The organism is Metaclostridioides mangenotii, assembly GCF_017873185.1.
GTDB classification, from domain to species: domain Bacteria; phylum Bacillota; class Clostridia; order Peptostreptococcales; family Peptostreptococcaceae; genus Metaclostridioides; species Metaclostridioides mangenotii.
Window position 1 is genome coordinate 1 of sequence record NZ_JAGGJX010000007.1, and the last position, 57,671, is coordinate 57,671.

The 57,671-nt window shown below is 30.4% G+C and carries 59 protein-coding genes, 1 tRNA gene, 1 pseudogene and 1 other annotated feature (1 of these 62 running past the window's edge); of the genes and pseudogenes, 22 read left to right on the top strand and 39 right to left on the bottom strand.

Annotation, left to right across the window (positions count from 1 at the left end):
* Positions 1-490 precede the first annotated feature (490 nt).
* From J2Z43_RS12660 to J2Z43_RS12670, 3 genes are all read left to right on the top strand, one after another.
* Positions 491-976, top strand: coding sequence for a ferritin-like domain-containing protein (locus tag J2Z43_RS12660; protein ID WP_209457497.1), 486 nt, complete (start codon positions 491-493; stop codon positions 974-976).
* Positions 977-1,431: 455 nt separating this feature from the next.
* Entirely contained in the window at positions 1,432-1,581 is a 150-nt protein-coding gene (locus J2Z43_RS12665; RefSeq protein WP_209457498.1) for a hypothetical protein, read from the top strand.
* 868 nt (positions 1,582-2,449) lie between these two features.
* Entirely contained in the window at positions 2,450-3,076 is a 627-nt protein-coding gene (locus J2Z43_RS12670; protein WP_209457499.1) for a GNAT family N-acetyltransferase, read from the top strand.
* Positions 3,077-3,187: 111 nt separating this feature from the next.
* Here J2Z43_RS12670 and J2Z43_RS15345 read toward each other — a convergent pair whose 3' ends face one another.
* From J2Z43_RS15345 to J2Z43_RS12695, 7 genes and pseudogenes are all read right to left on the bottom strand, one after another.
* Positions 3,188-3,367 carry a YitT family protein gene (locus tag J2Z43_RS15345; protein ID WP_327786972.1) on the bottom strand — a complete coding sequence of 60 codons (180 nt, stop codon included), beginning with the start codon at positions 3,365-3,367 and terminating at the stop codon, positions 3,188-3,190.
* 18 nt (positions 3,368-3,385) lie between these two features.
* Positions 3,386-3,640: a YitT family protein gene (locus J2Z43_RS14905; protein ID WP_234926397.1), complete on the bottom strand. Its 255-nt coding sequence runs from the start codon at positions 3,638-3,640 to the stop codon at positions 3,386-3,388.
* Positions 3,641-3,751: 111 nt separating this feature from the next.
* A pseudogene (locus J2Z43_RS15210) lies at positions 3,752-4,210 on the bottom strand (N-acetylmuramoyl-L-alanine amidase); the annotation flags it as partial.
* Between the two features lie 15 nt (positions 4,211-4,225).
* Positions 4,226-4,489: a hypothetical protein gene (locus J2Z43_RS15215; protein WP_327786966.1), complete on the bottom strand. Its 264-nt coding sequence runs from the start codon at positions 4,487-4,489 to the stop codon at positions 4,226-4,228.
* An 11-nt stretch (positions 4,490-4,500) separates the two neighbouring features.
* Complete coding sequence (locus J2Z43_RS15450; protein WP_209457607.1) at positions 4,501-4,668, bottom strand: hemolysin XhlA family protein; 168 nt, start codon at positions 4,666-4,668, stop codon at positions 4,501-4,503.
* A gap of 1,636 nt (positions 4,669-6,304) precedes the next feature.
* Complete coding sequence (locus tag J2Z43_RS12690) at positions 6,305-6,571, bottom strand: hypothetical protein (RefSeq protein WP_209457500.1); 267 nt, start codon at positions 6,569-6,571, stop codon at positions 6,305-6,307.
* A 10-nt stretch (positions 6,572-6,581) separates the two neighbouring features.
* Positions 6,582-6,941 (bottom strand): RusA family crossover junction endodeoxyribonuclease, encoded by a 360-nt coding sequence (locus J2Z43_RS12695; RefSeq protein ID WP_209457501.1) that lies wholly within the window; start codon positions 6,939-6,941, stop codon positions 6,582-6,584.
* A 326-nt stretch (positions 6,942-7,267) separates the two neighbouring features.
* Between J2Z43_RS12695 and J2Z43_RS14910 the strand changes: the two genes are divergently transcribed.
* From J2Z43_RS14910 to J2Z43_RS14930, 5 genes are all read left to right on the top strand, one after another.
* The gene (locus J2Z43_RS14910) at positions 7,268-7,483 is read left to right on the top strand and encodes an Arm DNA-binding domain-containing protein (RefSeq protein ID WP_234926398.1); all 216 of its coding nucleotides are present in this window, start codon (positions 7,268-7,270) and stop codon (positions 7,481-7,483) included.
* Positions 7,468-7,611 (top strand): N-terminal phage integrase SAM-like domain-containing protein, encoded by a 144-nt coding sequence (locus J2Z43_RS15350; RefSeq protein WP_234926399.1) that lies wholly within the window; start codon positions 7,468-7,470, stop codon positions 7,609-7,611. Before J2Z43_RS14910 ends, J2Z43_RS15350 begins: the two co-directional genes overlap by 16 nt.
* Entirely contained in the window at positions 7,608-7,835 is a 228-nt protein-coding gene (locus tag J2Z43_RS14920) for a hypothetical protein (protein ID WP_234926400.1), read from the top strand. The genes J2Z43_RS15350 and J2Z43_RS14920 overlap by 4 nt, the downstream gene beginning before the upstream one ends.
* A 73-nt stretch (positions 7,836-7,908) precedes the next feature.
* On the top strand, positions 7,909-8,055 hold the full coding sequence (locus J2Z43_RS14925; protein WP_234926401.1) for a hypothetical protein: 147 nt from the start codon (positions 7,909-7,911) through the stop codon (positions 8,053-8,055).
* A gap of 78 nt (positions 8,056-8,133) precedes the next feature.
* Entirely contained in the window at positions 8,134-8,280 is a 147-nt protein-coding gene (locus J2Z43_RS14930) for a hypothetical protein (RefSeq protein ID WP_234926402.1), read from the top strand.
* Positions 8,281-9,008: 728 nt separating this feature from the next.
* Here the strand turns inward: J2Z43_RS14930 and J2Z43_RS12705 are convergent.
* The gene (locus J2Z43_RS12705; RefSeq protein WP_209457502.1) at positions 9,009-9,632 is read right to left on the bottom strand and encodes a hypothetical protein; all 624 of its coding nucleotides are present in this window, start codon (positions 9,630-9,632) and stop codon (positions 9,009-9,011) included.
* Positions 9,633-9,840: 208 nt separating this feature from the next.
* The gene (locus J2Z43_RS12710; RefSeq protein WP_209457503.1) at positions 9,841-9,993 is read right to left on the bottom strand and encodes a hypothetical protein; all 153 of its coding nucleotides are present in this window, start codon (positions 9,991-9,993) and stop codon (positions 9,841-9,843) included.
* A 107-nt stretch (positions 9,994-10,100) separates the two neighbouring features.
* Here J2Z43_RS12710 and J2Z43_RS12715 point away from each other — a divergent pair, with 107 nt between their 5' ends.
* The gene (locus tag J2Z43_RS12715; RefSeq protein WP_209457504.1) at positions 10,101-13,136 is read left to right on the top strand and encodes a cell wall-binding repeat-containing protein; all 3,036 of its coding nucleotides are present in this window, start codon (positions 10,101-10,103) and stop codon (positions 13,134-13,136) included.
* A gap of 571 nt (positions 13,137-13,707) precedes the next feature.
* On the opposite strand, the gene J2Z43_RS12720 is transcribed toward J2Z43_RS12715, so the two are convergent.
* Both J2Z43_RS12720 and J2Z43_RS15075 read right to left on the bottom strand, forming a co-directional pair.
* Complete coding sequence (locus J2Z43_RS12720) at positions 13,708-14,562, bottom strand: collagen-like triple helix repeat-containing protein (RefSeq protein WP_209457505.1); 855 nt, start codon at positions 14,560-14,562, stop codon at positions 13,708-13,710.
* 595 nt (positions 14,563-15,157) lie between these two features.
* Entirely contained in the window at positions 15,158-15,286 is a 129-nt protein-coding gene (locus J2Z43_RS15075; protein ID WP_268828407.1) for a hypothetical protein, read from the bottom strand.
* Between the two features lie 171 nt (positions 15,287-15,457).
* Here J2Z43_RS15075 and J2Z43_RS12725 point away from each other — a divergent pair, with 171 nt between their 5' ends.
* Positions 15,458-16,003: a DUF1697 domain-containing protein gene (locus J2Z43_RS12725; protein WP_209457506.1), complete on the top strand. Its 546-nt coding sequence runs from the start codon at positions 15,458-15,460 to the stop codon at positions 16,001-16,003.
* 397 nt (positions 16,004-16,400) lie between these two features.
* Here J2Z43_RS12725 and J2Z43_RS12730 read toward each other — a convergent pair whose 3' ends face one another.
* Positions 16,401-17,159 carry a hypothetical protein gene (locus J2Z43_RS12730; RefSeq protein ID WP_408631525.1) on the bottom strand — a complete coding sequence of 253 codons (759 nt, stop codon included), beginning with the start codon at positions 17,157-17,159 and terminating at the stop codon, positions 16,401-16,403.
* Positions 17,117-17,599 carry a hypothetical protein gene (locus J2Z43_RS12735; RefSeq protein ID WP_209457508.1) on the bottom strand — a complete coding sequence of 161 codons (483 nt, stop codon included), beginning with the start codon at positions 17,597-17,599 and terminating at the stop codon, positions 17,117-17,119. Before J2Z43_RS12735 ends, J2Z43_RS12730 begins: the two co-directional genes overlap by 43 nt.
* 648 nt (positions 17,600-18,247) lie before the next feature.
* Here J2Z43_RS12735 and J2Z43_RS12740 point away from each other — a divergent pair.
* Positions 18,248-19,786 carry a thiol-activated cytolysin family protein gene (locus J2Z43_RS12740; protein WP_209457509.1) on the top strand — a complete coding sequence of 513 codons (1,539 nt, stop codon included), beginning with the start codon at positions 18,248-18,250 and terminating at the stop codon, positions 19,784-19,786.
* Between the two features lie 476 nt (positions 19,787-20,262).
* On the opposite strand, the gene J2Z43_RS12745 is transcribed toward J2Z43_RS12740, so the two are convergent.
* The 7 genes from J2Z43_RS12745 to J2Z43_RS12775 all read right to left on the bottom strand — a co-directional run bounded on the left by J2Z43_RS12745 (position 20,263) and on the right by J2Z43_RS12775 (position 23,356).
* On the bottom strand, positions 20,263-20,733 hold the full coding sequence (locus tag J2Z43_RS12745; RefSeq protein ID WP_209457510.1) for an N-acetylmuramoyl-L-alanine amidase: 471 nt from the start codon (positions 20,731-20,733) through the stop codon (positions 20,263-20,265).
* Positions 20,734-20,736: 3 nt separating this feature from the next.
* A complete protein-coding gene (locus J2Z43_RS12750) occupies positions 20,737-21,138 on the bottom strand; it encodes a phage holin family protein (RefSeq protein WP_209457511.1) in 402 nt (133 codons plus the stop codon).
* Between the two features lie 159 nt (positions 21,139-21,297).
* Entirely contained in the window at positions 21,298-21,456 is a 159-nt protein-coding gene (locus J2Z43_RS12755) for a DUF6440 family protein (RefSeq protein ID WP_327786973.1), read from the bottom strand.
* A 127-nt stretch (positions 21,457-21,583) separates the two neighbouring features.
* Positions 21,584-21,727: an XkdX family protein gene (locus J2Z43_RS12760; RefSeq protein ID WP_209457512.1), complete on the bottom strand. Its 144-nt coding sequence runs from the start codon at positions 21,725-21,727 to the stop codon at positions 21,584-21,586.
* Positions 21,727-22,074 (bottom strand): hypothetical protein, encoded by a 348-nt coding sequence (locus J2Z43_RS12765; protein WP_209457513.1) that lies wholly within the window; start codon positions 22,072-22,074, stop codon positions 21,727-21,729. Before J2Z43_RS12765 ends, J2Z43_RS12760 begins: the two co-directional genes overlap by 1 nt.
* Positions 22,074-23,177 (bottom strand): phage tail protein, encoded by a 1,104-nt coding sequence (locus tag J2Z43_RS12770; RefSeq protein WP_209457514.1) that lies wholly within the window; start codon positions 23,175-23,177, stop codon positions 22,074-22,076. The genes J2Z43_RS12765 and J2Z43_RS12770 overlap by 1 nt, the downstream gene beginning before the upstream one ends.
* Positions 23,177-23,356: a hypothetical protein gene (locus tag J2Z43_RS12775; protein ID WP_209457515.1), complete on the bottom strand. Its 180-nt coding sequence runs from the start codon at positions 23,354-23,356 to the stop codon at positions 23,177-23,179. The genes J2Z43_RS12770 and J2Z43_RS12775 overlap by 1 nt, the downstream gene beginning before the upstream one ends.
* 18 nt (positions 23,357-23,374) lie before the next feature.
* Between J2Z43_RS12775 and J2Z43_RS15220 the strand changes: the two genes are divergently transcribed.
* Positions 23,375-23,671 (top strand): Arm DNA-binding domain-containing protein, encoded by a 297-nt coding sequence (locus J2Z43_RS15220; RefSeq protein WP_327786967.1) that lies wholly within the window; start codon positions 23,375-23,377, stop codon positions 23,669-23,671.
* Positions 23,672-23,850: 179 nt separating this feature from the next.
* A complete protein-coding gene (locus tag J2Z43_RS15225; protein WP_327786968.1) occupies positions 23,851-24,420 on the top strand; it encodes a site-specific integrase in 570 nt (189 codons plus the stop codon).
* A 62-nt stretch (positions 24,421-24,482) separates the two neighbouring features.
* Here J2Z43_RS15225 and J2Z43_RS12785 read toward each other — a convergent pair.
* From J2Z43_RS12785 to J2Z43_RS12795, 3 genes are all read right to left on the bottom strand, one after another.
* Positions 24,483-24,579, bottom strand: a tRNA-Sec gene (locus J2Z43_RS12785).
* 214 nt (positions 24,580-24,793) lie between these two features.
* Positions 24,794-25,636, bottom strand: coding sequence for a 3D domain-containing protein (locus tag J2Z43_RS12790; protein ID WP_209457516.1), 843 nt, complete (start codon positions 25,634-25,636; stop codon positions 24,794-24,796).
* 210 nt (positions 25,637-25,846) lie between these two features.
* Entirely contained in the window at positions 25,847-26,521 is a 675-nt protein-coding gene (locus tag J2Z43_RS12795) for a uracil-DNA glycosylase (RefSeq protein WP_209457517.1), read from the bottom strand.
* A 306-nt stretch (positions 26,522-26,827) separates the two neighbouring features.
* Between J2Z43_RS12795 and J2Z43_RS12800 the strand changes: the two genes are divergently transcribed.
* The gene (locus J2Z43_RS12800; RefSeq protein WP_209457518.1) at positions 26,828-27,874 is read left to right on the top strand and encodes an FAD:protein FMN transferase; all 1,047 of its coding nucleotides are present in this window, start codon (positions 26,828-26,830) and stop codon (positions 27,872-27,874) included.
* 98 nt (positions 27,875-27,972) lie between these two features.
* Here J2Z43_RS12800 and J2Z43_RS12805 read toward each other — a convergent pair whose 3' ends face one another.
* From J2Z43_RS12805 to J2Z43_RS12825, 5 genes are all read right to left on the bottom strand, one after another.
* The gene (locus J2Z43_RS12805; RefSeq protein ID WP_234926404.1) at positions 27,973-30,711 is read right to left on the bottom strand and encodes an ATP-binding protein; all 2,739 of its coding nucleotides are present in this window, start codon (positions 30,709-30,711) and stop codon (positions 27,973-27,975) included.
* Positions 30,712-30,990: 279 nt separating this feature from the next.
* Positions 30,991-32,874 carry a selenocysteine-specific translation elongation factor gene (selB, locus tag J2Z43_RS12810; RefSeq protein ID WP_209457520.1) on the bottom strand — a complete coding sequence of 628 codons (1,884 nt, stop codon included), beginning with the start codon at positions 32,872-32,874 and terminating at the stop codon, positions 30,991-30,993.
* 9 nt (positions 32,875-32,883) lie between these two features.
* On the bottom strand, positions 32,884-34,263 hold the full coding sequence (gene selA, locus J2Z43_RS12815) for an L-seryl-tRNA(Sec) selenium transferase (protein ID WP_234926408.1): 1,380 nt from the start codon (positions 34,261-34,263) through the stop codon (positions 32,884-32,886).
* 48 nt (positions 34,264-34,311) lie between these two features.
* A complete protein-coding gene (selD, locus tag J2Z43_RS12820; protein WP_209457522.1) occupies positions 34,312-35,364 on the bottom strand; it encodes a selenide, water dikinase SelD in 1,053 nt (350 codons plus the stop codon).
* A gap of 98 nt (positions 35,365-35,462) precedes the next feature.
* Positions 35,463-36,170: a helix-hairpin-helix domain-containing protein gene (locus J2Z43_RS12825; RefSeq protein WP_209457523.1), complete on the bottom strand. Its 708-nt coding sequence runs from the start codon at positions 36,168-36,170 to the stop codon at positions 35,463-35,465.
* 77 nt (positions 36,171-36,247) lie between these two features.
* Between J2Z43_RS12825 and J2Z43_RS12830 the strand changes: the two genes are divergently transcribed.
* Complete coding sequence (locus J2Z43_RS12830; protein ID WP_234926405.1) at positions 36,248-37,609, top strand: D-alanyl-D-alanine carboxypeptidase family protein; 1,362 nt, start codon at positions 36,248-36,250, stop codon at positions 37,607-37,609.
* Between the two features lie 93 nt (positions 37,610-37,702).
* Here J2Z43_RS12830 and J2Z43_RS12835 read toward each other — a convergent pair whose 3' ends face one another.
* From J2Z43_RS12835 to J2Z43_RS12845, 3 genes are all read right to left on the bottom strand, one after another.
* The gene (locus J2Z43_RS12835; RefSeq protein ID WP_027702445.1) at positions 37,703-38,029 is read right to left on the bottom strand and encodes a DUF2325 domain-containing protein; all 327 of its coding nucleotides are present in this window, start codon (positions 38,027-38,029) and stop codon (positions 37,703-37,705) included.
* Between the two features lie 258 nt (positions 38,030-38,287).
* On the bottom strand, positions 38,288-39,604 hold the full coding sequence (gene argH, locus J2Z43_RS12840; protein WP_209457524.1) for an argininosuccinate lyase: 1,317 nt from the start codon (positions 39,602-39,604) through the stop codon (positions 38,288-38,290).
* Positions 39,605-39,626: 22 nt separating this feature from the next.
* Positions 39,627-40,472: an HAD family hydrolase gene (locus J2Z43_RS12845; RefSeq protein ID WP_209457525.1), complete on the bottom strand. Its 846-nt coding sequence runs from the start codon at positions 40,470-40,472 to the stop codon at positions 39,627-39,629.
* Between the two features lie 230 nt (positions 40,473-40,702).
* Between J2Z43_RS12845 and J2Z43_RS12850 the strand changes: the two genes are divergently transcribed.
* The 3 genes from J2Z43_RS12850 to J2Z43_RS12860 all read left to right on the top strand — a co-directional run bounded on the left by J2Z43_RS12850 (position 40,703) and on the right by J2Z43_RS12860 (position 42,049).
* The gene (locus J2Z43_RS12850) at positions 40,703-41,296 is read left to right on the top strand and encodes a TetR/AcrR family transcriptional regulator (protein ID WP_209457526.1); all 594 of its coding nucleotides are present in this window, start codon (positions 40,703-40,705) and stop codon (positions 41,294-41,296) included.
* 117 nt (positions 41,297-41,413) lie between these two features.
* Entirely contained in the window at positions 41,414-41,647 is a 234-nt protein-coding gene (locus J2Z43_RS12855) for a hypothetical protein (RefSeq protein ID WP_209457527.1), read from the top strand.
* A gap of 228 nt (positions 41,648-41,875) precedes the next feature.
* Complete coding sequence (locus J2Z43_RS12860) at positions 41,876-42,049, top strand: hypothetical protein (protein ID WP_209457528.1); 174 nt, start codon at positions 41,876-41,878, stop codon at positions 42,047-42,049.
* Here the strand turns inward: J2Z43_RS12860 and J2Z43_RS12865 are convergent.
* The 3 genes from J2Z43_RS12865 to ilvA form a co-directional block, all read right to left on the bottom strand.
* Positions 42,038-44,704, bottom strand: a complete 2,667-nt coding sequence (locus J2Z43_RS12865; protein WP_209457529.1) for a cation-translocating P-type ATPase — start codon at positions 44,702-44,704, stop codon at positions 42,038-42,040. The two genes, J2Z43_RS12860 and J2Z43_RS12865, sit on opposite strands and share 12 nt — an antisense overlap.
* A 308-nt stretch (positions 44,705-45,012) precedes the next feature.
* Positions 45,013-45,393 (bottom strand): RidA family protein, encoded by a 381-nt coding sequence (locus J2Z43_RS12870; protein WP_209457530.1) that lies wholly within the window; start codon positions 45,391-45,393, stop codon positions 45,013-45,015.
* Positions 45,394-45,551: 158 nt separating this feature from the next.
* On the bottom strand, positions 45,552-46,763 hold the full coding sequence (gene ilvA, locus J2Z43_RS12875; protein WP_209457531.1) for a threonine ammonia-lyase: 1,212 nt from the start codon (positions 46,761-46,763) through the stop codon (positions 45,552-45,554).
* A gap of 313 nt (positions 46,764-47,076) precedes the next feature.
* Between ilvA and aspD the strand changes: the two genes are divergently transcribed.
* From aspD to murJ, 3 genes are all read left to right on the top strand, one after another.
* On the top strand, positions 47,077-48,708 hold the full coding sequence (aspD, locus tag J2Z43_RS12880) for an aspartate 4-decarboxylase (RefSeq protein WP_209457532.1): 1,632 nt from the start codon (positions 47,077-47,079) through the stop codon (positions 48,706-48,708).
* Positions 48,709-48,845: 137 nt separating this feature from the next.
* Positions 48,846-49,841, top strand: a complete 996-nt coding sequence (locus tag J2Z43_RS12885; RefSeq protein WP_209457533.1) for an asparaginase — start codon at positions 48,846-48,848, stop codon at positions 49,839-49,841.
* 379 nt (positions 49,842-50,220) lie between these two features.
* Positions 50,221-51,756 carry a murein biosynthesis integral membrane protein MurJ gene (gene murJ, locus J2Z43_RS12890; protein ID WP_209457534.1) on the top strand — a complete coding sequence of 512 codons (1,536 nt, stop codon included), beginning with the start codon at positions 50,221-50,223 and terminating at the stop codon, positions 51,754-51,756.
* Between the two features lie 162 nt (positions 51,757-51,918).
* Here the strand turns inward: murJ and leuS are convergent, their stop codons facing one another.
* The 4 genes from leuS to nadD form a co-directional block, all read right to left on the bottom strand.
* The gene (leuS, locus tag J2Z43_RS12895) at positions 51,919-54,339 is read right to left on the bottom strand and encodes a leucine--tRNA ligase (RefSeq protein WP_209457535.1); all 2,421 of its coding nucleotides are present in this window, start codon (positions 54,337-54,339) and stop codon (positions 51,919-51,921) included.
* 98 nt (positions 54,340-54,437) lie between these two features.
* Positions 54,438-54,625: a binding site (T-box leader), on the bottom strand.
* A 109-nt stretch (positions 54,626-54,734) separates the two neighbouring features.
* Entirely contained in the window at positions 54,735-55,085 is a 351-nt protein-coding gene (gene rsfS / locus J2Z43_RS12900; protein WP_024620493.1) for a ribosome silencing factor, read from the bottom strand.
* An 88-nt stretch (positions 55,086-55,173) separates the two neighbouring features.
* Complete coding sequence (gene yqeK, locus J2Z43_RS12905) at positions 55,174-55,746, bottom strand: bis(5'-nucleosyl)-tetraphosphatase (symmetrical) YqeK (protein WP_209457536.1); 573 nt, start codon at positions 55,744-55,746, stop codon at positions 55,174-55,176.
* Positions 55,743-56,435 carry a nicotinate-nucleotide adenylyltransferase gene (gene nadD, locus J2Z43_RS12910; protein WP_209457537.1) on the bottom strand — a complete coding sequence of 231 codons (693 nt, stop codon included), beginning with the start codon at positions 56,433-56,435 and terminating at the stop codon, positions 55,743-55,745. The genes yqeK and nadD overlap by 4 nt, the downstream gene beginning before the upstream one ends.
* A gap of 251 nt (positions 56,436-56,686) precedes the next feature.
* Here nadD and recX point away from each other — a divergent pair, with 251 nt between their 5' ends.
* A complete protein-coding gene (recX, locus tag J2Z43_RS12915; protein WP_027702458.1) occupies positions 56,687-57,325 on the top strand; it encodes a recombination regulator RecX in 639 nt (212 codons plus the stop codon).
* A 341-nt stretch (positions 57,326-57,666) separates the two neighbouring features.
* Here recX and J2Z43_RS12920 read toward each other — a convergent pair whose 3' ends face one another.
* Positions 57,667-57,671, bottom strand: the final stretch of a protein-coding gene (locus tag J2Z43_RS12920) for a restriction endonuclease subunit S (protein WP_209457538.1). It continues 1,126 nt past the right edge of the window; 5 of the gene's 1,131 nt are visible here — the last part of the coding sequence; its start codon lies beyond the right edge, outside the window — the gene reads right to left on this strand; its stop codon occupies positions 57,667-57,669.

Here is a 57,671-nt window from a genome sequence, read left to right on the forward strand (position 1 = left end):
ACTATTAGTCATTAATAACCACTCCTCATTTTATTGTAGTTATTTAATATCTAGTCTATTAAACCCCTTATTATTATATTTTCTGTTTATCTTATTTATTCTCAAATTGTATAAAAGATAGATATATCCATCTAGATATAATATTTATCTTAAAATTATCCTATTTAGAGTTTAATATTTATAATATACAATTTATTTTATACTGGATTTACAATTAATTTTACCTATCAATTCCATTACCATTTGATAAGATGATAAGTTTTCAATTCCAATTTAGAAATTAAGGTGGCATATTTCCTATAGATCAATAAGGTCTTCTTGCATCTCGGCTATTAACATTGGTTTGATTCCTTTTTCATCGAATACATCCATACTATCAACCTCCTTGAGTAGTATGGTCAATTATGGGTTATTTTAGGCATATAACGAAAAGTATACAAAACTTTAATTAGAACATATATCTATAGTAAAGCTATTTAGGAGGTTATTTATGCCTGAAGAATTCCACCCAGATACTAACCAATTGCAAAATACAATAAATATGATTGGTGAATCTATAATATCTAAAGAAAAACATTTGCAATTTTTTCAGTGGTTGATTGACCATGTTAGGATATCAGAACTTTCTCCTATACCATCTCTTTCACTATCTGAGGCAAAACAAGTAATAACACTTTTAGAATCTGCAAGAGATGACGAGCTAAAACATGCTATCTTACTACAAAATATTTATCATCGACTTACTGGCACTTATGCCCCATTTTATGAAGGGGTTTTTTATCCACCAAAAAATCTTATAGCTGGATTAGAAGACTCTATCAATGAAGATTTAGAATCTATAAAAAAAAATAGACTCATAATGGGTGGTTTACCATATTCTTACGATAGAGATATGATTTCAAGTATCATATCTGATGAGCTATATCATATAGGCTTATATAATTATTTACTAACAGAGCTTTCAAACTTAGAGTAAATAGCAAAATAGGGTAGCAATTAAGCTACCTTTTTACATATCTAAATTAATTTTCTATCTTTTAAATACTTTATACCATTCACAATAATATATTATTTTCTATATAGTATACTAGAGTAGAATTATTTAATTACTATTCTACATTCCATATCATTCCCTAGAATGCTTTTAAATAAAACTATATTTCATGTCATCTTTTTAATTAAGATGACATATTTTTTATTATTTTTAATAACTAACACAAAATAATAAATTAAATTCTACACTATCAATTAATATTTTCATATTATAAATAATAAGGAAGGTGATGGATATGGATTGTAATGACAAAACAAATAAAAATTGCTTAAAAGGATCTTGTTTTTTTAACTTGCCTGCTAAACAATTTTCGCTTCTATCTTCAATAACAGGTATCTTATTAATAGACAATCCAACAGGATGCACTCGGAAATTTTTTGACAAATATAGGGCAAAATATTTCAACTTCAGCTGCTCAAGAAACAGTTTTAAATAGTAATGACAATCAAGATAATGAAATTGAAGCACAATTAGAAATACTGAAAAACCATATCTGCTTATTAGAGAAACAAGCGAAAAAAAAATAGCATAGTTATTGATTATAATTGTTACTTTTATGTAAATCTTCCTCTGTTATTCCACCTATTACAAATAGCTTCTCTGCTGTATAACTTTTAAAATCTTTTATATGCTACATAGTATATCAGTTTTTATGTAATTGTTTAATCAATAATGTAGAATTAACAGAAATATTGTAATTTGAATACCATATAATAGGAATATTTTTGTATTCCTATTAATTTTATAAGAAGGTGTTTATATGGAAAGATTTTTCTTCTTCGGATTCATAACATGTCTAGGTTGCAGAAGAAGATTTTCAATAAGATGTATATGCAGCAAGTGTCATCGCTGTTTTAGTTGTTGCACTTGTTGCAGAGAATAAATTATAGTAATGTTAATTAATGTAGATAACATAGGGTAGCAATTAAGCTACCCTTGTTTACTATCTACATATATTTTCTATTTTCCAACCACTCAATCACTTTTCTATACGTCTCCTTAAAGTCATTACCAACAAACAATTTTACAAACACTTTTTCGACATAAATTTCATATTATATATCAGTGGACAATAATATAATCCACTAAAATTATAGTTTACATTTAAGTCCGCCTTAAGTGAATTGAGATACATTGTTTTTTAATTAAATATCAAAACTTTTTTTCAATATTACAGTAACAAATTTATTCATTTATTCATTCATATAATTTTGGGGAAATAATAGTAATGTATCATTCCATCTTATTAGGTTTATTAAGATGGAATGTTCGTTTTAAAAAACTATCCATTTACTTTGAGTTGTTTGGTCTAATGTGGGTAATTTTGTATTGCGAACTAAATTCAAGTAAATAAATACTATAATATATAGATAATGATATTAGGGGGAGGATAGTATGAGTAATGAGTATTCACAAATGAAACCGCTAGAGAGTGAAAATTGCTTTTTAAGACCTGTGAGACTATCTGACGCAAAAGATTTGTATGAATGTTATAGTAAAGACATTGTAGTAAAGTATTTACCAATAAAAAAACATTCCAATATAAAAGATACTGAAGGGTTTATAAAAAAGTTTTTTATAAATAATTATAACCAAGGAAGAGTAGGGCACTACGCAATAGTTTCTAAAAGAGATAATAAAGTCATAGGAAATCAGGGATTTAACAATATAAAGCCTGGCGATGAGGAAGCTGAAATAGGCATCTGTATAAATCCAAATTATTGGGGAGATGACTATGCTACAGAAATTACTGAGGCTATGATTAACTATGGATTTACACATCTAAATTTAAAACGAATCATAGCTGAAACATATAAAGAAAACTCTAATTCAACTAAATCGCTCAAGAATTTAGGATTTATATATCTAGAAACAGTTACAAAAAAATTTTCTAATACAAATAAAAAGACAAATAAAAATAAACTATTTAAATCTATTCTTTTAAATACAAAAGACACTGTTTGCTACAGATACATTCTTTATAAGGAGAATTATACTAGATACAATAAGTATTTGTTTTAGTGTTATTTAAATAATAATTTTCAAATAAGAAATAGGTCTTAATAGAAGTAGAGTAAACCCTCATATCTTCATATTAAGACCTATTGAAATTTAGTAAATAATTTATGATTATTATGATCCCAGAACTTTAAATCCTTTACCGTAGACTTCTTTTACATCGGAAACAATGACAAACGCCTCTGGATCAACATCCATAACAAGTCTATTTAAAAATAGCTCTTGTTTTTTTGTTACTACTACTTGTAGTATCTCTTTGCTTGTTTTTGTATAGACGCCTTTACCATCTAAAATAGTTAGTCCTCTATTTAATTAACCAGTTATTGCCGTTCTAACTTTTTGTGGCTGGTCTGAGATTATATAAAATGCTCTCGATGAGTTAAATCCTTTTACTATTATATCTGCAATCTTCACTATTACGAGAAGAGCTATACCTGAATATAGAGCTGTCTCTATACTATTATTTACGAATCCTGATGCTATAACAATAGTTCCATCAAGACCGCTAAGTAAATTTGTTGCTTTAAAAGGGAATTTTTTGCTTAGTATAAGTGCTATCAGGTACAAACTGTACCCACCTTATATCTACATTAATTTTCTATCTTTTAACCACTTAACCATTAACCTATATGTCTCTTTAAAGTCATTACCTACAAACTTAGTAACATTGTCTGGGAATTATTCTAATCCCTTAGATGCTCCACCTCCTATAGCGTAAGCATTTCTACGAATGTAACTCTTGTAGTCTGCAATGTCTACTATAGTTGAATTAGGGAGAAATTCCTTCATTATAATAGCAACTGCCTTGTCTCTATCTCCACTATATATTATTGCATTGTCGTATGTCTGTGGTTTAGTTTCATTATTACCTTTATCACTCGCTATTGATTTATTTAAAATACCTTTTGCTATTAGTTTAGCAACTTCTCCATAACCCAATTTTGTAGCTATATCATAGTCATTTTTATAATCGCAGAAGAATGTTTCTATCATTATGGCAGGGCAATCTGTAGAGTTAAGAATGTACAAATCTGGTCTATCTTTTACACCTCTGCTTGTAAATACAGTTCCTAGTTTATTTACTACTCTTTGCGCATACATCTTGCCTGTATTAGAGCAATATAGTACTTCTGTACCTTTTGCGCTACCGTTTTAGCTATTAAGATGCAACTCTATTACTAGGTCATATTTCTTTCCATTTATTCTACTTAATTTATAATTTCTTTCCTCTGTAGACTTTGTAAATTGTTTCTCTGGGCAGATAATTACATCTACTGTACAACCTGCTGATCTAAGTATTTTCACTAAAAAATCAGATAACATCTTGCAGTATTGATATTCGTTAACTACTCCATCAGCACTTGTACATAATCCACTTTTAAGTACACTATGTCCTACTGTAATTGCTATTTTCATAATATCACCCCTTATCTACTGTTTAAATTGCCTGTTAATCCCTTTAAATCACTACATAATGTTTCTATTTGTATAGCAAAAGCAGCTTGTTGCTGTTCTAGCTTATCTAATCTTTCTGAGTGGTTATCGAATCTACATTTATGTGTATCAATTTGATGTTTAATCAGTTCCTCATTTATTTATTCATCTCCGAATCTTTAAAATTTATATAAGGGATAGAATGATCTACCCCAAAATTTACAATAAAAAAACACCACATAAAGCGGTGCTTTTTCATGAATATATAATACACAACTGTAAGGAGAGACACTATTAAAGTGAACTCATGAACCATGTTAATATTATATACAATTATTTTTATTTTAATACAAAAACACCTCATTTTTAAAGGTGTTTAGGTATATAGGTAATTAAAAGTCTAAACACCAAAAGAATAAATATCAGTCAGTGCTATTACAATATATTAAATTACCCTTGATATTATGCAATAAAAAAGTTATTACAATTGTAAAAGCAAAAAAATACCTTTAATTTAGGGAACTAAGGTGTTTTTTCCCAAAAAGGAAATACTAAACACATATTAGTGATCAATAAATAAATATAAATATTATAATAACATACGAAAAAACACCACTGGAATAGGAGTTGGAAGCAACTAATACCAGGGTGTTTCTTCTGTGAAGAAAAATTCATGTATTCAGTACATTAATATTATGCTATTATTTATTAAATTTATTCATAAAAAAAGAACTTTACTTAGTATAGTCCTCGCTCGTTATTCCATTACATTTACTTATCTTGTTTATTTGCTTTTTAAATTTTCTACTTCTTTACTTATTTTTTTCAGCTCCTTATTATAAATTAGGTAAATCTATAGTCATTCCAATATGTCCAGCATCAACCCAAACTTTCTTTTTACTCATTATCCTCTCCTTTATTGCATTAGAAAAGAACCCTATTTCTAGAGTTCTTCTTTACGCATTAATTTATATAATCTATTATGCTTGATCCTCTCTACCGCATCTACAGCATCTTCTGCAGCAACCACATCTTCTACATATACGACTTCTACGAAATCTTCTTCTACATTGCGAACATCTTATAAGTCTCATTTATACCCCCCTTTATTATAAAAGTATAGTGAGTAAAAAATACGTCTACTTAAATTAATTCTATTAATTTAAGTAATATAGTGGATTGATTCTTGTCCGCTATATATAATATAATATGGAATTTATGTCGTAATAGTGATAATATTTTTCTTTATTAAAAAAATCTATTAATCTATTCTAAGAGATTAATTGGTATTAATTGTTTTTCACTGTAAAATAATTTACGGTTAAAATAGATTGGGTGCATTATATAAGGTGATTAAGTTAGTATAAGTAAGAGTAGTAATATATGGTTGAAAGATAAAAAATATATATAGGTTTACATAAGCATACCGCCTAATTATAACTGCGGTATGCTTTTCTCTTCAGTATTACACTAATTAATACTTGGAAAATAAAAAAATAAGACCTAGAAATTAATCTAAGTCTATCGGGAGTTGTATTTGCTAAAATACAATCGTTAAGCGAAGTTTATGAGCTGCACATAGATTAATACTACACTTCACATGCACGCCCCACTCCGAAGAATAGAACTTGAGGTAGTTCTCGGAGTTACAAGTATAGTTGTTGCCATCGTAGTTGCTAAAATCTTATTAATTCTGTTATTTTTCATATAAACCTCCCAGTATAGTTTTTTATTATACTTAATTTGTTATAAATTAACATTAATATATTTATTATTCAATAACCTTGACATAACAAACTACTGTGAAAGGCAACTAAGAAACAAGAAAAACGAAGCAGTGAAAGGTATAGCTATAATATTGTTCGGGAGTGAAATTTTTAAAGAGGAAGAGCCAAATTTAGGAGATATTTTTTCTTTATCATATGTAATGGCTTGTGTCGTATACTCACACTTTAAAGTTTCTTTAAGCCTTTTTAATTCTTCCAAATGTAGTTTCAATTCTCTATACCCTTTTAATATTTTCTCAGTAAACTCAATACATACTTTCTTTAAATCATTAGCCATAACATCACTCCTATAAATCTTCTATAGTAACCTCAATCCTTGCTTCATCGTCATATTGCTTACTAGCATGTAACTCACATATGTACCTATCATCTTTAAAAGCCTTGCCATTTAACCCATCTAAAACAGCCTTAACCACGTTGTCTATATCTTTCTTTGTTGGTCTTAAATAACTTGGTTTCTTAGGCTTCTTAGAGTATATATCAATACTTACTTTGATTAATCCCTCAAAGTAATGTCTCTTGCCATACAAATACTTTATCGACTGTTCAAAATATCTTGTTTTATCTGTCGTTCGAGCATGCCCATTATTAAATCTTGGTCTGTCCTTACTGACACACTCTCCTGGTATCGTAAATTCTACTTTCAATTCTTCCCCTCATATTTCTGTATTTTAAGAAGGTGCATATGCTTTGCATGAAATTCATATTATGTTAAAGTAACTTACAATATTTATTATATTAATTTTCGACTTTAATCGTTCCCATGTGTCAATTCCACCTTTTAATATTACTTACCTCCCATATCATCATCATTTAAATTATTCAAACCTGCTTTTTCCTTCAAATACTGGTTATCTCTCTCAAGCCTTTTATTTTTCGAAACAATCTCATTATTTTTTTAAATAAATTAGGAGTAGTAACCACTCCTCTTTTATATATAAAATTAAACAAACATTCTGAAAGGAAGTACACTATGCCCGCTTACAAAGACGATAATAGCAAATGGTTTATAAGATGTCGATATAAAGACCTTGCAGGAGAAAATAAACAAAAATTAAAAAGAGGTTTTAAAACTAGAAAAGAAGCGCTTGATTGGGAACGTGATTTTTTAAATTCGTTAGAAACATCTCCTGAAATCACATTTGAAAACCTTACAGAAAAATATCTAGAGGAATGTCTACAAGATTAAAAAAGACAACAATTAAAAAAAAGAAAAACATTCTTAAAAATAAAGTATTACCTACATTCGGTAAATTAGAAATAAGTGATGTCACTCCTATTCATATAAGAAACTGGCAAACTCTCAAACTTACTTGAAAGGTATACATGATCAATTAACATCAGTTTTAAACTATGCAGTTAATTATTATGGACCTAAGTCTAATCCAACCCTTATAGCAGGTTCTATGGGTAAGAAGAAAGCTCAAGATATGGACTTTTGGACTTTAGAAGAATTTAATACATTTATCTCTGCAGTAGATAAGAAAGATATAAAACTTGCTTTTAATATTCTTATTTTGGACAGGTATCCGAATTGGTGAATTGATGGATCTAACTCTTTCAGATATAGATATTTATAACTCTTTAATAGATATAAATAAAACATATACAAAAATGAATGGCCAAGAAATGATTACAGATAACGATATTAATAATTACCTTGATAATTTATATGGATTAGAAAAAGATAATCGTATTTTCAGTTTTGCAAAAACATATTTAGGAAAGCAATTAAAAAAATATGCAGCTATAGCTATGTAAAAAAATATGCAGCTATAGCTATGTAAAAAAATTAACGGTGCATGACTTGAGGCATTCTCATGCAAGCTTGTTATAAATATGGACGTAAATGTTCTTACTATAAGCGAACGTTTAGGGCATGAAAAAGTAGATACAACTTGGAATACATATTCACACCTATACCCAAATAAACAACTTGAAGTTATTCAAAGATTAGACTTTATGGTATCAAAAAGGTATCAATGATAAATAAAAAAGTTCTAGGCATTAGTATTTCTAATGCCTAGAACTTTTACTGGCGGGAATGCGTGGGAGCGTTTTAAAAATGTTTTTATTTGCGTAATATTGATATTTCAATCCTTTTGTTTTGCATTTTCCGTATTTTACACAAATAAAATGCCTGTATTATTTTTTTCAGAATCATATTAAAATCAAAATATTTTTTTATCTCTCTTTAATAAATAATATAAAGTATATAAAAATAGGAATAAAATAACAACACGTTGTGATAATTTCTCCTATAAAAAGTTCTTAATAAAGTGTCACAAAAAAGACCTAGATATTCTAGGTCTTACTTTTTATATTCTTAACAATCCTTTTTCTTAGCGTACATGCACATTTATAATTCATTTGCATACACTTTATTACACAAGTGAATTACAAGCGTAGCGTTCTTAAACTTGTTTTAAGATGTGATAAACGTTAAGCGTAATCGATTAAAGTGACCCTGGGAGAAATCTATTTATTTTGATTTCTCTATTTTTTTACATAAATTTAATTAAAGTTCATTATGTTTACGTAAAAAACTACCTACATTTAAGCAGGTAGTTTCGTAATAAAACTTGAGTAGTTTTTCTCTTCTTTTTTTATATTTTTTTTAATATTTTATAAACTATATAAAAAATCAGCACTAATAGTGCAGTATTTACAATTTGTCCGACAAAGTATATATCTATCATTTTACTCTCTTCTTTCTATTTAATTTTATATGTACCTGTAACTGTATGATCCTTTGAAGCAACTGTACCAATACCATTGACTAATATATTCATATTAATTGTTCCTCTTGCTTTTAATGTAACACTCTTCTTATTAGACTCTATATTAGCAGTAGTTGGCCCTTTTACTAGATGTAAACCTAATGTATACCCAGTTAAACTTTGACCTTTACCAGTAACTTTAGTTATTTTTTTATTAGAAACATGGACATCTCCGTAAACATTAAAGTTCGCACCCATGCCGATTTTTTTAGAATATTTAAGTGATTTCGATGTGGAAGCAGCTCTTGCTAATCGAATATTATTATAATCAGAAGATTCAACTTCATTGCTAATTTCATTGAACTCTTTTAAAACCTCTTGCAGTTCCTCTTCACTATTAACAACAATAGGTGTTACTCCTTCAGGAATTTCGCATATCTTTAAACCATATTTTTTTACTAACTCTTCGGTATGTTCCCTTTCTGTTGTTTTGCCTTCTGATGATAAGTTTGTTTCATTCCTTCCTTCAAGTGCATATGTAGTTTCACATATAGGTAATAATATCAATGCTGCAGCTAATAAAATAGCTACCTTTCTTTTAAAAAACTTTAGATTCATTTTACTTTCCTCCTTTGTTGAATTTGTGTTAATAACCAACATTAGAATAGTAAAATTAAAACATAATTTCAACGTTTTATGCATAACTGGTCATTTAAAATGTATAACTGGCCATTATTATCAATTAATCCAAGTTTTCAAATTAAAATAATTTTCAAAGAATAATTAAATATATAATAAGTGTATGTCACAATAAAAGATCTAGTATTTACTCTAGCTCTTTACACTCATTTGGTAACTTATCTTCTCTAATTCCTTTTAATACCGGTTGCCTTAAAGATCCTCTGTCATTTGGCATATACTCAACTGTACATACTAGAGTTAGCTCAAGCCAAACAACATCGTCATTTATGTGAACCATTGTTTATACTGTTATTCTTTACTCTTGAATAATAAATCTATTTGTGCTATTCTCATGATATTGACATTCATTCTCAAAGAATAAATAATAAAATAAGGAGTATTCATATGAAAAAAGCAATAATATTACAGGCTATGATTATTTTTACAATGACATCCTCAAGTTTATCTTTTGCAGATACAAGTTCGATTAAGAAAAACTATAACGTAAAACCAGTTGAGATTGACGCAATGACAAAAGCAACATTTAATCCTGGTTCTGGAACTGAGGGTTTTAACGGTGGATACGAAGATCCAGATGAAGATAACACTCCTAAAACAGAAAATATCGATGAAAGTAAGATAAAAACAATTATTGACAATGAATTTGTAGAAGAGTCTATTTTTCAAAATGAAACGGGTCATTTAATACTAACAATAAATGAAGATAAGTTAGGTGGTAATTTCAAAAATGCAATCAGCCATATCGGAATTAATAATACGAAATATGAACATTCTGATGTTAGCATAGATAAAGCATCTTGGTACGATATATATATACCATATAAATTCTTGAAAGAAGGTAATAATAATCTTTATTTCTATCTAGATGATAATGTATATAAGTACTCTTTAATAACACCAAAAGATTTCTCTGACTTAAAATTAACACCAGATTTATCTGCAAGTGAAATGGGCGAAGGAGATGGGTGTGTACTGAAAATAAAAGCAAAAAACTTAAATGCAAACGAGTGGATTAACTCCTTAAAAAAGGAACATATAACTATTAGTAATAGAAGCTTTGGGACTAATGTAAGATCCAACGATTTTAAATTGGATGTAGATAAGGAGAATAATGAAATTTCTATTTCTTTTTTAGAAAAGACTTATGACTTCGATATATATCAAATAGAATTTAGAGTGCCTGGCTTTATAGATGAATATAAAGTGATTTCTCCATTACTTCATCCACCAAAATTATATGGAAAATTTAATGATAATGGAAATTTAAATTACACAATTACAACTGAACAAGGAGAAGACGTCTACTTAAGAAGATATATGACTAAAATATTATTAATTGATGCAGAAAATAAAAAAACGACTCTTGAAAAAGGACTTGATTATAATATAAATAAGGATAAGTTAGAAATTAAACCAAGTCTTTTCAAACAAGGTGAAAAATACACTATTAAAATTAAAGCTAGTTCTTATACTACAGCACAATTAGACTTAACAGTACCTAATATAGACTTATCAGTTAAAGAGTGCCCTAGTTTTGACTTAGATTATATAGAGCAAGGTCAAGATCTAGAAATAAAACATATCGACAATATTGATTGGCTAAATAATATAACTAAAATAAGTCTTTTCGACCCAAGAGGTTTCGAAATAACACCAATAAAATATTCAATAAAAAATAATAAACTTATTATAGATAAGGAGTCTTTTTTAGGAAGACAAGGAAAACACACTCTTGAGATTGAATCAAAGGGATATATAGATTTTAAAAAGAGCGTTCAGTCAAAAAAATATGCAGATGCTAATCTAAATATAAAATATGAAGATCTTAAAATTATGTTTAACGACAAAAATAAAGATAATCTATACGATATAGTTGATAAGAATCTTTCAATTAAAATAAACGGAAATATAGTTGATTTTGAGGACTCTTTAACCAGCGTTGAAATACCTAAAAAAGAATTAATTAAAGGTGAAAACATAATAGAGATTAGTCACCCAAATTACATAGATATAAGAAAGAAAATTGATTATACTGGCGACGATAATCTAACGGTAAGTAATATTGAATACAAGATAGATAAAACAGAATTAGAAAAATTAATAGATAAAGCTAATTCATTAAATCCATCTGAAGGAAAGATATTCTCTAAGGAGTCTAAGAAAACCTTTGACATGTCTTTTTCTAAAGCAAAAGATGTATCAAGAAAAAATTCATCTACTCAAGATGAGATAAATAGCACAATAAAAGATCTTGAAATTTCAATAAATAATTTAGTTGAAGTGACAGATGTAAATAAAAAAAATCTAATTAAGGTTATAGAAGAAGCAAAATCTAAAAAACCTTCAAAAAATAAAGAATTCACAGTAGCAAGTAAAAAATCCCTGGATGAAGCTCTTAAAGAAGCAAATGATATGGTATCAAAAGATGATTCCACTCAGGAAGAAATAGATAGTGTTATGGTTAAACTAGAGAAAGCTATATTAGGATTAGAGGAGAAAGATATTAACCATAATAGCTCTGGTGGTTCCAGCAATATGCAATCTAACAAAAAAGATATTGTAATTATCGGAGGATCAGATAGCATTAACAATGATTTTGAAAATAGGTTATCCAAACACAATGTATTAAGAATAGCTGGTAATGACAGATATCAAACATCCGTAGAGGTAAGTAAAAAATTCAAGAATGCAGATGTTGCCATAATAGCTAATGGTGAAAACTATACCGACGTAATGTCTTCAACACCTTTAGCAGATAAACTAAAAGCTCCTTTGTTACTTACAAAGCAAAATAATATTCCAAAAGAAGTAGAAAATGAATTACAACGACTTAATGTAAAAAATGTAATTATTATAGGAGGAAACTCATCTATTTCTAAGAATATTGAAAACGTATTAAGAAATTACAATATAAATAGATTTGGTGGTACGGATAGATATGAAACTTCTGCATTAATAGCACAAAAAGTTGCTGATTCCGAAAGTTATACTAAAAAAGCTATTTTAGTAGATGGAACTAATTTTCCAGATGCAATAAATATGTCTGCTATGGCAGTTAAAGAAAAAATGCCTATCTTATTGACGACACCAGATTCGTTATCGAGTGAAACTGCAAAAACTATAAAGGATTTAGAAATTAAAGACATAACGATAGGTGGAGGTTCTAAATCAGTATCTGAATCAATAGAGAAGAATTTAAAAAATACTCATACTGTAAAGAGAATAGCCGGATCAGATAGATATGAAACATCTCATTTTGTAGCAAAACATATTTCTCCCAACTTTAAAAATATAGTTGTAACTACAGGGGAGAATTATCCAGATGCATTAGTAGGCTCTGTATTTGCTACACAAAACAATCGATCTCTTCTTATATCTAATAATTCAAGAATAGAAGAGTTCTTAAAAAATATTGAATAATATAAATGGAATCCGGTTTATTGACAGTAGTTCACTTTTGACAATAAGATATTAAAGACCGAAATGATCAAAACAAGGGTAGCATTAAGCTACCCTTTTATATAATATACTAGTGGTACATAACCACTAATTTGAATATTTGCTTCTAATAAATATTGAGTCTATGCTTTTGTATTTGCATAGACTCTTTCGTATTTTAATACCTTTTATGAATATATCCATGCTATCGCCTTTTAGAGATAGTATGCCAATGAATTGTATTTATCATTTGCATAACTCTGCCCTTTTAATATTTAATATTCACATATTATTTAAAACAATATATTATAAAGTATCCATAAGATTATCATGGATTCCTTTTTATTTTATTGTGAGATTCATAAACGACTTCATTGTCGTGTTCTCGAATCTTATTTATGTATCTTCCTTCCGGTATGTAAGATATAGTAAATTTAACATGCCACCTTATTAAATATATAAGGTGGCATGTTTTTTTCTACTACATTGATTTTCTATTTTTCAACCATTCAACTACTTTTTTATACGTTTCTTTATACTGTAGAGCAATGTTCTATGCAATTCGTTCCAAGGATATATTCGCTACTGGATCAGCAGTTGATATATTTAGAAACTCCTGTCCAGCTACATGAAAAGTAACAATATCTCCGGCAACCAGAGAAACGAAAACTGTCATTGACATATCACTATTACGGCCATTTTGCTCATTAAAACGATCACTGCTAGTCACATCAACGCCGTTTACCTGAATCGTTAACGTCTGTCCTCCAAGGTAGATAGGTTCGATTAAATAGTCAATGCGATAAATCCCATCAAGCAATATCGTAATATCAGAACTTCCTGGGATAAAACCTAAATTCTCAAATTCTCCGGCCACAAATTCGAATGTAATATCGCTGTTTGCAGGAATAAATCCCCCCAAAGGCTCTGGATCATGTCTAAATGTTCCAAATGCCGGTGTAAATGCCCCGCCTGTCGCTCCTGTCGCTCCTGTTGCTCCCGTCGCTCCTGTTGCTCCTATTGTTGCTCCTGTTGGACCTGTTGGACCTGTCGCTCCTGATCCCGTCGCTCCTGTTGACCCTGTTGCTCCCGTTGCTCCAGTTGGACCTGTTGGACCTGTCGCTCCTGTTCCCGTTGCTCCGGTTGGACCTGTCACTCCAGCAGCTCCTGTTGCTCCGGTTGACCCTGTCGCTCCTGTTGACCCTGTTGCTCCCGTCACACCAGCTGGACCTGTCGCTCCAGTTGATCCGGTCGCTCCTGTCACTCCACGTCGTGGACAGCAATGTGGTGGTTTAGGATTATGACAACATTCGTCACAACAATTGTCACAACAGTCATCGCAACACTCATTACAGCAATTGTGTTTGTTGAATTTATAGTTATCATCGCTAAAATATTTATATCCCATTAATTACAACTCCTAATCTTTATTTGATCTACGATCTATATATATTATGTAGAAAATAAAGCTTTCGTGACTTGATGTAAATAATTGACTCCTGAGCTGAGTCTATAATTGGAATTAGAACTACTAACATATCTGCTTATTAGAGAAACAAGCGAAAAAAAGATAGCATTATATGCTACATAGTATATTAGTTTTTATGTAATTGTTTAATGTAGAACTAACAGAAATAATGTAATTTGAATACCATACAATAGGAATATTTTTGTATTCCTATTAATTTTATAAGAAGGTGTTTATATGGAAAGATTTTTCTTCTTCGGATTCATAACATGTCTAGGTTGCAGAAGAAGATTTTCAATAAGATGTATATGCAGCAAGTGTCGTCGCTGTTTTAGTTGTTGCACTTGTTGCAGAGAATAAATTATAGTAATGTTAATTAATGTAGATAACATAGGGTAGCAATTAAGCTACCCTTTTATCATTCTCTGCATTCTATAGGTGGTTTATCTTCTCTAATTCCCTTCAAAACTGGCTGACTTAAAGAACCTCGATCGTTTGGCATATACTCAATTGTAGCAACTAAGGTAGGCTCTATCTATACAGCATCCTCATTATTTGATCCACTTGGAACGTACTTAATAGGTGGATTACTAGCTTTTTTATATTTATACTGATTGAGCTTCCTAAGACTAACGCCTAAAGTCACATGTCCTTTATATATCAATTCATTTTCTTCATTATATTGTGACTAATTTACTACTTATGTATAAGCTTTGATACTACGAATTATCCTTGAAAAGCGGAGAAACAAAGTAGTGTTAAATATGCTTAAACAGATTGTCATGCCTATGTGATATACTATTGATAATATAAAATATGAAAGAAGGTATCACTATTGGAAAAGTACATAGCACTTTTACGAGGTGTAAACGTAGGAGGTAAAAACAAAATATCAATGCCAGAATTGAAACTGGCGTTTGAAGAAATTGGATTTTTAGATGTTATTTCTTATATTAATAGCGGAAATGTTATTTTTTCTAGCAATACGCAAGATAAGAGCGAATTGATAAGAAAAAGTGAATCTATAATCGAAGGTAAATTTAAATTAAGTATTCCTGTAACAGTTATATCGGCAAAAGAGTTATCAGATGTTTTGAAAAATGCACCAGTGTGGTGGAATACAGAAGATAAGGAAATATATGACAATGCATTTTTCGTAATTCCTCCCACTAGTGTAGAAGAAGTATTCGCAGAAGTTGGTAACGCGAAGCCTGAATATGAAAAGGTTGATAGCTATGGTAATGTAATTTTTTGGTCTGCTTCTTTGAAGACTTTCAATAAAACAAGATGGTCAAAAACTGCTAGTTCATCAGTAAATAAAAACGTTACAATTAGGAATGCAAATACAACAAAAAAACTTTTAGAACTTACAGAAAAATAAATATATGTAAAAGGTAGACACTTAAAATGAGGTGTCTATTTTTTTACCTAATTTTTTGAAAGGACGTGATACTACGAAAGCAGAAAAACAAGAAACCAAAGGTCGCTCCCTACCGTGTAAGACCATCAAACAAATAAGATTCATTCAAACCATTAGACAGAAAGGATAGGTAAAAATATGGATCTTAAATTTGTCATTCCCAACATGGAAAAAACATTCGGCAATTTATAATTTGCTGAGAAATATATAATCATCAGAATCAAATGCCTCTTTATGTTCTGCTATTAACATTGGTTTGATTCCTTTTTCATCGAATATATCCATATAATCACCTCTTAGGGATAGTATGGTCAAGGTATGGTAGTTTTAAGCATAAAAAAGATTGTTGTTATTTAAATTAGTGTAATAAATCAAGTCCATCATCATAAGGTTCCATTTCAACTTCCTGAGATATGATTTCGATTGATATATCCGCTAGATTATCTTCACATATAATTTCATCTGGTTTAAGTGATTTATCTATAGTCCAAATTAAAGTTGCTTTTATATTATAACAAGTAGTTATAACCTTAGAATCAATAAATTGTTTATCTATGGTGTCTATACTATTAAGTTCAATATCTTTTAAATAATCGAATGTTAAATCCAGAACAATATTGTCCCCTAATAAAGTAATATCCATTATCTCAAAATTATCATATGTAAATCCCTCATCAACATAAGTAGTATATCCTATAAAAGGTGAACTGTTAGAAATTATACCAGAAATATTTTCATTTTCAATATATTGTATTACTTCATTTTCAGTAGCTTTTATAATTTTTTCTTCTATTCTGCTATCGTTAATAAAATCAATAAAAATCTGTTTATCTTTAATTAATGAGTTTACTTCATCACCATATATATAATTTTTATCCAAAATCTTATTTATATTATTCTCATATACTTTTATAAAATCACTTACACTTTTATGAGCACTTTTATATGGTGAATCACCTAATTTTTCTGATATCTTATATTCTTGAGAATCACTTTGTTGTGCAACCTTATGATTTTCAGCAAAATCAGTAGTATTATCTGAAATAAAAAAACAATTTTTTAAATCATTTTCATTTATATGCTCAACATAAGAATACCAAATAATTGCATCACGAATTGATTTTTTTTCACCTTATCGTCATGATCTTTCTGAACAAATGGCAGTACTTCATACATGTCGATTCTTACTATTTCATCAAGAACTTCTAAATAATACGGTACTATTTTTATCATTCCTTGATTCACCATTGATTCTATTCTTGTATCAAATTGCTCATTAAAGTAATCTAAATCTACTTTAACATCAATATGTTTTGATTTATCGAACAAATTTGTATTTAAATTTCCGGATTTTCGTTTAACAATCTCGAGATTTTCGTTAATAAAATTTAAATGCCCCCTCTTCAATTCCGCAACAACAGCTTTGCTTAAATAAATTGTTGAATCATCAAGCATGGAAAGTTCGTTTAATACAGACAATTTTCCTCTTCGTAAAAACGGATCATTAAAAATAATATTTGTGTCTAAAAATATATTCAATTTGACAGCTCCTTGCATAGAATTATATTTAATTTATTATTATATTACATAATAACATACAAAATTAATTTTTACCGTTTTTAAATAAAAATAACAGTAGGCACAAATCGCACCTACCTTACATTTACAATAATTCTCTATCCTCCAACCACTCTACTACTTTTCTATATGTATCTTTGATAATTCAACCTAATTAGTAATAATTCCCAGTTATGTAGTTATATTGACCAGTTTTGTATAAAATATTGAATTAACATATATCTTATACTATACTAATGACGGTTCTTAACACAAATTTAACAAAGGAGGAAAGAAAAATGAACCTGAAGTATTTTAAAAGAGAGCTAGCTATTTTATTAGCCGCTGCACACAATAGCTAAATATTAAGCAAATCCTAAATGATTAGTGATTAAAATTAATCTCTAAAATTGTTTAAAGAAAAGCATTATGTCCCACTGTAAAAAACTTAAATGTACTAAAATTACTTAATTCTAATATATAAGTTAAATATGTTGCACGAAATTTAGTATTTAATGTTATTATATTATTTATTAAATTATATAATAACATTTAAATACTAATATTACTTGGCTCATATTTATGAAAAATATATTATATGTTAATTTTAACTAAATATAAATAATTATCCAAAAAGGCGGGTTGTCTATGAAAGTAAAAAAAAGATATTTAAAGTCATTCACCTATGTCCTAGTTTTCTCTGCAATAATATGCAATTTACTAATGAGAGATGCTGTACAAGCCATTATGCCAGAACCACAAGAAATAGTATCTATTGATAATAGCGGGGTTATAGACGATCATATTTATAATCTAAGATATGATCCAAAACAAATATTATCTTTTAGTGGTGAGAATATAGAAAACTTTATCCCTAAAGAAGGTCACAATGATCCAAACAAATATACTGTTATAAAGCGTGAAAAGAAAAGCATATCAGATTCTACTGCAGATATATCAATAATTGATTCGATAAATGATAAGACTTACCCTGGTGCTATACAGTTAGCAAATAGAAGTCTAGTAGAAAACAAACCAACTTTGGTTTCGTGTGAAAGAAAGCCAATTACTTTAAGTATTGATTTACCTGGAATGGGTAAAGGTGGATCTAAAGTTGTAGAATCACCAACCTACTCTTCTGTAAATGGTTCCATAAATTCTCTACTTAAAAAATGGAATAAGAACTTTTCGTCTGAGTACACTATTCCTGCAAGAGTAAACTATTCTGATACTATGGTATATAGTTCTTCACAATTATCAACAATGTTTGGATGTAACTTAAAAACAATAAATAAATCATTAAATATAGACTTCGATTCTATATTTAAAGGTGAAAAACAAGTTATGGTAGTGTCTTATAAACAAATATTCTATACAGTAAGCGTAGATGCTCCAAACAAACCTTCAGATTTATTTGGTGATAACGTAACATACGATTCATTAACTAAAAAAGGTATGAATAATGATAATCCTCCAGCTTATGTATCTAATGTAGCTTACGGTAGAACAGTTTACGTAAAACTAGAAACTACATCTAATAGTACAAATGTAAAAGCAGCGTTTAAAGCATTAATTAACGGTCAAGATGTACAAAGTAATGCTGAGTATAAAGATATATTAGAACAAAGCTCATTTACCGCAACTGTTTTAGGAGGAGGAGCAGAACAACATAATAAGGTAGTAACTAAAGATTTTAACAAAATAAAAGCACTTATTAAAAAAAATTCAGTGTATAGTCCACAAAATCCTGGTTACCCAATTTCTTATACAAGTACATTTTTAAAGGATAATAGCGTAGCAACTGTAAACAATAGAACCGAATATATAGAAACAACATCTAAAGAATATACGCATGGGAAGATAAAACTTGATCATCACGGAGCTTATGTTGCTGATTTCGATATAACATGGGATGAGGTTGATTACGATGAAAATGGTAATGAAGTAATCTCACATAAAGCTTGGGATGATAATATGAAAAATAGAACAGCAAAATTTAATACAGAAATATATTTAAAAGGTAATTCCAGAAATATAAATGTAAAAATTAGAGAGTGTACTGGTCTAGCTTGGGAATGGTGGAGAACTATCATAGATGATAAAAATATTCCACTGGTAAAAGAAAGAACTTATTCAATAGGTGGAACAACGTTACATCCTAGTACTTCAGTTACAGCGAAAGACTAGAATATAATAACCTTCCATTTTTTACTCTTTTGTATTATTTTGATTACTACGATCTATTATACGAAATTAAAAAAATTAATATAGATACAAATAAAAAAGGCCTTCCGCTAAAAGGTCTTTTTTAATTGATTGCAAACAATAATATCAAAGTGAATAATGCAATTATAATTAATAGTTATGATGCTATTGTAATTTCTGTAGGTATGATTATCCTAGAAAAAATAAAATTAAAAACTATTATATTGTTTTTTTAATAAAATATTTTCTTTAAAATATCGTTATATGTATATATTATCTATAAGTTAGAATATTAATATAATAGTTATCCTAAAATGGTTGACTCTTAACTTTTACTTGAAAGTAAAATCTACATCAATTTTCTATTTTCTAACCACTTAACAACTTCTCTATAAGTCACTTTAAAGTCTTTACCAACAAACTTTGTTACATGACCGCCAAACTTATCTATATTATTACTAGCACCACCGTTCTATTATAACCGCGGGACAATCTGTTCCGCTTAGTATATAAAAACTCTTTTGTACAAACTCAGTTTGTTTTTTAGCTCCCCTACTCGTTATACCTAACCCTACTATTTTCTTTTCTATTCTCTCTGCATAAGCTTTACCTTTTGAACTATTTTGATGATATATAGTCTCTACACCTTTTGCGTTTTTATTATCCGAGCTATTAAGATGTAATTCTATAACTAGGTCATAACACTTACCATTTATTCTACTTAATTTATATGGTTGTTCTTGGCTCTTGCTAGTAAATTGCTTCTCAGGGCAAATAATTACATTTACTGTATGTCCTTCTTTTATAAGTATATCTGATAATACTGGTGCTAACATCTTGCAATATTGATATTCGTTTACTACTCCATCAGCACTAGTACACATTCCGCTTTTAAGTATGCTATGCCCTACTGTTATTGCGATTTTCATAAGTTATTCCCCCTTATCCTTTAATTGTTCTAAAGCATTTTGTATTTGAACAGGTACTTTTATACCTATCTGACTGCAATTTTCTAATATACTAAGTCCTTCATTTGCTATATAAAAATAGCACACAAGTGTTCTAAACACCCATGTGCCATTACCTATTAAACGATCTAAACATACTGCTACTATTAATACTACTAATATTGCACTTTTCTTCGCTAATCCTTTAAATCCAGTTTTGCTGTTTAAGTTATTATTAACCTTTCCTTTTAATAACCCTAGTATATAGTCTAAGGACATAAACATTACCAATACTATTATTGCTATATCCCATGTTCCAAGTACCCATGTTAAACCAGTTCCTATTACACCTATGGCTGTGCTTATTTTTTCTGAATAAACATTCATCTATCAATCTCCAATCATTTATTTTGAGTTATTACATTAAAAAAGCACCACATTAAGTGATGCCTTTCAAAGTGTATATATAAAAATGTACACAGGATTAATGTCCTCTTTACATTTTTATATACAATTATTCAGTTAATATTATCTAAAAATTTAAATTTATTCTTTGTCGATTGAAGATATAACAGGTTTTCCATCACTATCTAGAAGAGGAGTTAATCCCCCAGAATATCCATCTACATGATATAAATAATTCACGCCTGTTTCTCTATCAACCCAAATTTCTGTCAAAGCGGAAAGTTTTCCTTCTTTATAAATTTTTTAAAATCTTACATTTGATTTCCCCATAAAAATCCCCTTTTCAAATTACTTTTATCTATATATTATCATATATACAATAATATTATGCTATTATTTATTGATTTATTTCATTAAAAAAAGAACTCTACTTAGTATAGTCCTCGCTCGTTATTTCCTTATATTCTGTTTCTGTTATTTTCTGCTTTTCTACTGCATTTTTAACCATTTCTTTATTCCAAATTTCTCTTTTAAAATACTCTTTTATTTTATTGAAACTTAGTATTAGCATTATAATAAACCTCCCATCATTAGGACATACTCCGTATTTGCTTGACCTTGTTCTAATTCATTTACTCTATCTTTTAGAATATTCTCCTCTGTCTTTGGTATATCTTCGTATTCATAGAAAGGTTCTTTTGTATCTATATTTACATATAATATAGATACCTTTCCTTCTATCTTTTGTTGCTCTGGTAGTTTATCTACTACCAATCCGGTTTTGTTTTCTAGCACTTGTTGTGCAAATTCTTCTACTGTTAATCCTCTTCTTTTCGCTCTTTCTTCAACATCTTGTGCTACTAATGATGCTTTGTATTTGTTATCTTTTATTTGCTCTAAATTTCCTAAAAATTTCATTATTGTACTACCTCTCTTTCTTTTAATATTGCTAGTTTTTCTAGTGTAATTATCTTTATATTTAATAATATATGTCCGTAATCACTACAAGCATATACAAACCCTTGAGAATCAACAAACACCTTCCTTATCTCTGTTAAACCATATTTCCATACTTCGTATATTAAATTATCTTTATCTAGATAAGTATGTCTTTCTTCATAATCAACAACACCATAAACATTACCCTCGCTATCCTCAGTAACACCAACATCACCCTCCAAAATAGGCAACTTAGTCTTAATACTATCTATATTATCCGCCATCTGCTGAAACGAATCGCTACCATTTGTCGGTACATCCTTGCCAGTAACAGCGGTAGCGATTAACTGTTTCCCACTACTGACAGATTGCTTTAAATCTGTAATTTCTCCGTCTATCTCTGTCTTATTATTAGCTATAGCCGTTTCTAAACTTTTATCTTTAATTGCTAACTCCTTTAATGCTCCCTCAACAGTTCCACTTTCAAAGTTATTGTCTGTATCTTCTATTGTTACTTTATTTCCTGTAAGTTCTATAGTACTTAAATCTGTAGCAACTTTATTTATTTTCTTTTCTAGATCTGTCTTTGTTGTATCTATTTTAGTATTCATTTTTGTTTCTAATACTTGTAAATCTTTCTTACTTGCTAATATAACAGTTGGGTCTACTTTGATAGTTACAACTTCAGCATTAGAAATCTCTAGTATTATTTTTATAGTTAAATCCTTAGTGCTTCCATTGTCTGCTGTGGGTTTATATGTCTCTGGTATTTTAGAAACAGCTAACATATTCCCTTGATCATCAAATACTCCAGCCTCTCTTATATTAAATCCACCTACGTTACCAGGAATTGTAGCAAATATAACTACCCAACTAGGATTATTTTCATCTGGTGCGATAGATGTTATATTACTTTCCCATACCTTATTTTTTAGTGATGTCTGTGTTTCTGATGGGTTATAATATTGTCCGTTACTGTCACCGACTTGAAACTTAGTTATATTTACTTTTTCACCTAACACCGTAGCATTGGCTATCTTAGCTTTACCTACCTCAGTAAGTATCGTATAGAATTGTTCCATTAAATCACCCCTCTTGGATATACCGTTATCTCTTCGTTTCCTTCTGCTGTTCCGATAGCAACATTGTATTTACCTTTACTTTCTATTTCTTTAATCGACCAAGGATAAACAGCTATTTCTTCACCTGTTAAAGCGACCGCACCAATATATAATTTATCTTCACTAATTAAATTCATCATTCTGTAAAGGAGACAAATATGCCTGCATATAAAGATTATCAAAGAAATACTTGGTATCTACAATTCTATTACAGTGATTTCTCAGGCAAGCAAATGAAAAAATTAAAAAGAGGATTTAAAACTAGGAAAGAGGCTCTCGACTGGGAACGTGATTTTTTAAATTCTCTAGAAACTTCCCCAGATATCACCTTTGAAAATTTAACAGAAAAATACCTAGATGATATGTCTACTAGATTAAAAAAAACAACCATAGAAAAAAAGAAAAATATACTAAAAAATAAAGTATTACCAACATTTGCTAAATATAAGAGTTAACTCCTATTCGTAAAAGGAATTGGCAAAATGAACTCCTTAAACAGGACTACTCCGATACATATTTAAAGGGCATTCACGACCAATTAACGTCGGTTCTTAACTATGCGGTAAAGTATTATGGGTTAAAGTCTAATCCAACGATATTAGCCGGTTCTATAGGTAAGAAAAAAGCACAAGATATGGATTTTTGGATTTTAGATGAATTTAAACAATTTATAAATGTCGTAGACAAGCCTGATGTGAAGTTGGCATTTAATATATTGTTTTGGACAGGTATTAGAATAGGAGAGTTGATGGCTCTTACTGTAAAAGATATATACACAAAAAAGTCTTTAATAGACATTAACAAAACATACACTAAAATAAACGACGAAGAAATAATCACAGAGCCCAAAACTCCTAAAAGTAAGCGTATAGTATATATACCAGATTTTTTATGTAACGATATAGATAATTATATAAAAAGCTTATATAGAATAGAAAATAATGAACGTATTTTCAGCTTCGCCAAAACATATTTAGGAAAGCAATTGAAGAAATACGCAGCTATAGCTGATGTGAAAAAAATAAGGGTACATGACTTGAGGCATTCTCATGCAAGCTTATTGATAAATATGGACGTAAATGTACTTACTATAAGTGAACGTTTGGGTCATGAAAAAGTAGATACAACTTGGAATACATATTCACACCTATATCCTAATAATCAACTTGAAGTTATTCAAAGATTAGAATTTATAGAATCATAATAGAATCACAGGCAAAATAAAAAACCGTCAAACGTAGTTGTTACAACGCTTAACGGTTTTACTGGCGGGAATGCGTGGGAGTCGAACCCACCTAAGAGGCTCCTAACCCCTCATGCTAGTTTTGAAGACTAGAGGGCACACCAGCACCCATCCACCCCCATATTATGATATTTTTCGAGTAAAAATCCTACCAACGAAGTTAATAATATCACAAATTGGTGCTATTTGCAATAACCTTTATAGAAATTCTAAATACTATTTTATATATTATATAGTTTCCTTCTATAATAAAAAATATACCTCAGAAAAGTAATCTATCTATTCTGAGGTATTGTTGTTTTTAAAATCATATCTATATTATACTTTTTAAAGCTTATTTACCTAGTACACGTATATCTATAGTCTTTCTACCCCAGTTGTAAACTGTTTTAGAATCGTTCATAAATATATCTATCTTGTTACCTTTTATAGCTCCACCACAGTCTTCTGCAGTGAATACCATATCGAATTGAGGTATATATACTTTTGTTCCATAAGGTATAACTTTTGGATCAACTGCTATTGTTCCCCATTTTGGTTTAGTCCCTGTAGCTGTTATACTGTGTCCACTGTAAGCAGTAGCTACAACTCTCATATTTTTACCATCTTGACTTGTGCTAGTTTTAGAAGAAGATGTAGCTATATTTCTTGAGCTAGCCCCTCTTGATGTAGCAACCTGCATTTCTACATCTGCAACTTCCTTAACAACTTTGTTTACTGGTTTAGACTTTACTTCTTCTTTAACATACTCTTTGTTTACTAAATCTCCATCATGGTAAGTAAGCTTGTATACAACTTCACTCTCGCCCACTTTACCTTCTTCTGCTACTTCAGTTTTACCTGATGTAGATTTTGCATTTTTGATAACTTTAGTTGAAAAAGGTATTTCTTTCTTTTCTTTTACTGTTTTCTCTTTAACATCGATTACTTCTAGTCTATCTCCACTTTTAAGTTTTTTATCGAAACTTAAGCTCACTATGTCATTGTTATCGTATTTAACTTTTTGATCTTCTAAAAATCCTTTTACATCAGATTTCAGTGTAGATACTTTTGTCTCTTCTCCATTTACCACGAGCGTTATTTCCTTATTCAGTGTTGAGTATCCTGATAGAATTCCAACTGATAGTACAACTGCTAAAGCAGATACTTTCAAATTGCTCATTTTCTTAAAACTCATAATAACTTCCTCCATTTAAAACCTATATAATTTATTTAATCTCAATTTCCATATTTTTCTTTTGTAAATTAGTGTAACCATATTGTAACCTTTTAATTTTGTTTTGTCAAACTCTAATAAAAAAAGTGTACCCATCTAGCCATTGCAGGCATTTGAGTACACTTTCGACTTATTACAACACTGTTACTTTTGCTGTTTTTACAATATTTGCTACAGATTTTCTATCTGCCAATTTATAGGTTCTTTACCAAGTTCGGCTAGAATATTGTTTATTTTTGAAAAATGTTTACATCCAAAAAATCCTCTGTACGCTGATAAAGGACTTGGATGAGGCCCTTCTAATATATAATGTTTACTCTTATCTATAAGCTTTTCTTTACTTCTTGCGTTTCCACCCCAGAGTACAAATATTACAGGATCTTTACGTTCACTCAAAAGAGATATTATTTTATCAGTGAAAATTTCCCATCCTTTATCCTTATGAGAATTTGCTTCATGTGCTCTAACTGTCAGAGCTGTGTTGAGAAGCAATACCCCTTGGTCCGTCCAAGGTACTAAATATCCGTTATTTGGTATATAACATCCTAAATCATCCTTAAGCTCCTTGTACATATTAAGAAGTGATGGTGGAGTTTTTACACTAGGCTGAACCGAAAATGAAAGCCCATGAGCTTGATTATCTCCATGATACGGATCCTGTCCCAGTATAAGAACTTTAGTACCTTTATAAGATGTATGCTTAAGAGCTTCAAATATATCGTACATATCCGGGAAGATCTGGCGAGTACTATACTCTTGAATTAAAAATTGTCTCAAATTTTTATAGTAATCTTTTTCAAATTCTCCAGCTAGTAATTCATCCCAATCATTGCCTATGTTTACCATATTATCATTGCCCCCTAATAAATTTTTTCATCTATTTGAATATGTAGTGAAATAAATTTTTTATACTCGATTGTAATTTATGTTTGTAATTATTTTTTGTATAAAGCTGTCTTTAAAAATTTTTTTTTATTAATTTATCACTATTTTATAATATCATTTCTGACTACAAAACACAAAATTTTAACTTACTATATTACAAGAATATATTGTTTTTTTAATGAAGCATAGTATTCTTTTTTATACAATGAAATTCTACAAATAACTATGATATAATAAACAATATACAAATTCATAGGAGGAACTATCATGAAAAACAAAAAAGTCACCTACCTTATAATACTGCTTACTTTAGGACTTATCTTATTTTCTTTTTATAGAGTTACAAATAAGCCCTCCGAGTATTCAAAAACTTACTTTGCCCTTGGAACAGTCAATGAGGTAAAGATTTATGGTGTAAAAAAGTCTAAAGGCGAAAATATTTTAGATAAATGCGAGCTAATTTTAAGAGATATCGAAAATAAAATGAGTGCCAAGATATCTTCAAGTGAAGTAAATAAGATTAATGATGCATCTGGTAAATCTTATGTAAAAGTATCTGATGAAACTTTCTGGGTAATTAAAGAAGCTGTTCAATATGCTAAAATCTCAGACGGACATTTTGATCCAACTATAGGGCCTCTTTCTAACCTTTGGGACATCGGAACGAATGAAGCAAGGGTTCCTGCTAAAACTGAGATAGATAATCTACTCCCACTTATCTCTTATAAAAATGTACTTCTTGATGATAAAAATTCCTCTGTAAAACTTTCAAAAACAGAAATGAAACTAGATTTAGGTGGAATTGCCAAAGGATATGCAGCTGATGAGATTGCTAAATATTTAAGATCAGAGGGCGTTGAAAAAGCTATAGTAAATTTAGGCGGAAACATATATGTTATTGGAACTAAAAAAGATGAATCAAAATTTAATATTGGCCTTCAGGACCCAAATAAAGAAGATGGTAATTCTATTGGAAGTGTAAAAGCAAAAGATACATCTGTTGTTACTTCAGGAATTTACGAAAGATTTATAAAAAAAGACGGCAAACTCTATCATCATATACTAAGCCCTTTTGATGGCTATCCATACGATAACGAACTTAGCGGAGTCACTATTATCTCAAACAAATCAATTAACTGTGACGCCCTATCTACATCAGTATTCGGTCTTGGCCTAGAAAGAGGACTTAAACTTATAAATAACCTAGACGATGTAGATGCGATTTTTATAACTAAAGATAAAAAAATCTACCTCTCTAATGGAGCTAAAAATAAATTTAATTTAACAAATAAAGACTACACAATTGTAAAATAAAAATTTACTCAAATAAAGAGCGTACACAGATTGTATCCAATTCGATGCAATTTGTGTACGCTCTTTTTCACATAAACAATTCTATATAATTATATACTTTAATAATATATATCAGAGAACTCTATTTTTATTTTTTCTTCAATATTATAGATCCTTTTATCTTCATTGATTGTATCGTAAATAACCGGCTTAATAGGAACCCTTATCCTAAATTCAGTTCCTTCATTTTCACTGCTCAGTACTTTTATATCTCCTCCATGTAACTCAATAAGGTTTTTAGCTATAGATAAGCCTATACCACTTCCCTCAGTATTTCTAGAAAGTGTTTTGTCTACTTGAGAGAACTCTTCAAATATTATCTCAAGCTTATCATTAGGTATACCAACCCCAGTATCTTTAACGCTAACTACAACATCTTCTGTGTCTATGTATATATTTATAGATATACTTCCTCCATTATCGGTAAATTTTATACAGTTTGAAAATAAATTTAATAATATTCTTTCAAACTCTAATTTATCAATGTATGTGTATATCTCCTCTTCCTCTGTATCAAATAATATGCTTAGCCCTTTCTTAAATGCGTAAGGTTCTATTTTCATAAATAAATCTTCAACTACTTCTACAACATTGTAACTGGCTAATTTTAACCTGTAGAATCCCGACTCCATTTTAGTAAGATCTATTATATTGTTTATTAGTCTCTGAAGTCTATACGAACTTTGTCTTACAAGGTCTACATGCCCTTTAATATTGTCATTGTAATCTATAACTTTTCCACTTTTATAGAATGAATCTACTAATTGATTTGAACTAGATATAACATTTAGTGGTGTCTTTAGCTCATGTGACATATTTGCAAAGAACTCTGTTTTTATCTTATCCGCTTTAAATCTTTCAAGCAGTTCAGCTTCAGCTAACTCGTAATTTCTTTTATGAATTAAATCCTTTACAATAATCATAATTAAATTGTTATTATTCATAGTAAATGGAAGTATACTTAGCTCAACATTTTTGCGCTCGCCGCTTTGTGCTATAATTTCATGTGATATAAGGTTTGTACTTCTGCCATCATCATTAACACTGTGTACTATGTTCTCTATATCTTCATATTTGATAGAATTATCTACATAATCTTTAAAGTTCTGCCCAATTATACCTGAGGAAGTTTCCATATCAAGTATATTCAACATAGATTTATTTACATAAGCTATCTTCATATTTTTATCAATAAGGCATATTCCGTCTGGTAAAACATCTATAAAGTCAGCATAAGAATCTTGACTATCTTCAAGTTTTATCTTTGATATTTTACGTTCAGTAACATCTCTTACTACAATTATATACGTGTCTTTTTCATCTTTTGAGTATTTTGCATAGTCAAACTCAACATATATTATATTTTTACCTACTCTGTACATTCTTTCGTATTGGCCTCGCCTACAACAAGCGAGAAAATCTATTTCATCTACTTTGTCTTTGAACATATTTTTACACGCTCTATTTGTATAGATAATTTGTTCATCATATACGACTACAATACCATCACCTATACTTTCTAAAAATCGCTCATATCTTTCGTTTGCTTGGTATATCTTTTCCTCAGCCTCTAGTTTTTTAGTTTTGTCTTTAAATACAAACAAAACTCCCTGTATATTCGATCCAACTAAAAGCGGCGACAGCTTCACTTCAAAAGTCATATTATCAACAGTTTCAATAAGTTTAATTGCATCTGATTTCTCCCTACATACATAATTAAAACTCTCCATTAAGTCATCATAATTTAAAATATGCTCCTCAAAACTGTCTTTTGATTTTTCGTTTAAAAATATTTTATCAAAAATTGAATTTGCAAATGATATTTGTTTATGCAAATTGAGAACTATAATTCCATTACATGAAAGATCTAATGTTGTTTGCAGTTTTATTTCTTTTTCTTGAAGTTCCTTTTTTAGCTCAGCTATCTTTTGATTTTCCATTATCAACATTTTATTCTTCTCTTGCAAAATTTCATTTTTTTCTTTTAGCTGATCGTTTGTATTATTTAATTGATCATAGGTCTTTTTTACAGTTGTATAGACCATATATCTGTACACATAATACATTGTTAAGTTTATAGTCATTTGGCTAATTACATCAACAATGTACAGATTATTTATCAAAGGATAAAAAAGTGTAGGTACAGTAGATATCAAAAGCAATATAACTATTCTTTTATAGCAAAGTATTTCTTCGTCTTGCATTTTTTGGGTAGTATTTTTAATATCCATAAATACTAGAACAACAAGAGTTAACATAACTATGCTTATAAAAACTCTGACTGTATAGTACGGAATAGTTCCACCGTTTCTGCTGTTTATATATTTAAAAAATAAAACAACAGAAACTACAATCAGTAAAAAACATATAAACTCAGTTACACTTCTTATTACTGTTTTTTTATTCTTTACATGACTTATAGCCAGATATACCCCCACTAAAGGTGATAAATCTGTTATTGCAAGAATTATAATACTCATATCCATCATCATTTCCGGCAGAATTTTAAAATTTAGATATTTAATTAAAAATACACACTCGAACACTCCTGCAACTGTAACTACTATTCCTAAAAACGTCTGTAAAGTTCCCACCTTAAAGCGGCTAGTATTTAGCATGATCATTCCCATTGCAACTAGAAAAGTTGCATACAGACAGTGTATTATTATTTCAAATCTTATAATATCATTTACAAAAAACATGGCTGATATCGAAATCAACAAAAAAATAGCAACATCTCTCGTTTCGTTGAATTTTGTACTGTTAATAATTTCAGGTTTTGCTATACTTGTTTTCAAAGCTCTCATACTCCTTAACAATTTTCTAGTATAAATAACTATACGATACTCGACACAGTAATTCCTTCTTTCATTTTCAAATACAAATAAATATATTTTTTTATTTTTTTCAACTTCATTATATTGCATAAATTTTATTTAAATATAAACACTCGACATATAGTCTATAAAGTCTCTAGTAATCTTTTTTTAAAAAAATTAGGATGCACCAAATTGATATGCACCCTTAATTATCTTAAAATAAATTATATTTAATCTCTATTATTTTATATTATTATATTAAGAGTTAAAAAACACTCTTTTATTCTCTACCCTCTTTGTGATTTTATTTCTATCAAAGTTTTCTAGGATTATCATACAATTTTTCCTACTTGAATCCACAAGATCCCTATAATCTCCTAAAGTTATCTCTCCATTTTTATTTATATAATCGATGAGTATATCTTTAGCTTTTTCATATATTTCCTTATCCATTACATATATATCATCTAGCTTCTCTACATCTTCACCTATCATAGATTCGAGAACTTCATTGTAATTATGATTTTCACAAACCTCTTCGATTGTAAGAATAGAAGACATACCACAAGCTTTTAGTTTTTTCTTTATACTTGTAGCTATAGACTTTTGGGCATCATTTAGTTTCACTTCAAAATCGTGTAGAGAAACTATATTTCCTGTAACCTTGATAACCTTCTCTTTGCTAAATTTTTCTAGAAGTAAATCCATATCTCTAGTTTTAAATTTACTAGCTACTTTTGACCTTAGTTCTTCTTTTAGCATACCTTTTCTAAGCCTATACTTTTTATGATAATCTCCTAGTAAAACTACAGTCTTATCTTTTAGCATTCTGTACTGATTTATATGGAAATACATGTTGTTCAAATTTATGATTTTTTCTTCCCCTATTAACTGCTCTAATGCTTTAACTATATCAGCTTCATGGGCTCCACTGTAGCTCATAATCTCTTTGATAGTCGGATACTCTATATTTGATTTTATAAACTCTTCTATTATATCTTTTAACTCGCCTTTTTCTTTTACTTTTAAAGCCTCTATAACTTTATCGTCAAATCTTTTATGTTTTCTAGGAGATGGATCTATTATAACGCCTCCACCGATAGTTTCCATTGGGGAGTAAAGTCTTATTACAAATTTATCCCCCTTTTTACATACAATACTTTCTTCTAGTCTAAGCTGAACAAATGCACTTTCCCCAGGTTCGATCTTTTCAATATTTAGAGGAACTGCTCTACACAGAATTTCTCTAGTACCATGATATAGTCTAAGCCTGTCCCAGTGTTTTATCGATTTATCACTATGATTTACAGCTGATAGTTTTACATCTAACATCATTGATTCCTCGAGAGAATTAGGAGATGCCAAAACATTTCCTCGCTCAACATCTTCAACCTTAACATTAGAAATATTTATAGCCGTTCTTTGACCTGCATAGGCAGTTTCTACATCTTGTCCGTGTACTTGTATGCTTCTTATCTTTGTCTTTAGATTCTTAGGATATACAATCAGGTCATCATCTATATTGATTTTTCCCTCAAATAATGTCCCTGTTATTACAGTTCCGAATCCTTTTACTGAGAAAACTCTATCTATATTTAGTCTCGCAGGAGAATTTACATTTTTATCTTCTATATCATCGCTTAATTCATCTATTTTTTGTATAAGTTTATCAATTCCTCTTTTTGATATAGAATCTACTTCTATGATCTCTGCATCTGCTAAAAATGTATCACTTATTTTTTCAGAAACATCTTCTTTTACTAAACTTACAAATTCAGGTTCAACTGCATCACATTTTGTAAGAACAACGATACCCTTTTTTACATTAAGATAAGATAGTATATCTAAATGCTCAACAGTCTGTGGCATTACGCCTTCTTCTGCTGAAACTACTAAAAGTACCATATCAAGTCCTGAAGCTCCAGCAAGCATATTTTTAATAAACTTTTCATGACCAGGGACATCGACTATACCAACTCTTTTATTGCTAGGTAAATCGAAATAAGTAAATCCAAGGTTTATAGATATTCCCCTCTTCTTTTCTTCATCGAGAGTATCTGTCTCTCTACCTGTTAGTGCTTTTATAAGAGTGGTCTTACCGTGGTCAATGTGTCCTGCTGTTCCTATAATGACATTCTTCATTTTTTCCTCCTATTTAAAAGCCTTTTCTATTTCTTGTGCTACTACTCCAAATTCATCATCAAATATTGTCCTTACATCTAAAACGTATTTGTCGTCGTAAACTCTTGCAATTATATGTGAATCGCTAAGTCTAAGTCTTTTTTCTAGTTCAGATATACTTATACTCTTTGGACTTATTGTTATTACTCTACTCTTCATAGTTTCAAGCGGCATAGATCCACCGCCAACTTGTGAAAGACCATCTTCCATAGATACATCTGCATCTATATTTGAGCTTTTAATTTTAGTGTATAATATCTCTGCTCTCTCAGCTAGCTCCTCATATGAATAAAGCAGCATTTTAAGTGTAGGAACATTTTGTATTGCTTTTTTCTCATCTAAATACATTCTAAGAGTAGCCTCTAGTGAACATATAGTTAATTTATCAACCCTTAATGCTCTCGTCAGCTGATTTTTTTTCATTTTTTCTATATATTCTTTTTTCCCAACTATTATACCTGCTTGTGGGCCGCCTAGCATTTTATCACCACTAAACGTTACTATGTCCGCACCATTTTTTAGTGAATCCATAACAGTTGGCTCATATGTCATTCCAAATTTAGATAAATCTATAAAAACACCACTTCCCAAGTCTTCTATTACTGGAAGTCTATATTTTTTACCTAAGTCTGATAGTTCATCCACACCTATGCTATCAGTAAATCCAAGCACCCTGTAGTTACTTGTGTGAACCTTCATAAGAACTTTTGTATTTTCAGTTATAGCATCTTCGTAATCATTTAAATGAGTCTTATTAGTAGAACCTATCTCGACTAAATCCGCCCCACTTAAAGCCATAATACTTGGTATTCTAAAAGACCCTCCAACTTCAACAAGCTCTCCTCTAGATACTATTGCTTCTCCACCTTTTGCCATTGTACTTAAAACTAGCAAAACCGCAGCTGCATTGTTGTTGACAACTAGTACATCTTCAGCCCCAGTAAGTCTCTTGATTGTATTCGTAAGGTGAACATATCTAGAGCCTCTCTCCCCTTTGCCTAAATTGTACTCAAGATTGGAGTATCTAGATGCCGCTGTCCATAATTCATCCTTTATTTCCTCACTAAGCAAAGATCTTCCTAAATTAGTATGAAGAACTGTGCCTGTAGCATTTATGACTTTTTTTAGAGATAAAGAGTATTTATTTTTTGCATTAACTAGTGAATTCTCAATTATTCCGTCTAAATTTACCTTGTAAGATTCAACCTCTTCATCTTTAAGCTTTAATATCTTTTGTCTATTGTACTCAATACTTTCTCTAATAGACTCTAATATCAATGTCCTTGGGTAAGATTCTAAAAAATCTTCGAATCTCTTATCACTTATTACTTCATCAACCGATGGCAACATTGCAAATAGATTTCTCTTGTCCAAAATAATCCCTCTCCCTGTACTTATTTATATTATTTTAATGTATTTATCTTCATCTTTTTTCTCTACTACTTGCCCTATAATTTTTGCTTCTAAAGAACCATTTTTCTTCATATCTTCAGCTAGAGCTTCTGCTAAATCTGCTCTTACAGAAATCAGTAAACCTCCTGCTGTTTGTGGATCGTAGAATACATCCTTAACAGCTTCTTTTACATCCCCTGATAACTCTACATCTTTAGATGCATAGTACATGTTTTTGTACATTCCCTCTGGAATAATACCCATCTCAGCCATATCAACTGCGCCATCTAATATGGGTACCTCTTTTGCATCTATTTCTACAGTCACTTCAGATGCTTTTGCCATCTCAAGTGTGTGGCCTATAAGTCCAAATCCCGTGATATCAGTAACAGAATTCACTTCGAAATCCTCAAAACTCATTGCTGCATACTTATTTAGATGAATCATTACTTTGATAACTTCATCAAATATCTCTTGAGACACCATTCCCTCTTTCATAGCAGTATTTAAAATTCCTACTCCTATTGGCTTTGTCAAAATCAATTTGTCTCCCGGTTTTGCGCCAGAGTTTGCAAGTACCTTATCTGGATGTACTGTACCCGATACAGAAAGCCCGTACTTCGGCTCTTGATCGTCTACTGTATGCCCCCCTACTAATAGCGCTCCACTCTCTTTAACCTTGTCAAAACCGCCTTTAAGAATCTCAGCTAGTACGTCCATATCATGACATGCTGGAAAGCATACTATATTCATAGCCACCAAAGGTTTTCCTCCCATAGCATAAACATCTGAAAGTGAATTCGATGCAGCTATCTGTCCAAATATATACGGATCATCCACCATCGGTGTAAAAAAGTCTAAAGTTTGTATTAAAGCTGTTTCATCGTTTAATTTATATACGGCAGCATCGTCTGCTGTTTCTAATCCTACTATTAAATTTTCTGTATTCTCATTCTTTGGAAGCTGAGATAACACTGATGCCAGAACTTCTGGACCAATTTTAGCGGCTCAACCTCCTGCTTTTGTCATATCTGTAAGTTTTTTAAATTCTTTTCCCATGATTCTACCTCCTGTTACATACTTCTACATATTAATAATAACATACTACAATTCTATTAAAAATACTTATTATTATGTTGTTTAAATTATTTGGGTATTTAATTAACACTTATCATCCCTTTTATATTGTCATACTTTTTATCTCCTATTCCATTGACATTTTTTATATCTTCTATTGAATTAAATTCTCCATTTTGTTCTCTGTACTGAATAATTTTATTTGCTGTAGCCTCACCTATTCCCGGAAGTGTATCTAGATCTTTTAATTCAGCTGTATTTATATTAACTTTTCCAGAGCTATTTGATTCACTTTCGCCATAATTTGTACCAGCTCCATTGTTATTTTCACCTTTATTGTCTGCTGAAGCACTTCCCTCATCCTCCACATCAATCACTTCCCCTATTCTAGGAACTATATAATGTTTTTCATCTTCTAACTTAGATGCCATATTTACTCTGTTTAAATCAGCTTTCTCCGTAGTCCCTCCAAGCATTTGTACTGCATCAAACAACCTTTTATTAGAATTTATAGTCACTATACCTGGCTTTTGAACTGCTCCACTTACGTACACTGTAATCTTGCCAATATTTTCTTTTTTATAAGTTTCTTCATTTAGCTTTTTAAGGTTATTATCTGCCTCTTCAGTTTTATCCACTTTGTTGGAATCGCTTTTCTTGCTTATATCTTCATTTTTACTTACTACATAAACGTCTTTTCCAAAACCAGTACCTTGTTTTATTAGTATAATAAGGCAAAATACTAAAATTAACAAAGTAATTATCAAGACTTTTTTCTTTTTTTTCATATATACCACTCCCTTATTTCAATTATTACCATATTTATGCTATACTAAAATATGAATTTATAATTTGGAGGTTAAAAATGAAAAGGATATTTTCACTTTTATTAGTCGGTTTTCTAACAATAGCACCAATCACTGGAATGACTAATATATCTTACGCAATTAATAATGAAGGAAATAGCTCTACTCAGACAACTAATGAGAACATTAATCCAATTAAAGGGACTCTTAATGAAAACAACACTTCGACAGAAGTAAACAGCAATCCAAATTCGCTACCATTACAAGCGAAATACGCAGTTCTTCTCGACTACGAAACTGGTAAAACTTTATATAGTAAAAATGGGAATAAAAAACTTTATCCTGCTTCTACAACTAAAATGTGGACAGCCTACATGGTCTTAAAAAATGTAGACGATCTCAACGATGTAATAAAGATTGAAGACTTACCAACTATTGAAGGTTCAAGTATGTACCTAAAAGAAGGAGAATCTTTTACAGTAAAACAACTTTTAGATGCTTTACTTGTTCATTCTTCAAACGATGCAGCATTTGTACTTGCAAGATATACAGGTAAAGGAGATGTAAATAAGTTTGTAGATATGATGAATACAGAAGCCGAATCAATTGGTGCCAAAAATTCTCATTTTACTAATCCACACGGACTTCCTGATCCAAACCACTACACTACAGCCCACGATATGGCTGTAATGGCTAGAAAAGCAATGAGCAACACTGTATTTAGAGAAATAGTGAAAACTACATACATTAAGTTTGATGCTACAGAAGCGTATCCTTTTGAAAGACATTTTTCAAATACTAATCAACTTTTAACTTCTAATAATAAAATGCTCTATAAAGGTAAGGAAGTAAATATAAAATACGATATAGTGGATGGTATAAAGACAGGTTTTACAGACGCTGCTGGTAAATGCTTACTGTCTAGTGCTGTAAAAGATGACAGAAGAGTTATATCTGCGGTATTTAACTCTACTAATGATGGACTTTACTTAGATTCAAGAGAACTTTTGGACTATGGATTTGATAATTTCTATTCAGCTACTGTGCTAGACAAAGATGATTATGTAAAAACTAAAAAAGTTATGTTTACGAAACAAAAAGAATTAATTTATAAACCTAAGTTCAGCTACAAACTTACACTGAGAAACGGCGAACAGAAAAAAGACTATACAATTAAGTCTAATTTAGATAAAATTAATCTTCCTATTAAAAAAGGCGATAAAGTAGGAACATTAGATGTATACAGTGGTAGCGAAAAGGACAAGACAATCGATCTTATAGCACAAAACGATCTAAGCAGCTCTTTTGCCTTTATAACAGAAAATACACTTGTATTAAATATATGTAAAGGTGTTTTAGGGCTTGTAGTATTTATTACAGTAATAGGAATCGGATTTAAAATCAAGAATAAGAAAAAATAATTAAAATACAATATTAAAAAAACCTACAGACAATTGGGAGCTTTTCTCCATAAGTTCTGTAGGTTTTTTCTATGTAATAACTTTCCCGTCCGATTATTCAACATCAATATTGTAAATACAGTTATCACAATTTCCTAGACATTCATTCACTTTATTTAAGCACTCAGTAAATGCTACTTTGCTGCTATTTTTATGTCTAACAATTGGTATATCTTGTTTTTTAGCCTTACTCTCTACTATCCTACACATCTTATGTGAGACTGTTGAGGTCAATATAACTACTGCATCTGGATTTCCGATAGACTTGCTTAACTTAGATGATGCAGTTGTATAAACTTTAGTTTTAAAGCCATTTTTCTTGCCCAACTGCATGTAGTCCCTCTCCATTCTTTCATGTCCACCGATTACTAATAAGTTCATATTATCTCCTCCATTTATTATCATTACTACTCAATATTGATATTCATTATCATTAGATAATATCATATACCTATTTGGCTTATTTGTCAACTGCATATATAATTTTTTACATAAATTTAAAGAACCAACTACAATCTATGCGTTACAGCATCAATTGTAGTTGGTTCTCATTTGATTTATTTTTGTAAATCTCAATGTATATAAAACTTGATTCCTTCTAATTAGATCAATATCACTTTTCTACTATTAAAAGTATTCTTATCGTAAATTTTTCTTTATACCTTTATTTAAAATACTTTCGTAATCGATAAAGTCGTATATATCCTCTTTAAAAGCATCTGAGAATTTTCTAAGCTCTTCTAAAGTTAGTTCCTCTATAGACTTATTGTTATCTTCACAGTAGATTACTATATTTCCTACAATCCCATGTGCATCTCTAAATGCAACATTGTTTTTAACTAAGTAGTCAGCAACTTCTGTAGCATTTAAGAAACCTTTTTTAACAGCTTGTTTCATGTTCTCTACATTTACTCTAAGTGTAGCGATCATTCTCTCCATTATTTGAAGGCACATCTCAAGTGTATGAACGCTATCAAAGAATCCTTCTTTATCTTCTTGCATATCTTTATTGTAAGTAAGAGGAAGACCCTTCATAACAGTTAAAAGGCTAAATAAATTTCCATATACTCTTCCCGATTTTCCTCTAATCAGCTCTGCTCCATCTGGATTTTTCTTTTGCGGCATAATACTGCTACCTGTTGAATATAAGTCGTCAAGTTCTACGAATTTAAATTCCTGAGAACTCCAAAGAACAAGCTCTTCACTAAGTCTACTTAAGTGCATCATTATTATTGAAAAGTCGCTCATAAGCTCAAGCAAGTAATCTCTATCACTCACTCCGTCCATAAAGTTATCTACAGGCTTTTTAAATCCTAACTTACCACAAGTAATATTTCTATCTATTTCGTGTGTTGTACCTGCAAGAGCTCCACATCCTAGAGGTGATTCATCAAGTATCTCTAGTGCATTTTTAAGTCTCTTTTCATCTCTATCAAGCATACTATAATACGCAAGCAGATGGTGTTTAAAAGTTACAACTTGAGCTCTTTGAAGATGAGTATATCCTGGCATAATTACAGAATTATTTTCAGCAACCACTTTAAGAGTTTCTTTTAAATTTGCAACTAGTTCTATAAGACCAATCGTTTTTTCTTTTGCAAATAATCTCATATCAACTGCAACTTGATCATTTCGGCTTCTTCCTGTATGCAGTTTCTTCCCTACTTCACCAATTTTTTCTATTAGGTTTATTTCTACAAAACTATGTATATCTTCATAATTCCCTTCTAAGAGAAGTTTCCCATCTTCAATATCATTTAATATACTACACAACCCATTAGTTATCGCTTTAGCCTCGTCTTCCGTAAGCAAACCACATTGATGCTGCATATATACATGAGCTAAACTGCCTTCAATATCCTTTTGATAGAGCACGCAGTCGTAGCCAAATGATTTATTAAACTCCTCCATCAGTTTGTTTTCTTCTTTTCTAAAACGTCCACCCCATAATTTCACTCTAGTCACCTCATATTAAAAATTATTTTATATTTGTAGCTAAGTCACCAACTTCATCAGTATCCATAAACTTAAAAATCGCGTTTGCGAATCCACTCTCTTCGTTGGTATCAGTAACGTAATCAGCAATCTCTTTTATATCGTCATTTGAGTTGCCCATTGCAACTCCAAGCCCTGCGTACTCTAACATCTCTATATCATTGTAATTGTCGCCAAAAGCCATTATTTCACTTTTATCTATATTTAAATGCTCACATAACATCTTTATAGCTTGTCCTTTATCTACACCTTCACTCATTATCTCTATATTATTTTCCCAAGAAGATGTTATCTTTAGACCTTCTATTGTCTCTAATTCTTCCTTTATAACTGGCAAAATAGATGTATTGTTTTCTTCGATAATAGTAAATTTCAATATATCGTTGTTTATTATAGAATCTTTTAAATCGTCTTCTATTACTACTTTGGTTTGAGTTTTCATAAACTCATTTATTTTATAGTAAATACTGTCTTTATTATCTGTGTCTTTACAGAATAAAAGATCTTCATGTTGGCACTGGTAGTATACATTATATTTTTCTAATACCTCTACTGCCTTTAGACATAATCCTGTGTCTATCTTATTCGAATATATAAGTGTACCATTCGATGATTTTATCAATGATCCATTACATGCAATTATAGGAATATCCATATTTAGATACTCTATATGTTGCTTAGCAGAATCGTACATCCTACCTGATGCCAAAGCTACTCTAACACCATTTTCTATTGCAAAATCAATAGCCTCTCTATTTTTCGATGTCATTTCTTGATCTCTATTTAATAAAGTTCCATCCATATCTGTCACAATTAGTTTATATTGCATATTTTAAATTCACAACCTTTGCCTATATTGTATAAATATTTATAATGTTTTACCCTATTTAAATTATAACATAATTTTTACGATATCAATTGTAATAACTTTTATTATATAAAATCTGTAAAATATTCTTTTTTAATATAAATCTATTGACAATTTTGCTTATTAAACTTAACATATGAATATAACTTAAAAATATTCATATGTTATATTCATAAGATAGGAGATATATTATGGCTAGAGGTGTAAAAGTATTTACAACTGAAGATAAGATTAAAATTAGAAGGAATTTAATAGATATTTGCAAAGAACTTTGGGCGACACAGGGGTATAAAGAGACTAGTATAAAAGAGCTGGCTTCTAGAGCCGGTATTTCTACAGGTGCATTTTACAGCCTGTACTCTTCAAAAGAAGACCTCTTTTTCGAGACACTTAGCGAATTACAGACTATGGTGAATAAAAATTTTATTGATGCAATATCACTAAACTCTACTAAACAAGGTTTCTTGAATGCAGTCAATGAACTATACTTTGAATACGAAAGTAAGCCATTTTTATACAATACAAAGACTCCTGACTTCCTAGCCCTATATAAGAAATTTTCAGAAGAAAAAATTAAGACACTTGAATTGTACAATGCTGATCTTTTCCGTAAATCTATACAAAAAGCGAATTTAAAACTTAAAGTCGATGAAGATATAGCTTTTTCAGTATTTTCACTTTTATTTTCAACTATAGCATCTAAAGGCGACTTATCGAGTTCTTGTGATTACTATGTTGCATTTCAATTTATACTTAATAAAGTGGTAGATGATATTTTTGAGTAAAGTAAAAAAATTGGCGCCTTAGTATGTATATCATTCTCTGTTTCGAGTACACTGGCGCTATAGCGAATATTTTTGCAAGTATGCTATGTCTAATTAAAATATAAAGGGGATAAGGAAATGTTTAAAAATATTATTAAGGTTCTTGACACTATAAATGAAAAAATAAATGATTTTGGCATACAAATAACATTACCAAAACCATCTAAACGATCTTTTAAGGTCACTGCTGTTACAAATGGATCTATTGGTACCGGACTTATCGCTTTTGGAGTTATATCTTCAAGAAAATGGGCGATTGTTTTGGGTGGACTTGGAATTTTAGGAGCCATCTATACTGCTACAATTGATTAATATCGATAATTTATATTTAAATAAAACCTACAGAGTGTACATTATTATAATTTGTACAATCTGTAGGTTTATTTTTTCTATTCTTTGTTATTCTTGGTATTGCTTGTTATCATTTAATATAATTTATCGAATTCTTGTTATTTATATGGTACAATTCTATTTATATAATTAAAATTTATTTACTTAAGTAAATTTCAATTTTTTATACTAGAAATGGAGGTTGATATTTTGTTAGAATCATTTTCTAATTTAATTGACTTTATAATAAAAGCTTCTCCCATACTTATAACTGCACATATTGTATTTACAATAGTTCTGATTCTTATAGGTTTTAGTTTAGCAACTACAAATAAAAGTTCTAGCAAGGTTTATTTTATACACTTCTTAAAATTAAATTTCTGAGTCTATAGATTCAACAGAAACTCTTCTTTTACTAAATATAATTTTCTTTAACTCCATAACTACTGAAGCTGATAATGCCAATCCAAAACACATTGAAAGTTCTCTGAAACCAAATCCCATCGGTATTGAGAATATTCCTCTAAGTACAGGAACTAATGTTACACCATAAAGTACAAAGCATATAACCATTGCACCTAATACATACTTATTTGAGAAAAATCCTACTCCAAATGATGTCTGTTCATTTGATCTAGCCGGTAATGTCTGAATTATTCTAGAAAGTATTAGTGTTGAAAACGCCATAGCTACTCCCATTTCAGGAGAAACTATCATACCTATTCTCTGAGCTATTATTGTTGCAATACCTATTACTATACCTCTAAATAATACTATTTGAAGTGTTCCTCCAGCAAGTATACCTTCGTCTGGATCTCTTGGTTTTTTCTTCATTACATTTTTTTCTGCTATCTCAAAACCAAGTGCAATAGCTGGAAGTGAATCATTGACCAAGTTTATAAATAGTAGCTGTAGTGCTGTAAATGGATTTGACCATCCTGCAAATACTGCAAATAGTATTGCTATTATTGCACCTAGGTTCCCTGCAAATAAGTATGTTATGGATTTTTTGATATTGCTGTAAACAGTTCTACCAACTTCAACTGCCTTCACAATACTAGCGAAGTTATCGTCTACTAATATCATCGCTGAAGCATCCTTTGCAACGTCAGTACCACTTCCCATACCAATACCTATATCCGCTTGTTTTAGTGCAGGTGAGTCATTTACACCATCTCCAGTCATAGCTGTAATTTTGTTTTTCTTTTGCCATGCTTTAACTATCCTTATCTTGTTTTCTGGAGATACTCTAGCATATACGCTTATTCTATCTAAGTCAGTGTCTAACTCTGAATCTGTAAGTTCATCTAGCTCCTTACCAGTAAGTGCAATATCTCCTTCTTTAATTATCCCTATTTCTTTAGCTATTGCCCTTGCTGTTGTTTTATGATCTCCAGTTATCATTACGGTCTTTATACCTGCGCTTTTAGCATTTCTAATAGCATCTATCACTTCTTCCCTAGGTGGATCTATCATCGCTAAAAGTCCAACTAATGTCATTTCATTTTCGTCGCTAATTTTAGGTTCAAATCCTGTATCTGGAACATCTTTTATAGCAAATGCCAGCACTCTAAGTGCTCTATTTGAGAAATCTTCATTTTTCTTTTTATACTCTGAAAGAATATCTTCTGTAAGCTCTACTGTATCTCCATTATTTAATACATATTTACATCTATTGAAAACTATATCTGGTGCGCCTTTTGTAAGAAGTATTGCATCTCCATAAATACTGTTTACAGTAGACATCAACTTTCTGTCAGAATCAAATGGAATCTCATCAAGTCTAGTGTATTTATTTCTAAGTTTATCGTAATCTAAATCATTTTTATTTGAATAATTAATTAAAGCTACTTCGGTTGGATCACCTATCTCTTTTCCAGTATTAGTTATCTGTGAATCGTTACAAAGTGCCGATACAAGAGCTAATAACTTTGCATGATAAGAATTTTTTATATTTTTGTTATTTACTTCAAAATCCTCTGCTCCATAAAGATATCCATCAACTACTGTCATTTTATTTTGAGTAAGTGTACCAGTTTTGTCAGTACATATTACACTTGTCGATCCTAAAGTTTCAACAGCTGGTAACTTTCTAATTATAGCGTGGTTTTTAGCCATGTTATTAGTACCTACTGCAAGGACTATTGTAACTATGGAAGACAATGCCTCTGGTATAGCTGCAACTGCAAGAGCTATAGCAAACATAAATGATTCTACGACTATACCAAACATCTCGCCTTCTCCGCCAGTCATGTACCCTCTTGCTACTTGTATCCCAAATATAAGTAATGCAAGTATAACTATTCCAATACCTAGTTTTTTACTGAATTCATCTATTTTCTTCTGTAGAGGTGTAGCTTTCTTTTCTGCACTCTCGATCATAGATGCTATCTTACCCATTTCTGTCTCCATAGCAGTCTTAGTAACTACAAAGCTTCCTCTTCCATATACAACCATGGATCCACTAAAAACCATATTAATCTGATCTCCTAGCGCTACATCTTCGTCAATCTTATTTGTATTTTTTAGAACAGCTTCTGATTCCCCAGTAAGCATTCCCTCTTCAACTTTTAAAGATTGTGAGTTTATAATTCTACCATCAGCAGGTATATAGTCTCCTGCCTCTAAAAATACAATATCTCCAACTACTAAATCCCTCGCTGGCAGTGTATTTTTTTCTCCATCTCTTATTACTTTTGCATTTGGTGCAGAAAGTACTTTTAAACTATCTAGTGAGCTCTCTGCCTTCTTAGTCTGAACTACTCCAAGTATTGAATTTAGAACTATAACTGCAAATATAATAAGTGATTCTATTCGTTCGCCAAGAATCATTTGTACTACACCTGCAATTATTAAAATTACTACTAACGGATCTTTAAAGCTCTCTAAGAATAATTTGTATGTAGGAACTTTATCAGTTTCCTTTAGTTCATTTGGTCCGTTTTTCTCTAATCGCTCTGATGCCTCTTTTTTACTTAGTCCGTCCAAACTAGAGCCTAAAGATTTGATTACTTCTTCATAATCATTTTTGTAAGACATGCAACATTCCTCCTAGTTTAATAAAGTTATTTTATGTCTCTATAGTAATATATATACTATAATGACCTAATTAATAAATAAAAAACCTTGATAACAAAAAAACCTTCGAAACAAATACAACTGTATCTGTTTCGAAGGTCTTGCTATCAAGGTTAACTTGTTGATTGACCGAGTATCTCTACTGTCTTGACGACCAATCATCACTTTCGTGTCAGCTACTCCCCTTCGAGGTAGTTATTTATTAATTTATACTAGTATTATATACTAAATCTAAAATTTAGTACATATCATTTTAAAATTTAACAATCTTATAACATAGCTATTGCTTCTATTTCTACTAGTACATCTTTTGGTAATCTAGCAACTTCAACACAAGCTCTAGCTGGTTTGTTGTCACCAAAGTACTCAGCATAAACTGAGTTTATGTCACCAAATTGATCCATATCTTTTATAAATACTGTAGTTTTTACTACATTTGAGAAATCTGCTCCAGATTCTTTAAGAACAGCTTTAAGATTTTCTAATGATTGAGCAGTTTGAGATTTAACATCTCCTTCTACAAGTTCCATAGTAGCTGGTACTAGTGGTATTTGTCCTGATACAAATAACATGCTTCCAGATTTTATTGCTTGAGAATATGGTCCTAATGCTGCAGGAGCATTGTCTGTATGTATTACATCTAATTTCATAATAAATTCCTCCTAATTTTTTAATTAATTAAATTTTGTATATCAAAATCGTCAATATACTTTATTATTATAACCTTTTTTTACTTTATGGAAAAGTTTTTTGTCATAAATTTATCTATTTACCTCAAAACCTTTTCTCAAGTGCACAGGTTGAATCATTAAATTATTTTAAAACCGTTATCTCTTATAACTTCAGTTAATTTGTTTATGTGATCAAAACCATATGTTTCTAATGTAAACTCAGCACTTTGTTTTCCTAGTGATTCTCCAGCTGAAATTTTACCTTGGTTTGCTGTTAATACGTTTCCGCCATTTTCGCTGATTAGAGTTGTAAGTTTAGCAAAGTTACCTGGCTTATCGTCCATAACTACAGTGAAAGAGAATCTTCTTCCTTCTGAAGCTAAAGCAACACCTATAATTCTATAAAGAACGTTAACATCTACATTTCCTCCAGATATTATACATACTACATTTTTATCTTTCTCAGGAACATATTTTCCGCTTAGTAGAGCTGCTGTACAAACCGCACCTGCTCCTTCAGAAACTATTTTTTGGCTTTCCATCATGAATAGTATAGCATCTGCTATTTCTTCTTCAGTAACTACTACTACTTCATCAACTAGCTCATGGATTATTTCGAAAGTTAAATCTCCAGGAGTTTTAACTGCAATACCATCAGCTATTGTAGTGTCTTTAAATGCTGAAGTTATTTTTCCATTTTCCATTGACTCTTTCATTGATGGAATATTTTCTGTTTGAACACCTATTATTTTTACATTTGGGTTTAGAGCTTTTGCTGCAACCGCTATCCCAGATATTATACCACCACCACCGATTGGGCAAAGTATAGTATCTACATTGCTATCTAATTGCTCAAATATTTCAAGACCTATAGTTCCTTGTCCAGCTATAACGTATTTGTCATCAAAAGGATGTAGGAATGTAGCTCCTGTTTCTTTTTGAACTTCAACAGCTTTTGCAAAAGCATCATCGTATACAGTACCATTAAGTATTACTTCTGCTCCATAACCCTTAGTAGCACTTACTTTAGCTATTGGTGCTGTAGCAGGCATTACTATTGTAGCCTTTATACCAGTCATTTTTGCACCATAAGCAACCCCTTGTGCATGGTTCCCAGCACTAGAAGCTATTACGCCACATGCTTTTTCTTCTTCTGTTAAATTTGCAATCTTGTTACATGCTCCTCTTAGTTTGAAAGAACCTGTTTTTTGTAGATTCTCGCATTTGTAAAAAACTCTAGAACCAGTTTTTTCACTAAGTTTAACGCTTTCCAACAAGTCAGTTTTTTTAACTATATCCTTGATGGTCTCTCTTGCACTCTTAACATCTTCTAATGTAACTTTATTCATTTTTACTCACTCCTGTAGAACATATTTTATATCTTACACTTAGATTCTATATTTTTTTGTCAAAAAAATCAACATCTTGAATTTTTTTTAATTAGTATTATAGATAATTAATATTCTTTTCATCAAAGATATAAATAATACATTTAGTTAAAAACAACTTATTATATAAAGTTTTATTTTTAATAAAGTTTATTAAACCGCTTTACTTTTTTATATAACCATATATAATTAAAGTATAATTATTTTTAATAAAAAATTTGTATGATTTAACTTCTAAAAAATTGTTTAATCTACTATAAAAGGAGGAGTTTAAATGAAATGTTATAATTATCAAGAAATTAAAAATATGTATGGAAAATTAAGTCCATTCGAATTTAAGGATAAACTTTTAAATATAGCGAAGTTCACTGCTGAGGAAAATAATCGTCCACTACATGATGCTGGACGTGGAAACCCTAACTGGACAAATTCAACAGCTAGAGAGGCATTCTTTACTTTTGGAAACTTTTCTGTCTCTGAATCTAGACGAAACTGGGACCTTGGAAATTTATCGGGTATGCCTAAAAAAGAAGGTATAGCAGAAAGATTTTACGATTATATAAATAAAAATATAGATATGCCTGGAGCACATTTAGCCAAAGAAATTATTGGATATGGAATAGATGAGCTTAATTTTAATGAGGACGATTTTATATACGAACTTGCAGATGGTATTATCGGGGACAACTACCCACTACCAGACAGAATGCTTCCTCATATGGAAAAAATCGTGCACGAATACCTAGTAAAAGAAATGAAATACGACATAGATGGAAAATACGGAGATGTTGAAATATTTGCAGTTGAGGGAGCTACTGCCGCAATGTGCTATATATTTGATTCGCTTATGGCAAATGAACTTCTTAGAAGAGGCGATAAAATTGCTATTATGACTCCTATATTTACACCTTACTTGGAGATCCCTCATCTACCTAGATACAACTTCGAGATAGTCCACGTATACGCAGACACAGTTGACAAAGACGGAAATAATACATGGCAGTACTCTAGAGAAGAGCTTAAAAAACTTGAGGATAAATCTATAAAAGCTTTATTTGTAGTAAATCCTAACAACCCAGCTTCAGTAGCTCTTGATGAAAAATCATATTCTAACCTTATAGATGTTGTACAAAACTACAACAAAGACCTTATGATAATTTCAGATGATGTATACGGTACTTTTGTAAATAATTTCCAATCACTTATGTCTAGACTTCCATACAACACTATTGGAGTTTACTCTTACTCTAAGTACTTTGGTGTAACCGGATGGAGACTTGGAACATTTGCTCTTCACAAAAAAAATATATTTGATAAAAGAATTCAATCTCTCTCAGAGAATTTAAAAGCATCAGTAAACAAGAGATATAGTGACATGAGCATAGATCCATCAAATTTAACATTTATGGAGAGGGTTGTTGCAGATAGTAGAATGGTTGCTCTTAATCACACTGCTGGTCTGTCTACTCCACAACAGGTTCAGATGGCATTCTTTTCTGCCTTCGCTTTGATAGATAAAGTAGACGCATACAAAAAACTTAGTATAAGCATATGTCATAGACGTATTAAATTGCTTTACAATGCACTAGATTTCCCATTAAAACTTGAACAAAACAATGCAGCTTACTATACGATTCTAAGTATAGAAAAATGGGCTAAAGCTTATCATGGAGACGAATTTTTCGAATTTATAAATAAGAAATACTCTTTAGTCGATATACTTTATAAACTTGCAAATGATTACTCCACTGTACTATTAAGCGGCGATGGCTTTGCAGGTCCAAAGTGGTCACTTCGTATATCACTTGCAAACTTAAACGATGAAGCGTATACAGATATAGGTAATGCAATTAATAATATACTTTCAGAATATGTAAATGAATGGAACAAAACTAAAAAATCATAAATTTAAATTTTTAAATCGATCGATAAAATGTTTGTCATAATATAGGGATTTTAATAGATATTGTAATAGACCAAGATATGTTTTTCTGATATAATTTCAATCGGATAATATTTTAATTGTAAAAGAGGGAAGATACTATGAGTATAAAGAAAAAAGTCGCAATAGTTTTTACTGGTGGTACGATTTCAATGACAGTAGATGATACTGTTGGAGCTGCTATACCAACATTATCAGGTGAGCAGATCCTATCAATGGTTACCAATATAGATAAAGTGGCAGATATTGAAGTTCTAAATTTCGCTGAAATACCTGGCCCACATATTACGCCTGAAATAATGATGGAACTTAGAAACTATATAAATGAACTTCTAGATAGAGAAGATATAACTGGTGTCGTTGTAACTCACGGAACAGACAGCTTAGAGGAAACAGCTTATTTTCTAGATCTGACAATAGACAGTATAAAACCAGTAATCGTTACTGGTGCTATGAGAAGCAGTTCAGAGCTAGGTTACGATGGATCAAGCAACTTATCGGCAGCTGTATGTACTGCAATATCAAAAGATGCAATGGGCAAAGGAATTTTGGTAGTTTTAAACAATGAAGTATTACTGGCTTCAGAGGCAACTAAAACAAACACACTTGCACTTAATACTTTCCAATCTTTAAATGGCGGTCCTCTTGGTGTAATCGACTGTAATGAACTTGTTTTAAATAGGGATATAGTAAATAGATCAGTAATAAAAACAGATAAAGTTGAACCTAAAGTCGCTATATTTAAAGCATGTGTCGGTGAAGATGATCTATTTATAAAATATGCAGTTGACCAAGGCTACAAAGGAATTGTTGTTGAGTGTATGGGAAGAGGTAATATTCCTCCTAGCATGTTCTCTGGTATAAAGTATGCTAGAGAGAAAGACATCCCTGTAGTGGTTGTTTCAAGATGTCATTCTGGTAGAGTTTTAGATAGTTACGGGTACTATGGATCTGGTAGAGATCTTAGAAACCTAGGTTGTATTTTTGGTGGAGATCTTCCAGGACAAAAAGCTAGAATTAAACTTATACTAGCTCTAGGTAAAACTAATGACTTAGATAAAATAAAAGATATATTTGAAAAAGGAATTTACTGTTAAATAGTGCTGAAGCCTATGATGACAGTGTATAGAGAATATATAGTTCAGGTTGATTATTTCATCTATGTATTCTCTATCCACTGTCATCGTAAACTCGGCACTTTTTTTATTCATAATTATACAAATTTTACTTGCTAGTTCATTCTTATAGATAAATCGTACTTGCTAATTTATTTCATTTTCCATATAATCAATATATGAAAAATATGTCTATAAATTGCTATATATGTTAACAAAATTTAAATTGCTTTTTAGTTATAAAGATTACTTATGCCAATACTATTGTGTTATTTATAATTATTTAATTAAATTGAAGATATCTAACCTTTGATTTAGCTAGTAATCTTTTTTTATTTTATTATAGAAAGTAGGTAAACTTATGTCAAATACAGTTAAATCTGCATTTATTTTCTTTGCGGCAACTATGGTTTCAAAGGTTCTTGGATTTTTTAGAGATGTTGTCATTGCAAATGTCTATGGTGCAGGTGTCATATCTGATGCTTATTTAATGTCTTTAAATATTATTACAGTGGCCTTTATCGGATTGTTTTGTGTCGCAATACAGAGTACGTATATGCCTATATATACAAATATAGAAAAGAATGACGGCCGCTCTAAAGCACTCGAGTTTACTGGTAATATTATAAATATTATTATAATTTTTTCTTTGGTAGTAGTAGTGTTCGGATGGGTTTTTACAGAACCTTTAGTGAGATTATTCGCTATGGGATTTACAGGAAAGACCTTAGCACTTACGATACAATTAACTAGAATAGTGTTGTTTTCTGTCGGTTTGGTTTGTGTCACATACATACTAAAAGCGTACTTAGAAATACACAATTATTTTTTAATTACCGGCCTTATGAGCATACCATACAATTTATCCATAATAATCTCTGTATACCTCAGTAAAAATTTTGGAGTTGAAATATTAGGATATGGTACAGTCTTTGCATTTTTTGCACAAATTCTTTTACTGATTCCATTTTGTTATAAGAAAGGTTTTAAGTACAAGCTAAAATTCAACCTAAAAGACGAAAATATTATGCGAATGGCTTTTGCAATAGTACCGATCTTAATAGGAGCTTCAGCTAATCAAATCAACAGTTTAGTCGACAAAAATCTAGCTTCAACACTAGCTGAAGGTTCATTATCAGCATTAAATTACGGGTACAGATTAAATATCTTTGTAACAGGATTATTTGTAGCTTCAATAACATCAGTTATGTATCCGTTATTTTCAAAATTAGGAGCCAACAAAAATATACAAAAGTTAAAAGATAATTTATCACTATCGATCAATGCAATCACATTAGTAACGCTACCAATTTCTGTAGGCGCATTTATACTTTCAGAGCCAATAATAAGAGTCTTATTTGAAAGAGGTGAATTTGACAGTAGCGCTACAGTTCTATCAGCTCAAGTTTTAGCTTGTTATGCAATAGGTATGCTAGCTAGTGGAATCAGAGATATAGTTGTAATAGTTTATTATTCATTAAATGATACTAAAACACCGATGAAGAACAGTCTCTTATGCGTTTTCTTCAATATAGTATTCAATTTAATACTAATCAGATTTTTAAAAGCTCCAGGGCTAGCATTGGGTTCTAGTATCTCAGCAATTCTAGCTGTATTTTTCTTGATGTATCAATTGAGAAAGAAAATAGGACATCTTAACGCAACAAATATGATTATAAGCTTTATAAAAATTTCATTTACATCAGGGATAATGGCAGTTGTAGTTTTAACAGTGTTCGAAAAACTCTCTGCCACAAGTGAACTAATATCGCTATTGGTTTCAGTTACTGCAGGGGCAATTGTATATATTATAATAATCTTAATGTTAAAAATTGATGCAACCGATTATTTTATAGATTTACTAAAAAATAGGTTTAAAAGAAATAATGTAAAATAAAATATACTTTATATCATAAACGAATTATTTTTATAATTATATGAGCCTGTAATGTATTAACTGATAAAATCAATTTTCAATTTTATCAGTTAATACATTACAGGCTCACTTTTATGGTTATTATCAGTACTTTATAAACTTCATTAGACTAATATTCAAAAATTATTTTACAACTATATTAACAAGTTTATTAGGTACTCCAACTATTTTCACTATTGTCTTACCTTCAACAAGTTCTTTTATCTTATTGTTATCCATAGCTAATTTTTCCAAATCTTCTTTGCTTGTATTAGCAGGTATATTCATTTTGTCCCTTACTTTTCCATTTACTTGAACAACTACTTCTATCTCATCTTGAACTAGTGCAGTTTCATCGTATTTTGGCCAAGATATACTAAATACACTTCCCTCTTTACCTATCATAGACCAAAGCTCGTCACCTAAGTGAGGTGCAAATGGAGCAAGTATTACTATTACTGTTTCTACACATTCTTTTAAAACTGCATTATTTCTAGTATCTAATTCTTTGTATTTATACGCTTCATTTATCAATTCCATAAGAGCTGATATTGCAGTGTTAAATCCAAATTTTTCACTTAAGTCTTCAGTAACTTTTTTAAGTGTTGTGTTTACTGTAAATCTCATATGCTTATCTTCTTTAGTCATTTCGCCAAATGAAGTGTCTTCTTTAACTATATCTTTTAACTCGTCAACTAGTCTGTAAACTCTGTTTAAGAATCTGAAGCATCCATCAACACCTTGCTCTGACCACTCTAGATCTCTCTCTGGTGGTGCTGCAAACAGCACAAATAATCTAGCTGTATCTGCTCCGTACTCTTCAATTATCTCTACTGGAGATACTGTGTTTCCTTTTGATTTACTCATCTTAGTGCCATCTTTTAGCACCATACCTTGAGTAAGTAGGTTTTTAAATGGCTCTCTAAAGTTTACCATTCCCATTTTATAGAATGCTTTTACAAACCATCTTGCATAAAGTAAGTGAAGGATGGCATGCTCTACTCCACCTATATATTGATCTACTGGAAGCCATTTATTCGCTAATTCGCTGTCAAATGCTTCTTCCTCATTTTTATTGTCCGTATATCTTAAGAAGTACCAAGATGAATCGACAAATGTATCCATTGTGTCAACTTCCCTTTTCGCAGGCTTTCCGCATTTTGGACAAGTTGCATTCATAAATTCTTTTGAAGTAGTAAGAGGCGACTCTCCTTTCCCTGTAAACTCAACATCTGTTGGAAGTAATACTGGTAAGTTTTCTTTTTTCTCATGAACTATTCCACAATCGTCGCAGTACACAACAGGTATAGGGCATCCCCAGTATCTTTGTCTTGATAGCAACCAGTCTCTAAGTCTGTAGTTTACTGTCTTCTTTCCTAATTTAGAAGTTTCTACCTTCTCTATTATTTTTTTGAAAGCGTCTTTATTATTCATTCCATTAAACTCTTCAGAGTTTATCATTTTTCCATCTTCATCTATTACATCGATTATTTCTATTTTATACTTCTGTGCAAACTCTTTATCTCTATCATCATGAGCCGGTACTGACATTACAATGCCTGTTCCGTAGTCTGGCATAACGTAGTTTGCTATCCATATCGGAACTTCTTTTCCATTTATTGGATTTATTGCATATTTGCCTATAAACATACCTTGCTTTTCTGCATCAGTTGATGTTCTCTCTATTTCACTATATTTGTACATTTCTGTTACAAAGTTCTCTACATCTTTTTCATAATCTGTCCCCGCTACTAATTCTTTAACTAAATCTAGCTCTGGTGCCAATACCATACATGTCACTCCGTATATTGTATCTGGTCTAGTAGTAAATACTGTCATAGTTTTATCAGTACCTGCTATCTTAAAGTCTATGTCAGCTCCTTCACTCTTTCCTATCCAGTTCTTTTGCATAAGTTTTACTTTTTCTGGCCATCCATCAAGTGTATCTAAATCTTCCAACAACTCTTCTGCAAAGTCTGTTATCTTGAAGTACCACTGATCAAGATCTTTCTTAATAACAGTAGATCCACATCTTTCACATCCTCCTTGAACAACCTGCTCATTTGCAAGGACTGTCTCACAAGATGTACACCAGTTTACTAGTGATTTCTTTTTGTAAGCTAAGCCATTTTCTAAGAATTTTAGGAATATCTCTTGAGTAAATTTATAGTACTCTGGAGTTGATGTAGCTATCTCTTTATCCCAGTCGTAACTTCCCCCTAGTAAATTTAGTTTATCCTTCATCTCTTCAATATTTTTCATAGTCCATATGTGTGGGTGAATTCCATTTTTTATAGCGGCATTTTCAGCTGGAAGTCCAAATGAGTCCCATCCCATTGGATGAAGTACATTATACCCTTCCATTTTCTTAAATCTAGCAACTACATCACCTATAGAGTAGTTTCTAACGTGACCCATGTGTATTTGTCCTGATGGATACGGAAACATCTCTAAAGTGTAGTAATTAGGCTTATCAGTCTGTCTTGTATCCACTTTGTACTGACCTGTTTCTTCCCATATCTTTTTCCATTTGCTTTCTATTTCTTTAAAATTATAAACGCTCATATAATACCTCCTATATTTAAATATTTTTTATAATTGCTTAAATTATAATTACTTTATTTGTTTTAGAAACTAAAAAATCCCCGTCTCTAAACATTACGTTTAGGGACGAGGATATCATCGCGGTACCACCCTAATTAGCTCAAAATTTTGAACTCTCTCAAAGCTTTTAAACCAGCTAAGGTCAATAGGTTTTATCTAGCAAGTTCGGATATATATATTATTAGTTCACACCAACCACTAACTCTCTTTAAAAATATACTCTCCTACTACTCTAGTCTATTGTAATAATTCTAATTTTATAAATATTCTAACTATACAAAATATACCAACAACTTTGTTAAGTATTTTAGATGTTATCATAAAAATTTTTTATTGTCAATACATTTTATAAATATTTATTTCAAACCTTCGACATCTATATAAGGAGCATCTCTCCACAACTTTTCTAAGTTGTAAAATCCTCTGTTATCTTCATCAAATACATGAACCATAACATCTACATAGTCTATAAGTATCCAGTTCTTAGTATCATAGCCTTCTTTACCTCTAGGCTCCATACCGTTCTTAGTCATTTCCTCTTCTACTGAATCAGCGATAGCCTTAACTTGTCTCTGTGATGAAGCTGTAGTTATAATAAAGTAATCACATAGACTTGATACTGCTCCAACATTAATGATAACTGTATCTTTGCCAAGTTTATCTTCAATAGCGTCGTATATAACTTTTGTCATTTGGTCTACTGTCATTTGTTCAAATGCCATATAATAATCCTCTCTTTCATAAATCAAATCTCTACTAAACAAATCTATTAGTTATTATACCATAAAACTTAAATTATAATAACATTTCTTTAATTAAGTAATTTCTTGCACTAATTGTGCGAGGATGTATCAAATTATTATTTTTTATAACAAAATTAAGCGTATTATTGAATGAGATAAGTAAAGCTTCATCTAACTTTCCTTCATATGCCAAATCTCTAAGATGTTGAACATGTGGTAGTGTTCTTCCATCTTCAATTAAATCAGCTATGTATATAATTTTTTCAAGAAGTTCCATATTTTCTTTACCAGTCGTATGGTATTTTACAGCATTAGTTATTTCTCTGTCCTTTATATTAAATTCGTACTCAGCTATATATGACCCTATTACACTATGTGATAAAGCTAAGTTATTTTCTTCAATAGGATCGAGGTAAATTTCATATTTTTCTACATAATCCTTAATTTGATCATCCTTTAAGCATTTAGCTGCATCATGAACGATACCAGCTAAATACGCCTTTTCTTCATTGCAGTTGTATATTTTAGACAGTTTTACAGCACAATCCGCAACTCTGTAAGAATGATTAACTCTTCCTTTTGGTAACAATGTACTAAGTTTTTGATTAATCTCTTCTATGTTCATCTACTCATCTCCATACTGTATATTTTTTTATCGTATAAATACTTCTCTACACTATCTGGCATCAAATATCTAACAGATTTTCCAACTTCTAATTGATCTCTAATATATGTTGAAGATATATCCAGTGAAGGTACGTAAACAGTAATAATATCTGCATCGTATTTTTTGATTAGCTTTTCAATTGTTTCTTGTGCCCTAAGAAGGCTTATCCCAGGTCTAGTCGCCGCTATAAATGTTGCGAGTTCAAAGTTACGCTTTACGTCTTTCCACTCCTCTATACTGCATATAGCATCAGCCCCTGTAATAAAATATAACTCTGCATCTTTATAACACTGATTTAACATTTCTAATGTATCAACGGTATAAGATCTCTTTTCTTTTTTAATTTCAATATCTGATACAAAAAAATCATCGTTGCTTTCAGTTGCTAAAAGAACCATATTGTACCTATCTTTTTTATCGGTTACTATACTTTTTTTATGTGGAGGATTCCCTGATGGAATAAATATTATTTTATCTAACTTGTATTTATCTCTAATGAATTCAGCAGTAGCTAAGTGAGCATAGTGAATTGGGTCAAACGTTCCTCCTAGAATACCTAATTTTATTTTTTTCGAACTGTGTTTAAATCTCTCTAGTTTTTCAGCATTTACTTTGTCAGCGGTCTTAACTAGATCATCTATTTTCATATTAAGTCTCCTTTTAATGTTATACTATATATTGTATCATTTTTTTAGATTTCTTAAAGTATATAAATGTTTTTTAATGATTTAAATTTGATTATTTTGTAGTATAGTGTTATAGTAAAAAACATTTTGTTAGTTATTTATAGTTTATCTAAAAATGCAATTTATATTTTAGTTTTTTAAATATATTTTTAATTGTAGTATAATAATTTATATATAGATTTTTATGTATTTAAATTGGAAAGGATTATATTATGGCAATAATTACAAAACTGGAGGCACAGAAAAAAAACGAAGATAGAGTAAATATTTATGTAGACGATAAATACTTTGTAGGCGTGTATAAAGAACTTATATACTCATTTAATCTAAAAAAAGGTGACTCTATAGATGAGGAAAGTTTAAAAGAAATGCTTGACAAGGAAATGTTTATAAAGGCAAAGAACAAAGCGATAAATATGCTCACTCGTACAGATAAATCCGAAAAAACTATGAGGGACAAACTAGCTGAAGATTTCGACGAGCACATTATAGACCAAGTTGTTGAATTTTTGGAAGGATATAAATTAATAGACGACAATTCATTAGCTCATAAACTAACCAATAAAAACGTTCATCTTAACAAATGGGGTAAAAATAAGATCAAGCAAAATCTGTACACAAAAGGTATAAAAAAAGAAGATATCAACGATGCAATTTCCGATATCGACGATGATGTAGAGTTTGAAAATGCAATGTATTTAGCTAAGAAAAAATACGCTCAAGTAAATAAGTTAGAAAAAAGAAAGGCCTACCAAAAACTGTATCAGCATCTTTCTTATAAAGGCTTCGATTACAATACTGTAAAGAGGGTTTTGGATAAGCTTTTAAATACAGATGAATATGATATGTAGATTTATATGCTATAATATATAGATAATCAACTTGCTTGGAGGTTTGTGATGACTAAGATTATTATCGGAGTACTAAGCTTTATGCTCGGAATATACAATGTTTTTAAGTTGTACAAAGAGGAAAGTCTTAAGTAATTAATATTTATGATATTATGTAATTGAATTGAAATGACTCGAATGAACAACAAAAATGGAGTTTTTCTCGAAGCGGAAGTTAACTTTAAAAATATATAGGCCAATTGAACGAATAAATTATATTTACTGATATTAATTCGTTCAGTTGGTCTATTATTTGTCTATAAATTTATAACCTAATAATATTTATTACCGTATAAAAACTTCTAAT

Bases quoted from the DNA above. Each gene is read 5' to 3' on its own strand.
- J2Z43_RS12705 (WP_209457502.1), bottom strand. From the start codon at position 9,632: ATGAATCTAAAGTTTTTTAAAAGAAAGGTAGCTATTTTATTAGCTGCA.
- J2Z43_RS12690 (WP_209457500.1), bottom strand. From the start codon at position 6,571: ATGGCTAATGATTTAAAGAAAGTATGTATTGAGTTTACTGAGAAAATA.
- J2Z43_RS14910 (WP_234926398.1), top strand. From the start codon at position 7,268: ATGCCCGCTTACAAAGACGATAATAGCAAATGGTTTATAAGATGTCGA.
- J2Z43_RS12870 (WP_209457530.1), bottom strand. From the start codon at position 45,393: ATGAAATTAGATGTAATACATACAGACAATGCTCCTGCAGCATTAGGA.
- J2Z43_RS12740 (WP_209457509.1), top strand. From the start codon at position 18,248: ATGAAAGTAAAAAAAAGATATTTAAAGTCATTCACCTATGTCCTAGTT.
- J2Z43_RS12835 (WP_027702445.1), bottom strand. From the start codon at position 38,029: ATGAACTTATTAGTAATCGGTGGACATGAAAGAATGGAGAGGGACTAC.
- J2Z43_RS12825 (WP_209457523.1), bottom strand. From the start codon at position 36,170: ATGAAAAAAAAGAAAAAAGTCTTGATAATTACTTTGTTAATTTTAGTA.
- J2Z43_RS15350 (WP_234926399.1), top strand. From the start codon at position 7,468: ATGTCTACAAGATTAAAAAAGACAACAATTAAAAAAAAGAAAAACATT.
- J2Z43_RS12715 (WP_209457504.1), top strand. From the start codon at position 10,101: ATGAAAAAAGCAATAATATTACAGGCTATGATTATTTTTACAATGACA.
- J2Z43_RS12885 (WP_209457533.1), top strand. From the start codon at position 48,846: ATGAGTATAAAGAAAAAAGTCGCAATAGTTTTTACTGGTGGTACGATT.
- rsfS (WP_024620493.1), bottom strand. From the start codon at position 55,085: ATGACAGTAGACCAAATGACAAAAGTTATATACGACGCTATTGAAGAT.
- nadD (WP_209457537.1), bottom strand. From the start codon at position 56,435: ATGAAAATAGATGATCTAGTTAAGACCGCTGACAAAGTAAATGCTGAA.
- J2Z43_RS12800 (WP_209457518.1), top strand. From the start codon at position 26,828: ATGAAAAACAAAAAAGTCACCTACCTTATAATACTGCTTACTTTAGGA.
- recX (WP_027702458.1), top strand. From the start codon at position 56,687: ATGGCAATAATTACAAAACTGGAGGCACAGAAAAAAAACGAAGATAGA.
- J2Z43_RS12735 (WP_209457508.1), bottom strand. From the start codon at position 17,599: ATGCAAGGAGCTGTCAAATTGAATATATTTTTAGACACAAATATTATT.
- J2Z43_RS12795 (WP_209457517.1), bottom strand. From the start codon at position 26,521: ATGGTAAACATAGGCAATGATTGGGATGAATTACTAGCTGGAGAATTT.
- selB (WP_209457520.1), bottom strand. From the start codon at position 32,874: ATGAAGAATGTCATTATAGGAACAGCAGGACACATTGACCACGGTAAG.
- J2Z43_RS12750 (WP_209457511.1), bottom strand. From the start codon at position 21,138: ATGAATGTTTATTCAGAAAAAATAAGCACAGCCATAGGTGTAATAGGA.
- J2Z43_RS12710 (WP_209457503.1), bottom strand. From the start codon at position 9,993: ATGGTTCACATAAATGACGATGTTGTTTGGCTTGAGCTAACTCTAGTA.
- J2Z43_RS12670 (WP_209457499.1), top strand. From the start codon at position 2,450: ATGAGTAATGAGTATTCACAAATGAAACCGCTAGAGAGTGAAAATTGC.
- J2Z43_RS12745 (WP_209457510.1), bottom strand. From the start codon at position 20,733: ATGAAAATCGCAATAACAGTAGGGCATAGCATACTTAAAAGCGGAATG.
- J2Z43_RS12770 (WP_209457514.1), bottom strand. From the start codon at position 23,177: ATGGAACAATTCTATACGATACTTACTGAGGTAGGTAAAGCTAAGATA.
- J2Z43_RS15220 (WP_327786967.1), top strand. From the start codon at position 23,375: ATGCCTGCATATAAAGATTATCAAAGAAATACTTGGTATCTACAATTC.
- yqeK (WP_209457536.1), bottom strand. From the start codon at position 55,746: ATGAACATAGAAGAGATTAATCAAAAACTTAGTACATTGTTACCAAAA.
- J2Z43_RS12845 (WP_209457525.1), bottom strand. From the start codon at position 40,472: ATGCAATATAAACTAATTGTGACAGATATGGATGGAACTTTATTAAAT.
- J2Z43_RS12830 (WP_234926405.1), top strand. From the start codon at position 36,248: ATGAAAAGGATATTTTCACTTTTATTAGTCGGTTTTCTAACAATAGCA.
- J2Z43_RS12850 (WP_209457526.1), top strand. From the start codon at position 40,703: ATGGCTAGAGGTGTAAAAGTATTTACAACTGAAGATAAGATTAAAATT.
- ilvA (WP_209457531.1), bottom strand. From the start codon at position 46,763: ATGAATAAAGTTACATTAGAAGATGTTAAGAGTGCAAGAGAGACCATC.
- J2Z43_RS14925 (WP_234926401.1), top strand. From the start codon at position 7,909: ATGAATGGCCAAGAAATGATTACAGATAACGATATTAATAATTACCTT.
- J2Z43_RS12790 (WP_209457516.1), bottom strand. From the start codon at position 25,636: ATGAGTTTTAAGAAAATGAGCAATTTGAAAGTATCTGCTTTAGCAGTT.
- leuS (WP_209457535.1), bottom strand. From the start codon at position 54,339: ATGAGCGTTTATAATTTTAAAGAAATAGAAAGCAAATGGAAAAAGATA.
- J2Z43_RS12775 (WP_209457515.1), bottom strand. From the start codon at position 23,356: ATGATGAATTTAATTAGTGAAGATAAATTATATATTGGTGCGGTCGCT.
- J2Z43_RS12865 (WP_209457529.1), bottom strand. From the start codon at position 44,704: ATGTCTTACAAAAATGATTATGAAGAAGTAATCAAATCTTTAGGCTCT.
- J2Z43_RS15225 (WP_327786968.1), top strand. From the start codon at position 23,851: ATGGATTTTTGGATTTTAGATGAATTTAAACAATTTATAAATGTCGTA.
- selA (WP_234926408.1), bottom strand. From the start codon at position 34,263: ATGTTGCCATCGGTTGATGAAGTAATAAGTGATAAGAGATTCGAAGAT.
- J2Z43_RS15215 (WP_327786966.1), bottom strand. From the start codon at position 4,489: ATGAAAATAGCAATTACAGTAGGACATAGTGTACTTAAAAGTGGATTA.
- J2Z43_RS12760 (WP_209457512.1), bottom strand. From the start codon at position 21,727: ATGCTAATACTAAGTTTCAATAAAATAAAAGAGTATTTTAAAAGAGAA.
- aspD (WP_209457532.1), top strand. From the start codon at position 47,077: ATGAAATGTTATAATTATCAAGAAATTAAAAATATGTATGGAAAATTA.
- J2Z43_RS12660 (WP_209457497.1), top strand. From the start codon at position 491: ATGCCTGAAGAATTCCACCCAGATACTAACCAATTGCAAAATACAATA.
- J2Z43_RS14930 (WP_234926402.1), top strand. From the start codon at position 8,134: ATGGACGTAAATGTTCTTACTATAAGCGAACGTTTAGGGCATGAAAAA.
- J2Z43_RS12720 (WP_209457505.1), bottom strand. From the start codon at position 14,562: ATGGGATATAAATATTTTAGCGATGATAACTATAAATTCAACAAACAC.
- J2Z43_RS12765 (WP_209457513.1), bottom strand. From the start codon at position 22,074: ATGAAATTTTTAGGAAATTTAGAGCAAATAAAAGATAACAAATACAAA.
- murJ (WP_209457534.1), top strand. From the start codon at position 50,221: ATGTCAAATACAGTTAAATCTGCATTTATTTTCTTTGCGGCAACTATG.
- J2Z43_RS12855 (WP_209457527.1), top strand. From the start codon at position 41,414: ATGTTTAAAAATATTATTAAGGTTCTTGACACTATAAATGAAAAAATA.